Below are 56,135 nucleotides of genomic sequence, written 5' to 3' on the forward strand. Positions count from 1 at the left end.
GGTCAAAACAAAAAGAGCCCTAATCACAAAGTGATTAGAACTCGAATTTAGTTTCACCAACAACAGTTGACGAAGAGCCTTCAAATCCAGAATGACTGCGCTATTTGTTTGCCTTATTAAATTAATTCTCTATTTTCTTCGTTCGGCTCTTCTCTTGCAACCGTTTCTGATACATTGGCAATTCGTCTTCGCTGGCTCTAATCCAGTGATGGGGCGCAATTTCAACCAATTTACGTGGCTTACCATCAAATTCCTTACTTGCATCGTATGGAATCTGGACTCTTGCCCGCTCGTACTCTGGATCAGGAACTGGCACAGCTGACAACAAACTTGCCGTGTAATCGTGCAGTGGGTGCGCATAGATCTCGTCGGAGCTGGCGATTTCAAGCATTCGGCCATAATGCATCACACCAATTCGATCACTGATGTACTTCACCATTGAAAGGTCATGGGCAATAAACAAATAGGTCAAGTTCCGATCCCGTTGCAGCTTCTTCAACAAGTTAACCACTTGGGCCTGAATCGACACATCCAAAGCAGAAATCGGTTCGTCAGCAATGATAAATTGTGGCTGAACCGCAAGCGCTCTGGCAATTCCGATTCGTTGTCGCTGACCACCAGAAAATTCGTGGGGATAACGACTGGAGTGATCCTTGTTCAAACCAACGGTCTCCAATAACTCTTCGACTTGGTTAGTCCGATCGGCATCATCCTTAGCTAAATGGTTGATGTCGATGCCTTCAGCTACGATATCCTTAACCTTCATCCGTGGATTCAATGACGCATATGGATCTTGGAAAATCATCTGCATTTCCCGGCGGAAGTGTTGCTTTTGCTGCTTCGTTTTTAATTTAGAAACATCTTGACCATCAAAAATGATCTTACCGGACGTCGGCTCATACAAGTGAATGATCGCCCGGCCAACCGTGGTTTTACCTGAACCGGATTCACCAACCAGTCCAAACGTTTCACCCCGATAAACATCAAACGAAATGTCGTCAACGGCGCGAACTTCATTGGGCTTTCCCATGTTGAAATATTGTTTCAAATGTTCAACTTGTAATACTTTGTTTTCTTCGGAATAGTCAATCACAGCTGCTCCTCCTGTTCTTCGACATGTTTGTCTTTATGCTCATCAATTGCTTTATGAGTCAATTTAGCATAATGCTTCTGTCGTTCAATAATTTGTTCAGGAGGCGTCATCTTTGGCGCTCTTGGATCTAATAACCAAGTAGCGGCATAATGGGTGTCTGACACCTTGAAGAATGGTGGTTCCTGCTTGGTATCAATCTCCAATGCGTATTTGTTTCGGGCAGCAAAAGCGTCACCCTTGGGTGGATCCAGTAAATCTGGTGGCGTTCCTGGAATTGAAGGTAATTCAGTCCCAGTTGTGTCCATCGTCGGCATTGAATTCAATAAGCCCCAAGTATAAGGGTGCTTTGGATTGTAGAAAATTTCATCCACGGTACCATATTCGACAATTTTGCCAGCATACATAACGGCAACCCGATCGGCCATCCCAGCAACAACTCCCAAATCATGGGTAATGAAAATAATTGACGTGTTGGTTTTAGCTTGCAATTCTTTCATTAAATCCAAAATCTGAGCCTGAATGGTTACATCCAGCGCAGTGGTTGGTTCATCGGCGATCAATATTTCAGGATAGTTAACCAAAGCAATCGCAATCACGATCCGTTGGCGCATTCCACCTGAGAATTGGTGAGGATAGTTATTAATCCGCTGTTCGGCATTTTCGATTCCAACCAGCTTCATCATTTCCAGTGCTTGGGCATAAGCCTTTTCGCGTTTCATACCCTTGTGAATGATCAGTGGTTCAGCGATTTGCTTACCAATCTTCATAGTTGGGTCCAAAGAAGTCATTGGATCCTGAAAGATTTCAGCAATGTCGTTCCCACGAATGGCATCCATTTCTTTTCTGTTTTTCTTCAATAAATCTTGATTCTTGAACATAATCGTCCCACTGTCAATCACGGCATTAGGAGAATTCAATCCCATAATACTTCGCGTGGTAACGGTCTTACCAGAACCAGATTCCCCAACGATCGCTAAGGTTTCACCCTTACGAAGGTCGAAGCTAACGTCTCGAATCGCTTTAACAGTACCCGCATAGGTATTGAAGTTGATCTTGAGATTTCTGACCTCTAACACATTGTTTTCGTTTTCCATCTCAAAGCACCTACTCTCTACCCTTGGGGTCAAATGAATCACGTAATCCATCACCCAAGATATTAAATGCAATCATTAAGACTGACAACACGATTGCTGGATACCACATTTGATATGGTAAGAATTGGAAGTTCTTCTGCCCATCATTAATCAAAGTACCAAGTGATGCCTGTGGCGCACTGATACCAATTCCGATATATGACAGGAAGGCCTCGAAGAAGATCGCTGTTGGAATCGTGAACATCAAGTTAATGATGATGACACTACTCAAGTTTGGCAGCAAATGCTTGAAAGAAATCTTCCAGGAACTTTCCCCAAGCGCTCGAGCCGCTAGGATGAATTCTTGGTTCTTAAGCTCCAGCGTTTGCGCTCGAACCAGTCGGGCCATGTTAATCCAACTGGTAATCGCAATTGAATAGATGATCGCAGACATACCGGGCTTCAATACCAAAATCAAGAGAACCATGACAACCAAGTTAGGAATTGACAGCATGATTTCAATGATTCGTTGCATGATGGTATCAACTCGACCACCCATCCAGCCTGAAACGATTCCGTAAACAACACCGAATGCCAAGTCAAAGAAACTGGCAATCAACGCAATTTCAAGGGAAATCCGAGTTCCATAAAGGATCCGTGAGAATAAGTCACGACCAAGGTAGTCGGTTCCTAAAATATAGTAGGCATTGCCGGCGTGGGCCTGAACATAAGCATTCACTCGGGTACCTGATTGTTCAATCGTTCCATTAAACCCGTTAATGTCAATGCCAGGAATCTTGGGTGGCAAGTTCGCCAAGTTGGGATTCGTTGCATTGGGGTTGTGGGTTTCAAAGAAACCAGACCCAAAAGCCAAGATGAACAATATAATCAAAATGACTAAACAAATCATCGCTGCTTTATTTTTACGTAACCGTCGCCACGAATCTTGTAAGAAGGTTAACGATGGCGCTGAAATTTTTTCGCTGTCTAATTTACCACGGTCAGCAGCCGAAACTGGTTTGAAGTCGCCGGCTGAGATTGGTTTTGCATTATCTACCATTATTATTCTCCCTCCTAGTTATTGTTACCACTAAGTCTGATTCGTGGATCAATTAATCCATATAAAATATCAGTGATCAACAGCACAACACAAAGCATTGCACAGTAGACAATCGTCAATCCCATGATGGTTGGGTAATCGTTAGTCAGAACGGACTTAACAAATTGTTCACCAATTCCTGGCACTGAGAAGATATTTTCAACAACCATTGAACCAGTCATGATGTTAACGGTCAATGGACCAATAATCGTGATAATTGGGATCAAACTGTTCCGGAGAGCATGGTGGTAAATGATACCAACCTTGCCAAGCCCCTTAGCTTTAGCGAGTTCAATGTAGTCTGAACTCAACACATCGACCATTTCCGTCCGCATGAATCGGGCGGTCTCGGCTAATGGTGACGCCGCCAGTGCTAATGTTGGCAACACCGTGTACATGAAGCCACCCCAGTCAGCAATTGGGAACCATCTCAGCTTTAAGCCAAGGTAGTACTGTAACAATACCGCCAAAACAAATGATGGGATTGAAACGAACAGGATTGAGACAATTGTTGCAGTGGTATCGATCCAGGTGTTGGCTTTCACAGCACCCAGTGAACCGACAACCAATCCAACCAATACTCCTAAGACCATTCCTTGACCACCAATGATAAGAGATGGTCCCATCCGACTACCAATCAGGTAGGAAACGGCTTGGTTACTGAACTGGAATGAAATTCCGAAGTTGCCGTGAACCACACCAGCTAAATAGACCAAGTATTGCTGCCATACGGGCTTGTCCAAACCGTACTGCTTATAAATCTGGTGAATCTGCCCCGGTGTCAGCTTGGCTTGATTAGTCAACGGCGTCCCAGGCATGAACTTCATCAGAAAAAAGGTGATTGTACTGACGATAAACAAGGTTAAAACAATATAAAATATTCGTTTTCCCAAGTACTTTACCATATGAGTTCCTCACATTCTAATTAGGTTGTTACTGTTTTCTCATAAAGTCCATAATAATGTAAAAGAGACTGGAATTCAATAACCAGCCTCAAATACTTTGAACTGTAAAATTAAATTGAAACGTTATTACTTAACAGAAGCCTTAGCCCAGTCATATTGTGGTGATGTGGTGAAAGCTTGGACTCCTTTGACAGAAGGTCTGAGCAATGCAGCTTGACCTTGTTGGTAAAGCGGAACGAGTCCTTGATCGTTCATCAAAATCTTTTCAGCTTGAACCATGTCGTTCCAACGTGCCGTTTCATTGTTAGCATCCGTAGATTCAGACTTCTTGATCAAAGCATCATACTGCTTGTTTGACCATTTACCATCATTATATGAATTGTTTGAAGTCATCAAGTCCAAGAAGTTACTTGGATCTGGATAATCGGCAATCCATGCAGAAAGAACTAAGTCAAATTGTTGATTTTGTGCTCGAGTCAATTTTGACTTGAATGGAATATTTTGATTAGTGATCTTCAACCCAGGTAATTTAGTTAATTGACTTTGAACAAATTCGGTTGCCCGCTTTGAATCATCATCATCGGCTCCAAGTAATGTTAATGATAAGGACTTCTTACCGACTTGTTTCATTCCTTTGGCAAACAATGCCTTGGCTTCTTTCAAGTTGTAATCAGTACCATCTTTTACATATGATTGGGTGGCAAAGTCTTTGCCGTTATGCTTAGCCATACTTGCTGGAACAAATCCCTTAGGTGTAATATCTCCACCTTGCATAACCTTATTGACCATTTGCTTCTTGTCAATTGCTAATGCCATCGCTTTACGGATATCAGTGTTTCGAAGAGCAGGAATCTTTTTAGTATTAAATTCCATATACGAAGTTGATGCTTGTGGGAACACCGTGTAATCTTTGTTCTTCTTGTTATTTGCAGCTAGAGTTCCACTTAAAGTTGTAAAGTCAAGTTTGTTACTATTGTAACTGTTCAAAGCGGTTGAAGGTGTCTTAACAGCTTGGAACTTAACTGTATTAACTTTAACGCTCTTGGCATCCCAATACTTAGGGTTCTTTACAAGTTTCCAAGTATCGTTAGTTCCATTCCATCCCTTAAGAATAAATGGTCCATTGTAACTGTTCTTTGTAGAGTTGCCACCATAATCACCACCATACTTAGCAACCGTCTTCGAATTCTGTGGGAAGAATTCTGGTTGGGTAACCATGTATTTGAAGTAGCTTTGTGGCTTTTCAAGGGTAACAACAAACTTGTAATTACCGTCAGCCTTAACTCCTAACTTAGAAGGAGCCATCTTTCCGGCACTAATCTTTGCTGCATTCTTGACGTTGGCAAATATGTATGCATACTGTGAAGCGGTTTTTGGCTTAACAGTTCTTTGCCATGAGAATACAAAATCTTTAGCAGTAACTGGGGTCCCATTGTTCCACTTGGAGTGACGTAGATTAAAAGTCCATGTCTTACCATCTTTGGAAACTGTGTAGCTCTTGGCAACCCCTGGATCAACTTTGTTGTTCTTGGCCATTCGAAGAAGTCCTTCATTTGTACCATTGGCAATTTGAGCTGAATATAAGTCAACCATTTTAGATGTATCCATCGTTGCAATAGGAGATGGTGTCATCCAACTGATTTCCTGTTTCTTGGAGCCTGATTGTGATGATTTACTACCACACCCAGCGAGAACAACTGCAGATAATAATGCGACCCCGCCAAGTTTTGCTAATGAATTTAATTTCATTTCGCAATACTTCCTTCCTCAAAATAATTACTAACCTTTGTGATGAACCTATTCTAAATTAAAATTTGATTAAAAGCAATGTGTAGATTAACTTTTTTGAGATTTTAACCATCAAAAGGTCAAATGATAAGCACTATTTGATTACTTAATTTCAGTATTCACGGGAACGAGCTTACTTTTATTCATTAGCAATTTAATTACAAAAATTGGCTATAAAATTTACATATTTTATCATAAATGAATTTAATATGAAATCAAACCCTATTTGTACGGAATTGGTTCACATATTGAACTAAGATAATAAGAGGTTGGCGTGGATTTGGCAAGTGTATAAAGATTACAATTTAACCTCAAGATTATCCAATCAAATAATTGATTAAATGTTTCGGTGGATGTACTATCTGTACAACAAGTTTTAGAGAAGGAAAATCTATCACTTGCAATCCAAATATAGGAGATGAATGCTAGTAAATCCTAAACTAACATCAATTCGTATTTAGTTTTTTAATCGTTTGGAGGCAAGAATTATGGAGAACAAAATTTCAATTAAGAATGTTATATTTGCAACTGTTCTTACATTTGGACTTTCACTTAGTTTTGCCACACTAAATTCCACACAAGCGAGTGCAGCCACAAATTACTCTCAATTTAGAAAAGCAATTCGTTCCACCTCTCATTTTAGTCCCACACTGTCGCAGATAGAAAACACCGGTGGCTCTGGTTACCGTTCACCAAAAAGCAAAAAATTTGCGGAAAATGTGTTTGAAGGCAATTATCCAGATACATTCCCTGTTGATGGTGCTGGTGGCGGAGGTGGGGGCTTCAATGTCGCAAGTAAGCCTTAAGTTTGATTAAAAGTTAGTATTTAAATTTAATTTGAAGTTGATTTAGAATCATTGTTAGCTAGAGTTTTTGTGCAAATCAACTTATAATTCAATTCTAGTACAAAATCAACCATAAAAGTTATAATTCAAAACAAAGGAGCAGAACAGCATTATCGTTGTTCTGCTCCTTTGTTCATTTTTTAGCTTTAAATACATTCAGTGATTAACAGAGTTGGGCTCCCTCTACCACAACAATTAACAATATAAAAACATTCACCTATAAATCAAAGACGAGATGCGCGCCCATATTTCTCTGAATCTGGCTCATGAGCTACCCAAATTAGGAATGCTCCGCCAAGCAATAACCTGCACATAAGCACTTGATCTGTAAATCCAGAATCGGGATTTACAGATCAAGACACTTATGCTTCGGTTATTCCCGCTTGGCTCCGCTCACTTATTTTCGCACACTAATCTTACTCCAATCCCACTGTGGTGCCGTTGGGAAGAATTGGACACCATGAATTTTTGGCTTCATCAGCGTTGAAATAGCCGGTTGATACAATGGCACAATTCCTTGATCATTCATCAGAATCTTTTCGGCTTGAACCATATCGTTCCAACGGGCATTTTCATTGGCTGCGTCTGCGCCTTCCGACTTCTTAACCAATGCATCGTACTTTGCATTGCCCCATTTACCATTGTTGTATGAGTTCTTGGAGGTCAAGATATCCAAGAAGTTGCTTGGGTCTGGGTAATCTGCATTCCATGCTGTGATAACCAGATCAAATTGGCCGCTTGCAGATCGTGACAATCTGGTCTTGTAAGGCACATTTTGATTGGTAATCTTAACGCCTGGCAACTTCGTCAACTCACTTTGAACAAACTCAGTCGTCCGTTTGGCAACGTCTGTATCGTCTGACAATAATGTCAGGTTAACTGATTTCTTACCAGTTTCTTTCAAACCTTTGGCCCAATACTTCTTTGCTTCAGGCAAATTATACTCGATGGCGCTCTTGACATAAGACTGATCAGCGAAGTCCTTGCCGTTATGTTCGGACATATCATCAGCGACAAATCCCTTTGGTGCCTGTGAGCCATCTGCCAACACTTTGTTAGCTAATTGGTTCTTGTCAATTGCCAGCGAGAAGGCCTTCCGCAAGTTCTTGTTCTTAAACATTGGGTACTTCTTCTCGTTCATTTCAAGGTAATAAATTGAAGCTTGTTTATAAAGATGATAGTTCTTATCCTTCTTATATTGCTTAACTTGGGTGCCACTCAAAGTTGTGAAGTCAAGCTTGCCACTTTGATAACCATTCAGTGCGGTGGCAGGATCCTTAACCGCCTGCATGTTCAACGTGTTCAACTTAATCTTCTTGGCATCCCAATACTTCGGATTCTTAACCAGCTTCCAAGTATCGTTGGTTCCGTTCCAGCCCTTCAATACAAATGGGCCATTGTAGCCAAGCTTCTTCGCGTCGGTTCCGTATGAAGAGCCATACTTCTTGACCATCGAAATTTCTTCTGGGAAGTAGTAGCTTTGAGAAACCATGTACTTGAAGTAGCTTTGCGGTTTGATCAAGTTAACGACCAGTTTGTAATCACCGTCAGCTTTAACCCCTAACTTTGATGGCGACATCTTGCCAGCAATAATCTTATTGGCATTTTCCAAATTAGCAAAGATATATGAATATTGTGATGCTGTCTTTGGATTAACCGTCCGTTGCCATGAATACACAAAATCTTTAGCGGTGACTGGCTTGCCATCGTTCCATTTTGAATGACGCAAATTAAAAGTCCATGTCTTGCCATCTTTTGATACCGTGTAATTCTTTGCGACCCCAGGAACAACTGTGTTATTCTTAGCCATTCGCAAAAGTCCTTCATTAGTTCCGTTCAAATTTTGGCTGGAAATCAAATCGGTCATCTTGGAAGCATCCATTGTGTTGATGTTGGCTGCGACCATCCAGTTAGCCGGTTGTTTCTTAGTGCCAGATTGAGAAGAGCTGTTGCCACACCCTGCCAAAACAACTGCAGCGAGTAAGCCAACTCCGCCAACCTTAATTAATGAACTTAATTTCATGTTCTGATTCGTCCCTTCAATATGTACTGTAGTTTGTAACCCGTCAATAAACTGATTTTAGATTAAAATTTAATTAAAATCAATAGCTATTTTTAATATTTTATTCATTTAGGGATTGTTCATCACAAACATGCATCATCACTTGAATAGCTGGATTGATTTCTAATTAAATTCTTTTTTTCTGTCCATCACTTGGACTTGAGTTAACGTCACCCAGCTCCGCAGATTGGGTGCTTTTGTTTATTATTTTTTTACACTTGTGTGTTATACTTGAACACGTGATTATTAGGACGGGTTCTCTGGCAGAAGCTTGGATCCGCTCACTTTTTCTAGGACAGCTGCGTAAAGCAGAAACTTCCATATAAGCACCTCGAACAAAAATTCCCAAAAACCGGGAATTTCTGTTCGAGGAGACTTATATTCCAGTTTCAAAACCGCTTTACTCCGCTCACTTTTCTTTAGGAGGCACTTTAATGGATTTAACTGATACACCTACTCCCGTTGTCACCATTGGGCTCAACCGCAATTCCAACAGTTTCGATTATTCCATGACCGAACTGAATAACTTAGTTGAAGCTAACAAAATGACGGTAGCTGAAACCTTGGTTCAGAAGCTCGATCGGCCAGACCCCGCAACCTACTTTGGTAAGGGTAAAATTGAAGAACTCAAACAAGTTGTGATTGATGACGGCGTGGACACCATCGTGGTCAACGATGAATTGTCCCCCAGCCAAATTCGAAACATCGAAAAAGCCACCAACGCCCGGATCATTGACCGGACCGGCCTCATCCTCGAAATTTTTGCCAACCGGGCTCAATCTCGAGAAGCCAAACTTCAAGTGGAATTGGCCAAGTTAAAATACCAACTCCCTCGTTTGCACACCAGTGCTAGTCAACGGCTTGATCAGCAAACTGGGACAGCCAGCGGTGCCGGTGGTGCGACTAACCGTGGTGCCGGTGAATCACAATACGAATTAAACCGGCGAACCCTTGAGAAACGCATCACTCACGTTAATCAAGAACTCAAGGAAGCCTCAAAAGCCGACCAAACCAAACGAAAACAACGTGACCGCAGTGACATTCCAACTGTTGCCTTAGTTGGTTACACCAACGCTGGTAAATCAACCGTCATGAATGGCTTGATCAAGTTACTTGGCGAGGATGAAGATAAACAGGTCTTGGTAAAGAACATGCTATTCGCCACTTTGGACACTTCAATCAGACGGTTAACCTTACCTGATCAAAAAACTTTCCTATTAAGTGACACCGTCGGATTTGTCAGCCAACTGCCCCATCAATTGATTCAAGCATTTAAATCAACGTTGTCTGAAGCAGCTAACGCGGATTTGTTAATTCAGGTGGTCGATAATTCTGACCCCCACCGGGAACTGATGATGAAGACGACCGAAGATACTTTGAACGAAATTGGCGTGTCCGGCATCCCCATGATCGTTGCGTTAAATAAAGCCGATAAGATGGCCGTCAATTACCCCGCCCGTGAAGGCGATAACCTCGTCATGTCAGCGATCGATGATGCTTCACTTCAAGAACTGGTCACAATGATCAAGGAAAAGGTCTTCAAGAATTACGAGACCGTGGAGTTGTTGATCCCGTTTGATAAGGGGGACGTTGTTTCCTATTTAAATGATAACAGCAATATTTTAAAAACGGATTACAAGAGTGACGGCACGATGATCACCGCCGAGTTGAATGAAACAGAAGTGAAGCGGTTCGAGAAGTATCGCGTGTGACGACCAGTAAATTTTGCTGGACGAGCCCCACTTTACTCGCCACCCTATTTTGAATGAGAAGAAGGAGAACTGGAAACATGAAACAACAAAAAGAAGTGTCACTTGACCGAGATCTCGGCCTCTGGTCGGCACTCGCGTTAGTTATTGGAACGATAATCGGTGCCGGCGTTTTCGTCCGTCAGTCAGCTGTCCTAGATGACGCCGGCTCAACCACGATGGGCCTATTTGCCTGGTTTGCCGGGGGCCTTTTGACAATCACCGCTGGGCTGACAATTGCTGAAATTGCGTCGCAAATGCCCGAAACCGGTGGCCTCTATGTTTATATGGAACGAATTTACGGCAAGATGTGGGGCTTTTTATCCGGTTGGATGCAAATTATTTTTTATGGTCCAGCCATGATCGCCTCACTAGGCGCTTATCTCGCCATTTTATTATCAGATTTTTTTGGTTTCCCAAGTAAATATAACGTCTATCTCGCGATTGGAACCATCGTTGCAGTTGGCATTTTAAATTTATTCTCGAACCGATATGGTGCTACTTTTGCTATTGTGACAACCATCTGCAAGTTGGTTCCCGTTGCCGCATTAATTATCTTTGGCCTCTTTTTTGGGAATCAAAGTGCCTTTGGCCAAAGCTTAGTCACTGTTCATCAGACGGCCGGCAACTTTGGTGTTGCGATCTTGGCAACCCTGTTCGCGTTTGACGGCTGGATTCTGGTCGCTAATTTGGGTGGTGAAATTAAGAACCCTCGGAAGTTGTTACCTCAAGCGATCATGTTTGGAATCTTGGCCGTCATGGTCATTTACCTTTTGGTCTCTTATGGGGTCTATCGCTCCGTTCCCGCTGAACAAATTCACAAGTTAGGGACCAGTGCGATTCCTTACATTGCCAATAAAGCATTTGGTGACATTGGTGGAAAGATTCTCAGTATCGGGATTATCATTTCGATCGTTGGCTGTATGAATGGTAAAATTATGACCTTCCCCCGGATCATGTACGCAATGGCTAAAGGGGGCCAGCTGCCATTTTCAAAGACACTCTCATACTTGCATCCAAAGTCACATACACCAATCTTTTCAACGATCGCTGAATTGATCATCGTAACCATCATGATTATCTTCTCAAACGCTGATCGATTATCTGAATTATGTATTTTCACCGTCTACTGTTTCTACGTCATGGCTTTTGTGGGCGTGTTCCTGTTGAGAAAACGGAACCCAAGCCAAAAGCGGGTCTTCTCAACTCCGCTCTACCCCATCACCCCAATTTTAGCCATCTGCGGTTCGCTATTCGTGATCGTCAGTGAAATCATGTCAGACTTACCAGGCGTGCTGACATCGTTCGTTTTGGTCGGTATCGGTATCCCAATCTTCTATTATGAATCCAAGAAGAATCGTGGTTCGATTGCGGATGATTCTGAAGTGAAGAATCAGGATTAGGTGGATGGCGTGAATTTATGAAATGTTAGATTAGTATAAATATAAGAGTTCTCATGACAGGTTTGTGTCGTGGGGACTCTTTTTATGAACATGTTTTTTCCATTGGCGTCATCAACAAACCACTAAAATTAATGCCCTGATTTTTCAAACATTGGCTGAGACTACGGAAATAGAGTATAGAATCTTGTACATACACGCTATTTTTCAGTATGATATACATACAGAATACGTATAACATGATCGGGGTGCTCCTATGCCAATTAAATCTGATAAAAAGAAACGGATTCAAGTTATGATGGATCAACAATTAAGTGACGATGTAAATGACATCTTATCAGATCTGGGACTGAATCCATCCATTCTTATGAATGCTTTATACCGTCGCATCGAAGCAGAAGGGAAGATTCCTTTCGACTTTTCACTGACTGATGAAGAGCGGGCCACCCATCATTTAACAAGTACAATCAAATCTTTAGGCATCCCTATCATCAAAAATAAACAAGAAGCCGAAAAATTCTTGTTTGGAGACGATGATGAAAAATAATACGATTGCGATTGCCTTCATAACATACTCAGATCAAGTGGGAAAAGGCAAGACCCAGCCTGTCTTGATTTATCAGCAAGACGAGGTTCATTATCAGTTATTCAGGATCACCACAAAATATGTCACTAAATCGGAGCATATAAAAAAGTTCTACTATAAAATTCGAGAATGGCAGCAAGCTGGGCTTGACCATCCATCTTGGATTGATACTAGTACGCTAGTTGATTTCCACAAAGAGTGGCGGGTCATAAAAATTGGCAAGCTCCAACTTGTCGACATTAAAGGCCTTGATCAGTTCTTAGAATCTCATCTCAATGATTATCTGTAGCATTTCACTTACAAACTGCTTGAAATTCAACAGATTATTTCAAGTGTTTCAACGAGTATCAAAAAAGGGCTACCCCCACTGCAATTTCGCCAAATATAGTGGGGTAGCCTTTTTATTGTGAGCCCGATCCCTGCTTTTTGCTTTACTCACTGCACCCGCACAATCACTTTCCCAAAGCTATAATGTCCATCCATAAACGCCTGGGCGTCAGCGGTGTGTTGCAGGTCAAACACTTTTCTTGGTGTCACATCAACGTGGTTCCTATCGATCAAGTCGAATAATTCATCAAAGGTGGCTTGATTTAGCGCGCCTGATTCAAAGCTAGTGAGGTAAGCGCCTTGCAATTCAGAGATTGGTTCAAAATCTTTAAGGGTCCACACGCCGCCCAATTCACCGGTCATACAGACAATGCCATCGGTTTTGGTTACCATCATCGAATTTTTCAAAGTGGTTGCGCCCACCAGCTCCAACACGCGGTCAAACTGCGAGCCATCCGTCTGCAATTTGTTATCCTCATCGCGGATCACGTCGTCAAAGCCATTTTCTTTCAATTCCTTGGCCTTTTCCATATGCCGAGTGGAACCAGTGATTTCAATTGTTGGCACCATTGCCCTGGCTAAGCGAGCAGCCGCAACCCCGACCCCACTGGTAGCACCCCGGATCAATAAACGATTACCAGAGGCCAATTTCAATTTTTTCAACGAGCCATAAGCTGTCCCACAAGTTTCCGGAACGGCTGCTAAATCGTCCCAATTCAGATCAGTGTAAACGGTATAAATGTGCTTATTGGGCAACAAGGTGTATTCCGCGTAACTGCCATCAAATTCACGGCCCATGCCGCCCATAACCGAAATCACCCGTTGGCTGGGATGTAGTCGACTTGGATCAGTGGTTTTGACAACTTCACCAACGCACTCAATCCCTAAGATCCGCGGTAATTTGACAGTCGGTGACCACCCATTTCGGGTAAAGATTTCCGACCGGTTGACCCCGAATCCTTTGACCTTGACTAACGTCCAACCTGCCTTCACTGTTGGCGTTGGCACATCTTCATACGACAATACATCCGGTTCCCCCGGTTTTCGCAATACAATTGCTTTCATTAGATGCCACTCCTTCCTAAAAATAAGTGAGCAGATCCAGGCGATTAGTAACCGGAGCGTAAGTCGCCGCAAGGAGGAATTCCCGATTTTAGAATTTTTGCTTGTGGTGCTTACGTGCAGGTTGCTGCCTGGAGGAGCTGTCCTAGACACTCTGCCTAGCAATAATTTTAAATGGGGTAAAAGCTGATTTGGCAGCCTTTGTCGGTTGACTAATAATCTGCTGCATCCCCCGAACACCCATCTCGAAGAATTCCTGAGTGACACTGGTTAATTGCGGCCGCACGATGCTGCAAAGTTTCGTCCCATCAACACTCATCACAGCTAAATCAGTTGGGATTTTCAATCCATAATCCTGCGCCTGATTCATCACGCCGATTGCGGCCAAATCACTGGATGCGATCACCGCGGTCACCTCCGGCTCACGGCCATATTGTTTCATCGCATTAACGCCGTCTTCATAAGCAAAGTCACCGCCGCAAACCCAGGCCGAATTCAATTGCAACCCATTATCAGCCATGGCCTGATGATACCCATCCAATCGTAACTGACCAGTCACAGAGTCTAAATCCGCTGCCGCAAATCCAATTTTGGAGTGACCCTTATCAATCAAATACTTGGTAGCTTGATAGCCGATCTGAAAATCATCCGAGGTAATGAACGGTAATTTTCGATTTTTAAGGGTGATTGATAGGAACTGGTATGGAATATTGGCATTGACTAACAGGTTCTCATTAACCGAATTAAGGTTAACGGCGACCAACAAAATACCCATTACCGACCGTTCAATCACGGTTTCCAAAGCTTTTCGTTCCATCTGGGGATCTTTTTCGCCGGCATATAAAATAATCACATTCAAATCATGCTCACCGGCCTCTTGCTGAATCCCATCGATGATCTGGTCGGAAAAGTTCGTCTTGGTTGAGCTCACAATGACCGCAATCACCTTGCTACGGCGGGTAACCAATTCAACGGCAGCCGTATTTTTTTGATAGCCAAGTTTTTTGGCTGTTTTTTTTACCTTTTTTGCTGTCTTCTCTGAGTAAAATGCTGCCTGACCAGACAGCACTCTTGAAACAGTGGCAGGAGAGACCCCTGCTTGTTTAGCAATATCTTTAATTGTGACCGCCATGATTGCGCCACCTCTCTTTTATGTATATTGATAAGTTTCACTAGAATCATTAATGTTAAGCGCTTTACGATGTTCACCTCATTTTAACACAGTAAACGGCGCCTAAATTTTTAGTAAAACACAAACGTTTGTGATGTTGATGCAAAAGGCTTGCAAACGTTTTCTTTCAGTGATATTATAATCGCTGTAAACGTTTCCTTGCAATATATTTATTGGCCAAGTTGCTGGGGCGTTCACGTAGGACGGCTGTGTAAAGCGAAATATCTATCTAAGCATCTTTTTCAAAAATTCCTGAAGTAGGAGCTTTCGAAAAAAGAGATTTAGATTCTGGTTTCTAAGTGCTTTACTCCGCTCACTTTTATTAAAACAGCTCCGTAAAGCAGAAGGAGACTTAGGCTCCAGCTTCTAACTGCTTTACTCCGCTCACTTATTTTTTAGGAGGAATCATTATGGACGCAAAAGCAAAAGCTGGTAATGGTGACGTTAAAACTGAACCTAAAAGTTTTGCATCCCATTTGCCAAGTTTGAAAGTAAGTACGATTTTTGCAATGACGTTTGGCTTTTTCGGGGTTAACATGGCGTTCTCACTTCAACAATCACAAATGGGGCGAATTTTTCAAACCATTGGCGCCAACCCGAATAACTTAGGCTTTTTCTTCATCTTGCCACCGCTGGCCGGAATGGTTATTCAGCCATTAATTGGTAAGTACTCTGACCGCACTTGGACCCGTTTTGGAAGACGTATGCCGTATTTATTTATTGGCGCACCCGTCGCAGCAATCGTTCTGGTATTACTTCCTAACGCCGGTTCATTTGGATTTGGTTATGGTTCGGCGGCCGCTCTATGGTTTGCCGCCATTGCCACCTTGTTCATGGATCTCTCATCCAATGTTTGTATGCAACCATTCAAGATGGTCATCGGCGACATGGTCAACGAAGATCAAAAAGATATGGCTTGGTCTTGGCAGCAGTCCTTCTCCAACCTTGGTGGAGTGCTCGCCAGTCTGGTTCCATTCTTTCTCGCCTTCATCGGTCTTTCAAACGTCGCTCAAAAAGGTGAAGTGCCAATCACCGTTAAATTAGCCTATTACCTGGCCGCAGCCGTTCTGTTGCTGACCTCGTTCTACACAATTGCCAAGGTTCACGAATACAATCCTGAAGAATATGCTTTATATCACAACATTGACTTAACCAAGCGAAAGAAGCAGCCTAGTCTTTGGGAATTAACCAAGAAAGCCCCCCGGGTATTCTGGGAAATCTCCATTGTTCAATTCTTTACCTGGTTTGCCATTCTCTACTCTTGGACCTACGCTGCCGGTGCCATTTCCTTGAATGTTTGGCACACATCCAACCCATCATCAGCCGGTTATCAAGCCGCTGGTAATTGGTATGGGGTACTCACTTGTATTCAAGCTGTTGCTTCAGTTGTCTTTGGTTTGTTAGTGCAAGCACGGACTAAACCAGAACACCGAAAAGCATGGTACGTCTTTGGTTTACTTGCTGGTGCCCTTGGCTTCATTCTGATCTTCTTCATCCACAGCAAATGGTTGCTCGTTTTGCCATTCTGCCTGATCGGGATCACTTATATCACCATGAACACCCAACCATTCTCACTCTTAACAGAGGCTTTGAACGGTGAAAATGAAGGGGCTTACCTGGGACTCTTCAACTGTGCAATCTGCTTGCCCCAAATTGCCGCATCCCTTTGCAGCTTCTTCATCTTCCCAATGGTTGGTCACTCAATGCCAGCAATGTTCTTGGTTGGCGGAGTTTCATTAGTACTCGCCGCATTTTCAGTTCGCTTTATCCACTCAAGGCTCAGTGAACCAGTTAAACTATAATAACTAGGACAGCTACGTCAGGCAGAAACTTCCATATAAGCACCATGGGCAAAAATTCCAAGCCCACGAATTTCTGCCCATGGAGACTTATATTCCAGTTTCTAACCGCCTGACTCCGCTCACTAAAAAAAGAGGAGAATTCAATATGACCCACAAATGGTGGCAAAATGCCGTAATTTATCAGATTTATCCACAAAGTTTTCAGGACAGTAACAATGATGGGATTGGTGATCTTCATGGAATCATCAAGCGCCTGCCTTATTTAAAGAAGCTCGGAGTTGACGTCCTTTGGTTGAACCCAATTTATCAGTCCCCTCTCAAAGATAACGGCTACGATATTGCCGATTACGAGAAGATCTTACCGGAATATGGCACGATGACCGATTTCGACGAATTATTGAAGGAGGTTCACGCCCACGGATTGAAGTTACTAATGGACCTCGTGGTTAACCACACTTCCGATCAACACCGCTGGTTCCAAGAAAGCAAACAATCCAAGGATAACAAGTACGCCGACTACTACATGTGGCGCGATCCAGTTGATGGTCGTGAACCCAACAACTGGCACGCAGCATTTGGTGGCAGTGCCTGGACATACGTTCCGGAACGAGGCCAGTACTACCTACACTTGTTTGCCCCTGGTCAACCTGATTTGAATTGGGAAAACCCAGCCGTTCGGGAATCCGTTTGGAACATCATGCGATTCTGGTTGGATAAAGGGATTGATGGCTTTAGAATGGACGTCATCAACCTGATCTCCAAACCTGAAGGCCTTCCCGATGCACCTGAACCCGGCACCTACCCACTCACGGAAGGTCTGGTTGCCGATGGGCCTAAGTTAAACGACTACCTCCACGAAATGAACGACAAGGTGCTTTCCCACTACGATGTCATGACAGTTGGTGAAATGCCGAGTTCAAAGCCCGAAGATGCCATCAGCTACACTGGCCTCGACAGCCATGAACTGAACATGGTCTTCCAGTTCCAGCACGTTGCTTTGGAACCCAATCCAGACAAACGCTTGGGTAAGTGGAACGATCAGCCGGTCAAGTTACCGGAGTTGAAGAACGCCCTCTCCCGTTGGCAAAAGGCCTTAGATGGCAAGGGTTGGAACAGTCTCTACTGGAACAACCATGATCAGCCTCGGGCAGTTTCCCGCTTCGCCAACGATGATCCGAATTACCGGGTTCGTGCCGCTAAAATGCTGGGTACTACCCTTCACATGATGCAAGGAACGCCATTTGTCTTTGAAGGTGAAGAACTTGGCATGGCCAATGTGCACTACACCAGCATTGATCAGTACGAAGATCTCGAATCAATCAACGCCTACCGCGAGTTGGTCGAGGAAAAGAAGCTGGTGGATGGGCCAACCATGCTGAAGTATTTAGCCAACATTTCCCGGGATAATGCCCGCACCCCAATGCCATGGGACGACGGCAAGAACGCTGGTTTCTCGGACGTGAAGCCGTGGTTCGCCTTGAATCCAACTTATAAGGAAATCAATGCCAAAGCTGTGGTGGAAGATAAAGATTCCGTCTTTTGCCACTATCAGAAGTTAATCCAACTCCGGCATGATTCCGACTTGGTTAAGTTTGGAACCTATGATGAAATTGATCCTGACGATGCAGAAGTCTTCGCTTACCGGCGTCATTATCAAGGCAAGACGTTGCTGGTAATCAGTAACTTCACTGCCAACACGGTGACCCGTGATTATGATCAGGGGAAAGCTGACAAACTCGTCATCAGCAATTACGATGATGATCAAGGCACGGAATTACGCCCTTATGAAAGTAAGGTCTATGTATTTAACTAAGATCATAATATATTCGGGCATAAAGAGTCTTCTCAACTGATGAGGAGGCTCTTTTTTGCTTTGTTTAACTGCGGCAATCCATTGATCTATCGGCATAATATTTTGGTTAGTGATTATTTCGATATATAATGCAATTAGTTATATTATTTGAACGGAGGTGCTGCCAATGGATTACTGGTTATATCAACTGGAATGGGTGCTGCGGCTGTTTGTGGCCGCTATTTGCGGTGGCGCGGTCGGTTATGAGCGTAAAGTCCGCTTGAAGACTGCCGGCATTCGGACCCACATGTTGGTTGCGGTCGGTGCTGCCCTCTTCATGATCATTTCAAAATATGGTTTCTTTGATTTAACCGGTCACGCCACTGACATCAGCTTGGACCCATCCCGAGTGGCTTCCCAGGTTGTCACTGGAATTGGATTCATCGGTGCCGGCGCAATCATGACCAGAAACCACAAAATTGACGGTTTAACCACGGCGGCTGGCTTGTGGGCAACGGCAGCAATTGGTTTGGCTATCGGGGCTGACATGTATGTCATCGGCATTGCGGGTACGCTGTGCATTTTGATCACCCAAACGATTGTCCGCAGAATCAAGGCACTGAAACGCTACCCAAACCGCACTCTGATCCGCCTGCAAGTAACCTTCACTGGAAAGCTAAACGATATGGATGCCCTGCCCAAGCGATTGCAAATTATCGGCAGTACCAATGTCCGCATGCGAATCTTAGCGTATAAGCCAGATTCGTTCTCACTAGAAATGCAAATTAGATTAATAAGACGAACAGATCCTGATGATTTCATCATGAAGATGAGTAATTTAGCGGATGTGAAGAAGATTGATGTGCTGGATTGAGGCCAGAGCGCGACGAGACCCGGTTTGACCCCGGAGCATAAGCAGAATCAGCCAATGATGAACGCGTTTTGTTCATTGTTGGTTGGTTTTGCTTATGCAGTAGGGGTCAGGGTCGTCAGAGCGCATTTCCACTATATAATGGCGTACAAAGCCAAAGTATCTTAGAGACCCGTCAAAGATTTCTACCGTAGTGGCGTCCTATACACACTATCTATAAGTAAATTACTCTCCGATAACCCCACCCCAATCCTTGAAACCACCCCACAAATCATGTATCATAACTATATGAAAAGTGACTGCCGGTGGACGAGACCGACAGCCACAAACGTGAGTATGGATGATTTGGGCGAAGCTAATCTAAATGATTAGCTTTTTTTATTAGGTAATCCGCTCGCGCAAACGTTAAGCTTGCTTGTGCGGTTACCCAAATCATCACGGCGACTTGCACCGGGACGGCCTCCTAATCTTTCCAATTGGCATGGCACCTCACCTCCGTGGGTATTCTTACTGAGGGGTGGGCACCATCCGTAATTCACTAAGCCAAAGTTGATTAGGTGCTACCTAAGTCTCTTGACCATCTTTTAATTTTAACAAGTAATTATGTTGCAATACAATCATTTTTCACTGCTCTTTTTCTCAAGTGGCTTGTGATATACTACCTATTTAAATATATGTCGTATGTCAAATTTACGATGCACTCCTAATGAATTTTTCAAAATCATTTAAAACCCGGTTCTACATAAAAAAGCCTATCCGCAAGAAACTGATAGACTTTTTTCGTAATCCTATTTAATTACCTTCACATACTTGCTATTAGCAGTTACATAACCACCAGCAACCGCATAACGTTTAGCACCAAAGGTCGTAGTTGAGTATGGTTGTGAGTATTCCCACTTCTTAACTTTCAACACGGTCCCCTTCTTAATGTGCTTCGTGCGTTTACTGAAGTTGGCGTTATTGTAACGATAAATGGCTTTCTTAACTTTGATTTGTTTCGGCTGCTTCTGGTTACCAGCAATCACAAGTTTGCGGTTTCCGGTAATGTAGTGACCATTACTCAAGAGGTAACGAGTCGTTAAGTTATGCTTAACAAAGCCCTTCACTTTGAGCTGCGTGCCTTGTTTGAAGTTCTTAACTTTGCCAGTCAAGTCCTTATTTGTATATTCATTGACACCCCGCGGATTGATCACCGTCAGTGTCTTGTGAGAACTGTGATAATAAACTGGTCGAACAAAGGAATAATCAGCCGTAATATAACCTTTCTTACCTGCAGTTTTGCTATGATGGTTCACATCACGAACCACGTACCGCAAGTTGCCAGCTTTCGACTTCGCATAATCCGTTACCACAAACATTGGTCGATTAATTCGTGGCTTCTTGGCATAGTTGGCAACTCGTTCACTCTTCTTGAAGTCCTTATTACTGTACATGTAGATCTTCTTCAAAGCGTAAACGGCTTCACCCTTTTTGGCAATGCCAGGGGTTGATGGCTGCGTTGTTACTGTCGGAGTTGATGGCGTTGGAGTTGGGTTAACTGGTGTTGGATTTGGCTCTGGCCCGGGGCCTGGGTTCGGATTGGGAGGGGTAACTTGTTTTTGATAATAGAGAATTACAGGTGCAGTATTCGCTACCAAAGTTCCGGATAAATTAGCTGGCATTTTCCCTCGAACTAGAATATAAAGTTGGCCGTTAATCGTTAAAGTATCCGGGTAATAATCATCGGTAACCGTATAAGGATCATTCACTGAACCGTGAATTAACTTTTGTTGAAGTAATTGATTATTATCATTGTCCAGATAGTTAACGTTTAGTGTAGTCTCATTGGCAAATGTCTTGGCATAGATCACATTAATGTTGCCTCCACTATCGGGAATAATTACTTGATTATGCCCGGCATTATTTACAACTTTACTGTCATTAACAACGTAGCCGGGAATATCAGGAATATCTACTGCTTTCCCTGCAGCATCTTCACCGCTAACATCATGACCCAATGAATTCCCATCCTTATCAACTGGGTGAATAGTGTAAGGAACCGTATTCTTATCATAAATAACTTTAATAATGGTAGTTTGGCTGCTATCACCGGCGGGTAAAGTAATTTGCCCATCTACAACCTTATTATCATTAACGGTGTACCCGGAAATAGTTGGTACACTTACCTTATCACCCTCTGTACCAGGAAATGATGTTGGCGTATAGCCACTAATGTTGTTACCATTTTTATCGACGGGTTGAATCTCATATTTAGATTCGGCCACATTGGTCTCATATGGAATGTAAGCCGTAAAAGTTGGGTTTGTGTTTTGGCCTTGTCGATAATAAGCAATCATGTAGTTCTTATATGTGTTCTTTACAACTTTCATTTGATTATTCCAAGGATTATCAGTCGTCGCCTCTGCTTGTGGGGCTAAGTCATTAAACAAAAGTGAATCACCACTAATTGTTGGCACGGCACCACCGTAAAAAATTTCAAGATAAGTATGTGGAAAATTTGGACCAGCCGGGTTGTCCTCTGGAGCATAATTTAAAACAACCCCTTGCCGGGCAGCAGAATAAACTTCCGTTGGCAAATAGTTAACGTCCTTTGGTAACTTCCCCTCAAAAGGTGTTACCCAACTATAAGAATCACTCGGTAAGTTTTTGAATGGTAAAACATATGATTGCCCCTCATACCAAAAGCCATCGGTATATTGTTTAGCATCTAATGACGATAAATCTGAAATGGAATTAAAATTGATGTTCAAATAAGTTACGTTTGGTAATTACTAATTGGTGTAATATCCGTAATTCGTTCACGACTTAGATCAATTTTTTGAAGTTTAACTAAGCCACTTAAAGGTGAAACATCAACAATATCATTTCTGAATAGATGATGGCCAAAATCAAAATTAGATTGTGAAAGTTCAAGATCGGTCAAATTTTTACAATATTCCAATCCTTTTAATGAATAATTCCCGGGATTTGGATTTGGTTGACCAATTGCCCCATTACCGCCATTCCAAGCATCCAGATTATTATAGTCATCTGACTTATCATCACCTGGCTGCCAAACCAGTTGAGTCATTTTACCCAGATCATCTTTAAAACTGGTTGGAGTAAATTGACTTAATGTGTATTCATCATCAACGATCCCTTGATCCTTCATGTTATACAAAACTAACTGTTGCAATCGTTCGTTAGGCATTAATTCATCAAGTGCCGCGTTAGTATTAGTATCAGCAGCCAGAGTGCGCTGCTGTCCCCCTCCCATCAGATTAAACGATAGGCCAAACAAGACTGTTGCCACGGCCACCATAATGGTCTTAAAAAGCCATCGCAGTTTTGCCTTTTGGTGATAATCAATATTATCCATGACAAAATTCCCCCTCAAAATTTATATATAGTCTATACAAAAAATACATACGCTTATACCCCTTCAACAATTTCATTCTAACATAAAGCGCTTACAAATTGGTCAACATATAATAAAAATCACATCTATCCTCTCCGGATGAATAGATGTGATTCACTTAAATATCTATAAATAATTAATTTATCTCTGCGCCTCCTGGGCCACAATCTCCGCCTCATCGGCACCCTTCTTCTTGGATGAGCCAATTCGGTGTTCGAGATACTGTGACAACAGCGACAGTGAGTAGCAAACGATAAAGTACATAACCGCAAGTGCCAGGAACATGGGGATCGTGTAGTTGGTGTTTTGCCCGTAAATAATCTGAGCGTGGTTCATCAGATCCGGCAGGACAATGATCGTCGCCAATGATGTATCCTTAACCAGCGAAATAAATTGGCTCACAATCGCTGGGATCATATTCTTAACCGCTTGTGGCAGGATAATGTATCGCAGTGCCTGCCAATAAGACATCCCAGTAGAACGGGCGCCTTCCATTTGGCCAACTGGAATTGAATTAATTCCGGCCCGGACAATTTCGGCCACCATTGCCGACTCAAAGACCGCCATGGCAATGACTGACGCCCAAATTGGATCCGGCTTGAAACCAATGTTTGGTAGGCCAAAGTAGGTAAAGAAGATGATCAGGATCAATGGCAGGTTCCGAATGATATCAATCAAAAAACCGACGATTGCCGAAACATACTTGATCTGAACGTAGCGGATCACTCCTAGAATCAGCCCAAATATGTAACTCAGGATGATCGAGAGAACTGAAACCAGAATCGTGACCCAGGCCCCTTCAAGAAGGAACCGAATGTTAATCCATGAATATGCACCTAAGATCGTTAACATATGATCATTCCTCCCTTAAGCCAATTTCTTTTCAAGATAACGCATGTAATAACTCAACGGCAAGGTCAAAATCAAGTACAATATCCCAACGCAGAGGTAAGTGCTCATACTTTGCAGTGAGTCGGACGCAATTACGTTACCTTGGTACATCAAATCAAAGCCGGCAACAAAGGCCAGGACTGATGAATTTTTAACCAAGTTAATAAACTGGTTGCCCAATGGGGGAATCACGTACCTAAACGCCTGTGGCAACACAATGTATCTCATTGATTGCCAGAAGGACAAGCCAGTTGAGCGAGCCCCTTCCATTTGACCAGGATCAACGGATTGGATTCCAGAACGAACCGTTTCAGCGATAAAGGCCGATGAGTAAAGGATCAAACCAATTGTTCCGGAAACGAAGCCGCTAATTTCAACAATATACATCGGAATGACCACGTAGAAGAACATGGTAATAACCAATAATGGAATGTTTCGAAAAACTTCGATGTAAATTTTAGCAATTACTCTAAAAAACTTGTTTGGCACAACTTCTAGGATGGCAAACCCTGAGCCGATGATTAACGCAAATACCAAGGCGATAATACTGCACAGGAGCGTTTGCCCTAATCCATATAGGAGCGCACCACCATAATTTTGAAATATACTAATCATCGTTCTGCCCCCTTGAAGTCAAAGCCTTTAACTTTATGGAACCACTTATAAAGAAGCTTGTTGTATTGGCCAGAATTTTCGACCTTGGTCAAAGCACTGTTCATGGCATTCCTAAGCGGTGCCTGACCTTTATCAACCGCAATCCCATATGGTTCATTGGTGAATGTTCCACCAACAACGGAATAACCGGGGTTTTCAATCGACATCCCGTAAAGGATCCCGTTATCAGTGGTTAAGGCATCCCCCTGCCCAGACTTCAGAGCAGTTAAAGCTTGCGAATAATCTGACAACTGAAGCACCTTAGCTTTGGGCGCAAACTTGCCGATGTTTTGAACGGAGTTGGAACCCACAACGCCAAGGACAACGGCGCCCTTCTTATTCAAATCACGGACATTCTTAATTGGGCTGCCATTCTTAACCAGAATTGCTTGCCCAGCGTCAAAGTATGACCGGGAAAAATCAACTTGCTTGGCTCGTTCCGGCGTAATGGTCATCGTCGCCATAATTGCATCAATATTACCATTTCTAAGTAACGGCATCCGTGTTTGGCTGGTAACTTGAATGAACCGCGCCTTGCCATCTTTACCAAGGATCTGCTTGGTCATGGCCTTGGCGAGATCGATTTCAAATCCCTTAATCTGATTATCCCGAACATCCATCAAGCCAAATAGCTTGGTGTCGGCTTTAACACCCCAGGTAATGGTCTTCGTCTGTTGGTCGTCTTTAAGCACATTCTTCTTGGAAGCCGAACTGCTGCACGCTCCCAATGACACGACCATCACAGTTAGGGCAACTAATAACCCTATCTTTGAAAAAAGCTTTTTCATGATGTGACCCTCCAATACCAATTTTAGTGGGTAATAATCTTACCAAGAAATTGTCGTGCCCGTTCATTGGTAGGCTCACCATTAAAGAATTTCTCGCTGCTATCATCTTCCAAAATGCGGCCGTCATCCATAAAGACAACCCGGTTGGCAACTTCACGAGCAAATCCCATTTCGTGGGTAACCACCAGCATGGTCATATCTGAGTCGTTCGCAATCTCTTTCATAACATTTAAAACATCGTCAATCATTTCAGGATCAAGGGCACTGGTTGGTTCATCAAATAAGAGGCACTTAGGCTTCATTGCCAGTGAACGGGCGATCGCAATTCGTTGTTGCTGACCACCTGATAATTGAGCTGGCAGCTTGTTAGCCTGGCTTCGTAACCCAACTTGATCCAATAACTGCAATGCGACCTTTTTGTTCTCATCTTCCGGTCGGTGCAATACGATCCGAGGTGCCAGCATGATGTTCTCCAAAACCGTCTTATTTGCATACAAATTAAAATGTTGGAAAACCATCCCGACGTTTTTCCGAATTCTGTTCATATCCGTCTTACGGTCGGCCAAATCCTGGCCATTCACAATTAATTTACCTTCTTGAATCCGTTCAAGACCATTAACCGTCCGAATTAGGGTTGACTTTCCAGAACCTGAAGGGCCGATCAGAACAACGGTTTCGCCTGCTTCAATTTTTAAATTAATGTCCTTGAGGGCGTGAAAGTCGCCATAGTACTTTTGGACATCTTGAAATTCGATCATTGCCATGTCTTTCTCCTCCAATATATTAGGCTTCATTAAAGTCGCCTAAGAATGATACTAATTCCATATTATGTTAAAAATCCTCATTGGTCAAAAAATTGTTACAAAAGTTTTACTTGATTGTTATCATTCCGTAGCACAGCCAAAAAAGCAAACCTTCAGATTAATAAATTCGGGTATCGATTGAATAATTATATCGAACATTTTATGAAAATACAAATCGGCACTGATAACGGTACTGTTTATAAGTATAAGTGTATAATTATACCTCTTTAAGCAAAAACGACCATGCGTTCCAGAAACAGAATGCATGACCGTTTTCATTCGAAATTTGGGATCAAATCCATTTTAGTCCCAAAATTAGTATTCCAAACACGATATTAAATTCACGATCGTTTCTTATACGCAACTGACGCCCGAACCGTGTACTCCTGGGGGGCTTCAATCACGCCGGAGCGACCGATCTGCTTGTAGGGGCCGCCCACCAGAGTGACGGATGCGAGGTACAGTTTCACTTCCGATAAATCAAGGGAGCGAACCGATTGCAGTCCCACCCGCTTAATTTCGCCGACTGGATAAATCTCAGATTGATTCATGCCGCAGTAGACGATCATTGACAATCCCTGCTTCCGCATTTCAAAGTAAGGCATTAACACGTCTTTGCCGATTGCGTAGATTGGCTTACCATCGTTGACCTTGAGCAACTCGTAAATCTTGCGGTCACTCATGCCATCGTAATCGGTGGTAAATAAGCCCTCCTGTTCCATTTGAGCAGCTAATCGATTGATGTTTTGCTGCTCTGAGGCAGTGACTTCAATCTTAGCCGGTAATAGATGAGAGTCATCAAACAACCCATTGGCGGCAATGTTACTTCGCCTCGTTTCCGGCACCACTGTCGACCCCATCCGTGAATTCACCTGAGTCTCTTGAGGATGTTCTTGAATGTGCAGCCACTTAGCCAATTTGGGCGAAATGTCAAACCACGGCTGCTTGGTTGTAAAATAATAGAAGAAATTACAAAGGGTGAAGTACAGCAAAATGATCGCAACCGCCAAGATCAGCGAGCCTTGCTTCAAGTAGCTATTTTTCAAGAACCGGAAACTAATGTAAAACAAATAAAGGTCACCAAAGGCTCCCAGGATTGTGTAGATGCGGCTCTTTAATTTGACGTTAATATTAAAATAACCGAGGTAATGATTGACCATGTCTAAAAAGCTAAACATTATTGATTACCCCCTTCACCATCCTGCGTGGTGGTTGTATTTCCCGCAGTTGTTGTGCCAGTATTGCCACCGGTGTTGCCCGTGGTTGTACTGCCAGTTGTGGTGTTGGCATTATTATCCGTTGTGCCTGTCTGAGTGTTGTCATCATTATTCGTCTGAGTATCACTCTTATTAGTGGTGCCACCGGTTGTTGTTGATTTATTGGTATTACTCTTGCTACCAGTAGTACCAGTTGTCGATTTTTTGGTGCCAGTCGTTTGATTGGTATCGGTATCGTCAGTCGTTGTGTCGGTATTATTTGATTCTTCTTTTGCTGAAGAAGCCTTCTTGGATTCCTCGGCTGCTTTCTTTTCAGAGGATTCCTTAGCAGCTTTTTCAGACGATTCCTTAGCCTTCGCTTTTTCCTTCTCGGCGTCAGAATCCGACTTCTTTTTAGGTGTACCAAATATTTTATTTGACGTATTTTTTTGATTGGTCGTCTGAGTGGTAGTAGGCGTTCCTTCATTAGTGGACGTTACCTTATTAACCACGACGTTTGTAGCTCCGAGTGCGAGCGAAATTGACAGAATCGCAAACGGTGTTATTAATGGCGGAATTCTATTATCCATTCACAAAAACTTCCTTATTCAGATTTGGTAGACCAATTATCGCACATTAATTTGAACGATTGGTAAATTTTTATTTAATTATTCGTTAAGTTGAGCGCATTCAGGACACAGGCCATAAATCTGGAAAAGGTGGCCGGTCACTTGGCAACCCTGCAATTGGTTAACGATTTCCTCGCTTAGTGGGCAGTCTTTTAGCTCAATCACCTTGCCGCAATTGCTACAAATAAAGTGATGATGATGTTCATGTTCAAAATCACATTGAAATTTAACTGAGGCTCGGTCACCCTGGACTTGGCGCTCAACGATTCCCAGATCCGCAAACTCAGAAATATTGCGATAAATTGTGTTGTGGCTCATATTGGGGAACGTCTGGCGCATGAAGTCATCGATGCTGGTGACTTCAACGTACTTCTTTTTGGCCGTGTTAAATAGAAATTCAAGCATGGCTGTCCGTTGTTTCGTGATTTTTAAATGATTACTTTTTAATACGTTCGTTGCTTCTTTGACTGTTGAAGGCATTCTATTCACCTCATGATATTGTTGGGTGGGATTCACTTGTTTGAGTTGATTTGGACTGGGTTACTCAAAACTTGAATCGGCACTTTCGCTATAGTAACAATTACTATTTAAGTGCATACTATCACATTTAGCTCCTTGCAACAACTATCCCATTGGTTCAATTAAATATTGAGTGACAATCTTGTCAACTTTACGCTGAGTTTTGCCAAGATCCCAGTTCACGATTTCATAGGCCTTACCTTCCAGTTCTTCAGGCATTTCCAAGTCGCGAAGATATTCCTTACTATGGATACGTTTGGCCACCATCGCCGAATTGTCGCCGCGGCAAGCCATGCGTTTTTTCAGCTCTGTCGTGTCACCGACCTTGAGATAGATAATCACCGCTTGATCGCCGAGCTTTTGCTTATATGTAATCGCTCCCGCCGTATCCAGGACGATGCAGGCAAACGGTGACGTCTTCCAAGCGTTCTCCAGGCCTTCATAAGACGAGCCATAGCGATTGCCGGCGTAGACAACCGACTCCAGGTAGTGATTCTTCGGGAATGATTCCTTGGTTTCAAAATAGTAATCGACGCCATTCTTTTCGCCATCCCTTGGTTTTCGAGTGGTATGGGTGATCACTTTGGTCATATGAAATTTATCGTGTAAATAATTCCGCACGGTGGTTTTGCCACTGCCCGCCGCACCGGTAATTACGAAAACTCGATTTGTCATCCACTATTCTCCGATATTTTCTTTATTATAAATATAGTCGTTTGCCCGTTTCAATAACTGCTTCAAGTTGTCATAGGATAATGTGTCATAGGCCTCTTGGAAATTAAACCAGCCGTATTGGTTAATCTCTTCATCCTGCTTGGTCACCTTCACATCGGGGTGAACCTTGCTGACAAACAAGGTTACGTCCTTGTGGTGACCATTTTTCATATCGTATTCCAACTTTTCTTTGAAATTGGTGTCAATAATCGTCTTCAAATTCGTTTCTTCCCGAATTTCGCGGACGGCCGTTTGAATGAGATTCTCATTCTTTTCCACGTGCCCTTTGGGAAATCCCCAAAAATCATCAGTCGCACTTCGCAACAATAGATAGCGGATACTGCCATCTTTGACCTCATAAACAACTGCGCCACTTGCATATTCTGTAACCATCAAAGACACTCCTTTTATAATAGTGTGCGGAACAAAGCGATTAGAAGCCGGAACCTAAGTTACTTTCACCATAAATCCGGGTTTTGGATTTTTGGGGGAAGTGACTTAGGTGCAGACTTCTGCTTTGTGCAGCACGATTCAAACATCAGACTTTCAACGTTCGTTTCAACAACAATGGTGCCACGATCGTCGACAACACGATCACAATAATAATTTCTGAATATAAATTTTTGGCCATTAAATTGGCAGATAGACCAATCTGGGCAATGATCAACGCCATTTCACCCCGAGAAACCATCCCGGATCCCACGACAAAGGCACTCCGCCAGTTCATCTTGGTGATGGCTGCACCAAGCGCCCCACCGAATAGCTTCGTGGCGATTGCCAACAACGTCATGATGACAATGAAGCCTAAATTCTTGAGGACGCCACCAAATTCCATATCCAGCCCGATGCTTACGAAGAAAATCGGGATAAAAAATGTGTAACCAACCGAACTAACACTGCTAGAAACTTCATCTTGGAACTTCGTCTGGGAAACGGCCACTCCGGCGAAGAAGGCGCCAACGACTGAGCTCAAGCCAATCACATCAGCGAGCCAAGCCATTGATAAACATAATACCAACGAGATAATGGCTACCGAGCCGTGAACTGGAATCCGCTCGGCGAACCGTAACCCAATCGGTGCCACGTATTTGACCAACAAGATCACACCTAAAAAATATAACAATTGAAGCATGGTTGCAACCACCAAATTGGGGGCATTATCGTCTGCCACGCCAAATGAGCTGACAAAAATACTCAATAGGATGACGGCAATAATATCGTCAACCACCGCGGCTCCAAGGATTGTCGCCCCTTCCTTGGTGTTCAATTTCTTGAATTCACGGAGAACTTCGACGCTAATCGATACAGAAGTTGCCGCGAAAATAACCCCCCAAAAAATCGACCGTTCAAACCCTTGTCCCATCAACTCACCATAACCATAGAACGCAATCATTGGAAAGAGGACACCAATCGCGGCAACGCTAATCGCTGGCTTGAAATATTTCTTAAGCAGATCTAAATCACTCTCAATCCCAGCAATAAACATCAAAATGATGACACCAATTTCAGAACCAGCGTGCATCAGGTGGGTATTTTGCAGGACACCAAACACCCCCGGCCCCAAAATGACCCCAACAACCAGTTGCCCAATGACTGCGGGCATCCCCAATCGTTGACTAATGGCTGCCGCAAGCAGTGTCGCTATCAAAATCAGTGCTATTTGTCCAATAAACCCCATTCAATATCTTCCAATCTGTCTTGTCCGGTTCGTAACTTATTAATTGTAATAAGTTTACCATATTGAAGAGAACAGTGAGCGGAGTATAGCGATTAGAAACTGGAGCCTAAGTCTCCTATTGCTGAAATTCCTGGTTTTGGAATTTTTGCAATGGGTGCTTAGGTGCAAGTCACTGCTTTGAGAAGCTGTCCTAAGAACAGTGAGTGGATCCAGGCGGTTAGCAATCAGAGCGTAAGTCTCCAAAGAAAAAGAGATCCCCGCCATTGTTTTCGCAGGTGATCTCTCAAAATCTTCATATTATATTGGTAAGTGATTACTTTGTTTTATAACCAAAGTCAGGAATATTTGTCCAACGATCTTTCAGATATCGGACGACCATCTTTGGCTCACGGGCTCTGGTGAAGATGCCCTTCTTGTTCCCCTGAACGCGTTGGATGCCAAATTTGGTCTGGAAGTCCGCAAAGTTCCAAAGCTGTTCGCCAACAAAGTTTGGAAGTTCATCGAAGACTTTGCTGGACATCCGGTAATAATCTTCTTGGAATTCTTCAGAGAATGGCTCGCCGTACTTACTGTGAAGGCCAGCAACTGTGTCGGCACCGTATTCCGTGTACATGATTGGTTTATCAGGGAATTTTGCTTGATATTCCTTCAGCTCATCGCGAGTAGCCGTTTCAGCCGTCTTCAAATCTCCGTTGCCAATGTACCAGCCATAGTACCGGTTCAGTGCGATCACATCAACCAGATCTATACATTCATCCGTCTTTGGATTAGCCATCATAATACTGGTGTAAGTGCATGGGCGTTTTTGCGGATCTAATTCTCTGGCTTCATCGAACAATGGTTTGAAATAGTCATGCGCGCCCTTGGAGAAAGTTGCGGCTTCATTGGCAATCGACCACATCACCACAGATGCATGGTTCTTGTCACGATCGATCAGCTCACGAATGACTTGTTGATGGGCTTCGGCAGTCTTCAATTCTTTCCAAGTATCATCTTCGTAATCGTCACTTTCCAGCATTGAAACGTCGAAGCCAAATGTGACCATCAGCCCAACCGCAGTGGTTTCGTCAATCACAACGATTCCTTCGCGGTCACATAGACGCATCATTTCTTCTGAGTATGGATAGTGAGACGTCCTAAATGAGTTGGCCCCCATGTCCTTCATGAGGTTAATGTCCAAGACGTTGACGGGTTCATTGAAGCCACGACCGTGAACGTAAGTATCCTCGTGCTTACCAAATCCTTTGAAGTAGAATGGCTCGCCATTGATCAAGAATTGACCGTTTTGAACGGCGATCTTTCGAACACCAAATGGTTCCGAGTAAGTATCCTCAACGTCACCATTTTTGATAAGGTCAACTTTGGCTGTGTATAGGTAGGCGTTCAGTGGCTGCCATAAGTTGACATTAGAAATGGTTAAGACTTCGTCGGTGCCCTTGCCACTCGCAACTTCTTCACCGGCGTGATCGAGAATTGTCACTTTGACCTCATCAAAATCACCAGCTGCTTTAATCGTTGTGTGAACATTGGCTGATTTTGCTGCTAAATCAACATCGGGGACAACCGTGATATCATCGATGTGGGCTTGTGGCGTTGAATAAATTTTAACGGGGCGTTGGAGGCCAGCGTAGTTGAAGAAGTCAAAATTTTCGTCAACTTTGCGGACCAGATGACCATTTTCGTCCTTGGATTCACTGTAATGACCAACTGGCAACGTCGAATAATCAAGTAAGTTGATCAATTTAACGGTCAAGCGGTTATTGCTATCTTGAAGATAATCATTAATTTCAACTTCAAACGGGGTGAAGCCACCCTTATGATGAGTAATTTCTTGACCATTTAAATAAACCCAAGCCTCATGAGTAGCGGAGCCAAACCGCAAAACCAGTCGCTGTGAACGGAGGGGCTTGGCGATATCAAAGTTGGTCTCGTACCAAAAGTAACCGGAATGATCACGAATTTTTTGAGAAGCCGTCTGGTCATTAAATGAAGCGGGAACAGCCAGCACTTCATCAGTTGGTAGCGGCTTGGTGACATCGATTGGGGTCACTTCTTCATCGATCATGAATTTCCAAAGGCCTGATAAATCAAGTAAGGCGCGGGTAGGTGTTGCAGTTGGGTATAACATAAATGAATTCCTCCGTTCAATTTGAATTGTGTCGTTGGTTAAAGATTAACCGAATTAGCCAACATATTCTTCTACTATTTTTACATAAATTGATCTATAATGACTTTTATGGAACCGCTAACATTTTTTTAAGGAGTGACCCTTTTGCCTTCACCAGATTATCAACAATCAGCCAAGCTATTTCATTCGGCGACCCAACTTAATATCGCTATTTATAGTCATACCGGTGACCAACTATTAGACCTAACCGATAGTGACGCCATTCAAGCCTTTCATAGCCACACCGAATTTCACCAAATCGTGATCCAAGTGGCCGCTCAACCCGCTAATCGTTACCTGCATTTTGTAACAGCCACTAAGCTCGAATACCTGATTGTGGGTTTAATCAAGCAGCCTCAATCGGTGGGAATGGTCGTTGTCGGCCCCTTTATCACGAATACCTTCAACCGCGAGGCCGTCAATGACATCTTAATCGACAATTCATATACCGTCAGTGAACGGCGGCGTTTGGAACAATTGTACCAAGGGCTGCTAATTCTATCGTCGACGAGAATCGCAGATATTGGCGCGCTCTTGGTCAACTTATTTAATCACGCACTGATTCAGCCCAAACCAGTCAAGCTTATTGATAAACGGGTCCGCCCTCACCAACCGACCTTGATAGACGTCAGTGCTGAATCTCAGGTCCAAATTGAAAAGCGGTATCTGGAAGAACAGGAACTCATAGATGCAATTGCGGCGGGGAACAAACAGGGCGTTGAACAACAGCAACATTCGATTGCGCGGATTACCGAGCTGTTTTCCAACCGAATTCCCCACCAGCCGCTCCGCTCAACCAAGAATATTTCGTTTGTCTACAATACCCTTTGCCGAATTGCCGCTCACCGTGGCGGGGTTCAACCAGTTTACCTGAACGATATCTCCGAAAAGTATGCCCTACTGATCGAGCGGCAGAACACCGTTTCCGGATTGAAATCATTGACAGCTGCAATGGCACTGGAATATTGCGCACTCGTCGATTCAGTCTCAACCAATCAGTACAGCCCCATGATCAAACGAGCGGCAGACTACATTTTGCTCAACCTGGGCCATCATATTTCACTGGCACAAATTGCCACTGAAATCGGCACGAATCCTTCTTATCTGTCGCGAAAGTTCAAGGCAGAGGTTGGCTTGACCATCACCGATTATCTGAATGAAAAGCGTATTTCAGAAGCTAGGAAATATCTCGAACGACCCACGCCGTCCGTCACTGGCATCGCTTTGATGACCGGTTTTAACAACGTCACCTACTTCATAAAGGTGTTCAAACGGGTTGTTGGGCAAACGCCATTAGACTATCGGAATTCGGTTGGGCGAAGATAACTGTCATCGTTTGGTTATCCCCTTTATGAATATCTGTAAGAAGGTTAGCACCTTCTGAGATAAATTTTTGTGAAAATCAATGGCAATCATGGCTGGAAAAGTAATGTATAATGGCTTTAACAATTGTTTTGGGGTGCTGTTTTGGGCGGTATCCTGGATCTGCGTTTTTAGGACAGCTGCGCAAAGCAGGAGTCTGCACGTAAGCACCTCCAACAAAAATCCCTAAAAACCAGGGATTTCTGTTGAAGGAGACTTATATTCCAGTTCCTAATCGCTTTGCTACGCTCACTTTTGGAGGTATTCACATGAAAATCAATCAGTTTGCATATGTACCCACTAGTCATGACCAAATCATCAAGGAATTGGCCGACGTTCGTTTTTTAACATCCCGGACTTCCAAGATTTCTGATCCCGTCATGCTGTTCCGCCAATTTTTGCTCAAGTTTTACCTTGAAAAGCAAGGACTTTCCACCCGAGTTCAAAAAGTTGCTAATCTCATGGCTACCAGTGATCTGAATGCCTACGACTACACTGCCAATGAAGGTACCCTGACAAAAGATGCCTTCTATAATGTTGCCTTGCAGTTACTGGGCTTTGAGGTTGGCTTGGACTTCAGCCTGAACGATCCCTTTACTACAATGAAAAAATTGAAGCTACCGACTGCCAATGTCAGTGATCAGCTCAGCCGCGACGACGTAATAGATGCCTGGTACAAATTACTGAACACCCGCACCAAGTATGGTCAGACGTTAATCGACTATCTGGCCGGCCAGGGCTATTATCATCAATTTGCCGATGATGGCTTAAAACGGCCACTAATCTTTAATGGCAAATCGCAAGCCGTATTCGATACCAGCAAACTCATTCACGAAGTCGTTTACGTGGAGGCGCCACTCGATACCGACCACGATGGCAAACGCGACCTGCTAAAAGCCGAAATCATCCGCCCGGCAGAAACTGAAGCTGGTTTGAAAGTGCCAATTGTCTTCACCGAAAGCCCCTACGATCAAGGAACCAATGACAAGCAAGCCGACGATTTGACCCACAAAGTTAATCTACCGCTCGAACGCAAGAAACCAAACACCCTTACATACGATGACATCAAAGTGACCTATGACAATTCTAATCTCCCAGCACCGCGTGCCGCCAAGGAAACAACGAAAGTGGCCGAAGAAACCTTCGTTAAGACTTGGACCTACTCACTGAATGATTATTTCTTGGCACGCGGCTTTGCAGTTGTCTACTCTTCCGGTGTAGGCACCAAAGATTCCGACGGTGTACGAACAACCGGGACTCCCGATGAAACGATCAGTGCCACTTCAATTATTGAGTGGCTTCATGGTGATCGCCAAGCCTTTACCAACCACCACGATCAAGTTGCTATCACCGCCTGGTGGAGTAACGGCAACGTTGCAATGACGGGTCGCTCTTATCTTGCTACGCTTGCAACGGCTGCCGCAATGACCGGAGTTAGTGGTCTCAAAACCGCCGTCGTTGAAGCCGGCATTTCCAACTATTACGATTATTATCGTGAAAACGGCTTAGTGGTTGCCCCCGGTGGTTTCCAAGGAGAAGATACCGATGTTCTTGGTGAATTTACGTTTAGTCGGGAACAAACGGCCGCTGATTATCTTAAGATCAAGGATACTTGGCTGGCTCAGTTAAAAAAGTTAACTAGCGGTCAGGATCGAAAAACCGGCAGCTATAATTCCTTCTGGGACAACCGAAATTTACTAAAGAACGTCAATGTCAAGGCGGATATGTTGCTGGTTCACGGACTGAATGACTGGAATGTTAAATTATCACACGTTTATCATCTCCGGAACCGATTAAAGAAGGAAGCAATCACTCAAAAATTAGTCCTCCATCAGGGGCAACACGAGTATTTAAACAATTTCCGGTCAATTGATTTCACCGATATCGTTAACTTATGGCTTACCAACAAATTACTCGATGTCGATAACCAAGCCAACGACATCGTTCCAGACGTGCTGGTGCAGGATAATGCCGAACCAGAAACCTGGACGCCATATCAAGATTGGGGCGGAGATGCCAAAGTTGAGAAAATTTCATTGGCTGATAAACGTTTCACCGATCTCAATGAGAACACCAGCTTCACAGACAGACTAGACGATGACCTGTTCAAACACTATATTTCAGACACCAAGAAGTGGCAGCGGGCCCTCTTCACCAAAGAACACTCCAAGATGGACAAACATTGCATCAAGCTGGTTTCCGAACCTTTGAGCGAAGATCTGATTGTCGATGGTCAAGCCACGATTTCGCTGCGTGGATCAACCAGTGCCAACGTTGGGCTATTAAGCGTTACCTTGGTAGATTATGGCAAGGCCAAGCGCTTAAAGCCAGTGCCCCAAGTTTTGGCCGCTCAACAAATTCTCACTGGCTACCATTGGCGCAAGGATGATTTGAAAGAATTTCTGCCAGAAAAAAAGGCCACCGCTTACAAGAAATTTACGGACGCTCATATGAACATGCAAAATCGAACTAATAATTATCGATCAGATGAGCTGCTGCCAAAGCAACTTTATACATTTGAGATGGCCTTCCAACCAACCTTCTGGCGCTTGCTGGCCGGCCACCAACTTGGACTGATCATTTATGCAACCGACATGAATTACACCATTCGTGGCAATCAAGATATTACTTACACAATTGATTTAGCGGCTTCAAACATTGAGCTACCCTACTTACGGTAGTTGAAACGGTTTCTTTCAAGCAGTATTATGATTACAAATACGAATTAAGGATTGGTGATTACATGCGAACAGGAACAAAGATCATTACCCTGGATAACGGTTATCATTTATGGACCAACACGCAAGGCACTGGCGACATTCATTTGCTGGCACTGCATGGTGGCCCTGGCGGTGAACATGAATATTGGGAAGATGCTGCCAAACAATTGGCTAAGCAAGGCCTTAACGTCCAAGTAACCATGTACGATCAATTGGGTTCATGGTATTCAGACAGCCCTGACTTTAGCGATCCCCAAGTGCGTAAGGATATTTTGAACTACGATTACTTTTTGGATGAAGTTGACGAAGTTCGTGACAAATTAGGCTTGGATGATTTCTATTTGATTGGTCAATCATGGGGCGGCTTATTAGTTCAAGAATATGCAGCTAAATATGGCAAACACTTGAAGGGAGCCATTGTTTCCTCAATGGTCGACCGGATCGATGATTACACCGAAAACTTGGAAAAGGTTCGAGAAACTGCCTTGACCCCTGACCAAGTGGCCTACATGAAGAAGTGCGAAGCCGCCAACGATTATGACAATGACAAGTATCAGTCATACGTTGATATTTTGAATAAGGGCTACATTGATCGGAAACAACCTTCTAAGTTGTCGCATTTGATTGATGTCACCAACACCGATATCTATGGTGCTTTCCAAGGTGATAACGAGTTTGTTATCACCGGGAAATTGGCAGAATGGAACTTCACCGACCACTTGAAGGATATCAAGGTCCCAACGCTGGTCACATTTGGTGAACATGAAACCATGCCAGTGGCAACTGGAAAACGAATGGCAGAAATGATTCCAAATGCTAAGTTCGTATCAACCCCAGAAGGTGGCCACCACCACATGATTGACAACCCAGATGTCTATTACGACCATCTGGCAACGTTTATCCGCGAGGTTGAGGCGGGAACGTTTAACAAGTAAGCGTGCGGAGAAAAACGCTTTGACGCGTCTATATAAAGCCTTTCAACTTCAATCCCGGTTTTGGGGATTTGAGTTGGAAGGTTTTATATAGTTAAGCGTCAGTTTTTTGGAGCACTACTAATCTATGTAATGGAGAAAGCAGGCGTCAGGGCTGTCGGAGTGCATTTACTCAATATAACGGAGAAATTCCCGAAAGTAGAACTGGTTTTAGTTCAGGAGCTCTTATGTATCTAACACCGGTTTTTCAGAGCACTACTCACCATTTACAAATAGAATACCAACCAACATAAAATCTTCTCGTAGTATTTACGTATTTGTATTTATATAAAGTAAGTGTCCCCATTTCGCTTGCTTTCATACGTATCGATACGTATAATACAGATAGTTGGAGGAGAAGAATGAAAGTTACAGTTAAACAGGTTCTTGAGATGTTGTCTGCTCAAGGATTTGTTGAAGATAGAATAAAAGGCGATCATCATCGTTTTGTTGATCAATATGGACATAAGGTAACAGTCCCGTACTCACGCTTGAAGCAAGAAGTCAGCCTTTCCACGTACCACTACATCAAACGTCAGGCAGGTATTAAGTAATTATGAAAATCATTACAGGAGGTTTCTCCATGAAAAAACGAATTGTTGCTTACCCAGCAGAACTCATCCCTGATAAAGGAACGTATACAGTCATCTTTCCCGATGTCCCCGGCGCAATTTCTCAAGGAAATGGCATTGCTGAGGCCATTTCAAACGGTAGTGAAGCCTTAGGATTGATATTATACGACGAAAAAGAGTTACCAAAGCCCAGCGATCTCGAATCCATTAAACCAGATGAACCTGGAACAATTATTAATTGGATTGCGACTGACTTAGATGAAATTAAACGAACCGTTCGTGAACCAACGGTCAAAAAGAACACCACCATCCCTGGTGACCTCGCTCGAATGGCCGAACAGAAAAACATTAATTTTAGTGCGTTACTTACAGACGCACTGAAAGCAAAACTGAATCAGTGATGTAAAGAAGGAGCACCTGACTTGATGAAGACAGCCAGATGCTCCTTTTGCATTCAAAATACCTGATCATTTCTCACTCATTAAGTATTTTTGATAAATACTTCTGGATCCCTTACCCTAGCCATCTCAATATCGATATGTTCGAGAAATTGTAGCGATTTTTGTTGGCTTAAATCGAACCTTTAGTAAAACAAAAGCGAAGCCCCTCGACTCCTCTTTTCGCACTTTTTGAATTTATCAAACTCACTTCGTCAACCCTTCTGGCACATCCGGGTTCTGCGACAACAGTTGACTTCTTCGCTCGTACAATCTGAACAAGACATAACCGACCATTCCGAAGAAGAACGGTCCGATCAATTCAAGCGTCAAATCCCAATACTGCCCTTCAGAAATTGCGGAAATGGCCGTTGAGAACACACCGATCATCAACAGGAGATCCACCACAACGGTCACCGTCATGTAGACCCATTTGCGTTTGTAAATCACAAACGGTTTTTCCAATGACAGATTGGCCTTGAAGAATGGAAATGCGGTAACCAAGAATAGATATGGTAACGTCGATGATAAGTTATCCATCAGCGTCAAAACATTATAGAAATCAACGGCGGATTTGCCACCAAATGAGGTCATCGCGATCAAGGCACTGACCACGCCGGCCTGCATCCACATTGCGTTAGCAGGCATCCCGTATGCATTTAACTTTGGTAATGCCTTTGGCCACAACTGCTTTGGCGTTCCTAAAATGAATGACTTAATCGGCATATAAACGATCACGAAGAATGATCCCAGATAACTGATCAGCATGGTGAACGATCCAAACCGGGAGAACCAGAAACTCAGGGTTTGCGATCCAGCGGTACCAAGCGAGAACTGCTGACCTAAACTATAGCCCAAGTTGCTCATTAAAACATAAGTCGTATTTCCTAAATTAACTCCTGAGCCATCGAACACTTTTGACCAATTGGCGGAAGCGCCCCACAGAAAGATAAATAGTGCATAAATCATGGTGATTAAAAACGCACCCAATGCCATGGCCAATGGGAAGTTCCGTTTGGCATTTTTCATCTTATCGGACACACCGCCCATGGCTTCAATCCCGGCGTAGGCATAAATTGCAAATACCAGGAACGACACGATTGAGCTCAATGATTGGTAACTTGATCTTGGTGACTTTAACAAACTAGTTGGCAAGTTCATCGGTTCTGCGAGTTGAAACCCGTTCATGCTCAACAATATCAGACTGGCGATACAGAAGAAGATTGTCAAGACAACGGCGGCAATTCCACCAACGGCTGCTAATTTAGCGACTTTGGTGAGCCCCTTAGTGGCGACAAAGGTCACGATGCAGAAAAACGCGATGCTCAAGATGCCGATTGTTTCGGTGGAATCCAGCCCGCCGAAGCGCCACTGGCCAGTTTGATCTGAGCCACTAATCGTGGTAGACAGCATGATCCAAATTTTAGAAACGGTCGACACAATCAAGATGATCCATGAGGCAATCCAAACGAAGCCACCAACAAACGCCCATTTAGTCCCCAGCGAATTGGATAACCAGGAGAACACGCCACCGGCTTCGTTCCGCAAAGATGCCCCGTATTCTGAAAACATCAGTGATGAGGGCACGAAGAACAACAATGCAGCCAAGACATACCAGATAATGCCGGCGTAACCCATTGTGTAATAAGCGATCGACGTATTATCAAAGGCAAAGGTTGAGGTAAAGATCATCAACATGACGCTCATCAAAGTTAATTTATTTGTTGCAATTTTCTTCATAAGCAATGCTCCTTGTTTCGGTTATCATTTGTTGTGTGGAATGGATTGTTTTTGTGATTAGGACGGCTCCGTAAAGCAGAAGTCTGCATGTAAGCACCACCGAGAAAAATTCCAGAATTGGGAATTCCTCTCACTAGAGGCTTACACTCCGACTTCTAACCGCTTTAGTTCGCTCACTTTCTTAAGACAGCTCCTCCAGGCAACAACCTGGATCCGCTCACTTTTCTTAGGACAGCTCCTCAAAGCAGAAAGCTACATGTAAGGACCTCGGAGAAAAATTTCAAAACCGGAAATTTCTCTCCGAGGACACTTACACTCCGCTTTCTAACCGCTTTGATCCGCTCACTTTTCTTCAAAACGACTTTCAATCGCTCTAGCGTGGGCTTCCAAGCCCTCAACCCTTGCCAGCGTTGTAATAGCATCCTTTTCCTTTGCCAAGGCTTCTCTTGTATAGGAAACAAACTGTGTCCGTTTCACGAAATCTTGGACACCCAATGGTGAGAAGAATCGTGCCGTACCACCCGTTGGCAAAATGTGGTTAGGACCGGCAAGATAGTCACCAAGTGGTTCTGAAGCTGAGAAGCCTAGGAAGACTGATCCGGCGTTCTTAATTTGATTTAGATATTCGATGGCATCTGGGAGTTGAACTTCCAAATGTTCTGGCGCAACAGCGTTCATCAGGGTGAAGGCATCATCAATATCATCAACGACTGCGATAAAGCCTTCATTATCCATGGCAGCCTGGGCAATTTCTTGGCGAGGCAATAACGCAACTTGGCGCGCCAATTCTTTGTTGACGGCGTCGGCTAACTGCCGATCATCCGTAATCAACATTGGCCGAGCCAACTTATCATGTTCAGCTTGTGACAGCAGGTCTGCCGCTACTTGGCTGGGTACTGACTGGGAACTGGCAATCACGCCAATTTCAGATGGACCAGCGATCATATCGATATCGACTTGACCGAAGACCTTCTTTTTCGCAGTTGCCACAAAGACATTGCCAGGACCGGTAATTTTATCAACCCGGGGAACTGTTTCGGTACCATAGGCCAATGCAGCAATCGCTTGAGCGCCACCAACCGTATAAATTTCATCAACGCCGGCAATCTTGGCAGCGGCTAAAACGGCTTTGCTCAAACCATCCTTTTGAGGTGGCGTCACCATCACAATCCGGCCAACTCCAGCAATTTTGGCGGGAATCACGTTCATCAGAATGGATGAAGGATAAGCAGCCGTCCCACCGGGAACGTACAAGCCAACGGCAGCCAGCGGTTGAATCTTTTCCCCACGAATGACGCCTTTCTTCTTGGCGTCAATAAAGCTTTCTTCAACCTCCATTTGTTGGAATGAAGTGATGTTAGCCTTAGCCAGCTTCAACGCATCAATCACCTTTTGATCAGTTTGGGCATAGGCATCATCAATTTCTTGTTGACTGACGCGCAGGTTTTTGAGGTCAATACCGTCAAATTTCTTCTCGTAATCCTTCAGCGCTTGATCACCATTTTCAATGACGTTGGCAATAATATCGTCAACTGCTTTTTCAACCTCAGCTCGGTTGGCTACCTTGTTAGTTCGAATCGCTACCTGTTTCAATAAGTTGTCTAATGAATCTTCAATAATTTGCATGTGTGCCACTCTCCATTTCTGTAAATATGCTGGTTATAATTAGAATTTAATTAGGACAGCTCCTTGCAACTGATGTTAACATCTAAGGAACTTCAGACTAAAACCCAAGCCCGGGCTTTCAGCCTAAAGCACCTTAGATACCGCATCACCCGTTGCAATCCGCTCACTCAATAAAAAAATCCCCAGACATTACGTATAGTAATATCTGAGGACGATCTGTCGCGGTTCCACCTCATCTTTGTCGCCACCTCACGATGAAACGACCTTACGCTGCTCATAACTAGTCGTCCATTAAAATGGAGAACAGTCACAGTAGCCGTGGTAACGCTGACTAGCGGAGTAACCTACTTAATTCAATCACTCAGTTCATAGATGTGTTTTCATCATTCACCACAACCCCTTCTCATCAAATAGTGAGCGGAGCAAAGCGGTTAGAAGCTGGCGCCTAAGTTGTCTTGACCGGAAATCCTGGTTTTGGATTTTTGGTCGAGACGGCTTAGGTGCAAGCTTCTGCTTTGCACAGCTGTCCTAACATAGTGAGCGGAGCCAGGCGGTTAGAAACCGGAAGATAAGTCTCCTCAAGCGGAAATTCCCGGACTTGGAATTTTTGATTGAGGTGCTTATGTGTAGGTTTCTGCCTGGCACAGCTGTCCTAACAGGGCTCTCTTTATGTGAAATGAACAATTACTTTTCTAATCATAACTTCATATTTATTATTATTTTTTAATTTGTTGATGCTGCAAGGATACCACCTCGAAATAATATGTCAAGCCACTTTTTGAGGCTTGAATCATCATTTGCACGTAAAAAAGCCCAGCATCCCAAGAATGCCAAGCTTTGAAATCAAAATTTACTTTTAAGGTTCTTCTCTAATCACTGGTTGTTCCTTTAAACTCAGCTTCTCAACGTTAAGCACCTTATCAACCAAGCCATCATAAAAACTATCCTCATGACTCACGATGATTAAGTTACCCGGAAAACGATCCAATGCGCGCTTCAAGGCTTCCTTAGTCTCTTCATCCAAATGGTTGGTTGGCTCATCCATAATGAGGAAGTTAGACGGTGTAAATTCCATCATCGCCAATTTAACCTTGGTCTGTTCACCACCAGAAAGTTGGCCGATTGGCTTCATTGCATTAGCGGAATCGAGGCCACACTTCGCAAGCTTGGTCCGAATTGTTTTTTGATTGAGTTTGGTGAACTTGTTTGAAATAATTTGCATCGGCGTCATCCGGTTATTGTCCCAGGAAAGCTCCTGGCTGAAGTAGCCAATCTTTGATGATGGTGAAAATTTCGCCGTTCCACCTTTTGCGGTTAATTGGCCGAGAATCGTCTTAATCAAGGTTGACTTACCAACCCCGTTAAACCCAGCAAAGCCGAACTTTTCACCCATTGAAATTGTGAAAGTCACCGGCTTCAAAAGCGGCTTATTATACCCAACGGAAAGGTGATCAACCGTCAAAGCTTCGTGAGAGCCGGTTTCCTCATAAGGAAAGTTGAAACTTGCCTTAATGTTCGTTGAAGGCGGATCAATTTTATCCATATGCGCTAGCTTTTTCTCACGTGATTTCGCCATCGTTGCCTTAGAGCCAGCCTTGTTTTTCCGAATAAAGCGTTCAGCCTTATCAATTTCAACCTGTTGCTTATCGTACTCCCGCTGTTGAAATTCTTCTCTCTCTGCTCGCTGCCGCATGGCCTGTTTGAAGCTCCCGCGGTACTTCGTGATCTTTCCGAAAGCAACGTTAATGATACAATTGGTAATTTTCTCTAAGAAATCATAATCATGAGAAACCACCAGGGCTGATCCGGAAAAACCGTTTAGATAGTCAATCAACCAATCAATTTGAGCTGTATCCAAATAGTTAGTGGGCTCATCGAGCAAAATAACATCTGGATCAGCTAACAACATTTTGGCCAAAATGATCTTAGAACGCTGACCACCAGACATCTTACCAACCAAGTGATCCCGGCCAATGTTATCAAGCCCCAAGCCAGTAATTGTTTGATCAATTCTGGTATCAATTTCATAAAAATTACTGGAGTCTAATTCATCTTGCAGCTGACCGGCACGTTCCATTAACTTATCGTTGCCGTTGTCAGCGTAATCAGCGTATAATTTATTTAATTGCTCACTCTTTTTATAGAGATCAGCGAATGCGGTCCGCAAGAATTGAGTAAGTGTTAAATCACCTTCAACGTCAGCGTACTGATCCAAATACCCAATCTTGATATTTTTCTGCCACTTAATATTTCCAGATAGTGGTAATTCGCTTCCCGTGATGATCTTAATGAGCGTTGACTTACCGACCCCATTTTGGCCGACAACTCCCATGTGTTCACCCTTTTCAAGCGTGAATTCAGCGTCTTTGTACAGATCTTTTTCCGCAAAACTCATTGAAAGGTCCGAAACAGATAGTAATGGCAAAAGATTCACTCCTTTTTAATAGTGTGCGTAACAAAGCGATTAGGAATCGGAACATAAGTCTCCTTGGCCGGAAATTCCCGGTTTTGGAATTTTTGGCCAAGGTGCTTATGTGGAAGTTTCTGCTTTGCGGAGCACCATTCGACTAGGTAGTTTAGACCAAACCAGTGCGTCAGTAAAACCAAGCGCCATCAAAACGCATCGTTAACGTAATCGAAGTGATTCGGATACCACTGCAACTGTCAGCACACTATTCAACTAAAATACCTAAGAATACATACAAATTATTACGTTACTCTTAATTAAAGTCATGGTCAAGTCATGCAACCGCTCGTGAATACAAGTAATGGTATATAATATATTCATTGGTTTGGGACAGATTCTAATCACTTTGTTCCGATCACTTATTTTTTAAGGATGTTAAAAAATCAAGAAAGTAGGTGCGAGGCAATTCCTCTCCCGATTAAAATCGGCGGTTTTTTTGCCTCAATTTTAAATGAATATTAGAGAAATTGAATATATCACAATTCCAGTATCAAACTTAGAGGTTAGTCTACGATTTTATCATGAGGTATTTGACATGCAGATCGTTGATTTGCCCAATGGGGATAAGGGTGCTGATCTGCGAAAGATGTTCTTAGACTTTCGACAAGTCGACAATGTTAGCAACCCCATTTCGTTTGGCTTAATCGCCAAGGATTCCATGGAAGCTATCAAGGCGCACTTAATCAATTATTTTGTCGATATCGTCGACGAACCATCTACCAAAACTGAAGTGAGGAGAAAAGTTAACTCAATCACCATTTTAGACCCAGATAAGAATCGGATTGAGGTTAACGAATTTAAATAGATGAAACTGACGCAATTGATTCATTACAGCACCACTAAGTCCCTGCAAATTATCAAGTGGATTGGCTTTTTGTTTATCTATTTACTTGCCTCAGGCAGCCTTGATATTGCTAGTAGCTATACCGCCCTCGTTCAGTTACGAAAGGTGCTGGGTATCTCGTTACTATTAATTGCTAATTGCGGTAATCCTTGGCTTTATCGGCTGGCGGTACGGTAAACAGCTCACAATCGCTAATCCACGGCATTTTGGTCGATCAAAGGCAACTTTTAGTCACATTAGTCAACTGATCATCATTTTTGCGGTTATTCTTATCGTTCAGTCCGTTTGGGGCTGGCTGGTTGTCCATCATGTTCTAGATTTACCAACAAACCAAAAAGTCATTAATGAAACGGTTACCCATTTACCACTTTGGAATAATTTGTTTGCAATTTTTCTGGCACCTATCTTTGAGGAACTTATTTGCCGGGGGATTTTTATGAATTACTTTTTTAACAAGGATAACCGACTTAATAATATTTTAGCTATCCTTGCTAGCGGCATGGTATTCGGCTTTCTCCACGACATGAGCTTCGACGTTAATTGGCTTTTGTACTCGGCCTTAGGATGTTTGTTGGCATACACCTACATCCATTTCAGAGATATCAGGTACAGTATCGCACTGCATGTCATGAATAATTTGTTATCAATACTATAAGACTAAAACATTGACGTTTATCCCAGCGTTTAGCGGCGAAGGGCCATCATTCCTGATCATTCGGAATGGTGGCCCTTCGCCGTTAAATAACACGGATTTATCATTTTCCCCAATTTTTTAATAGGCTTTTGGTTGTGATTCCAAGTGAAGAATAACGACCATCTCAGCCCACCGACTACCTATAAATTACTTGTAGTAGGCTCTAACCAATTTAGGATTAGTGGAAATGAAACCACCTTTGACTTCGAATCGTTTAGTTCCGCCCTGCTTAATTGAATCTTGATGGCTAAACGTGAATCGTTTAACAGCAATCTTGTCACCCTTAGCAAAGTGACCGTTTTTCTTAGTGAAATCAGCGTCACGATAGCGATTGAGCCCTTGTTTTAGAACCACTTGCTTCGGTTGCTTATGTCGCCCCATTTTAACCAACTTTCGATTTCCAGTGACGTAATGACCGTTGGTTAATTGATAACGGGTCGTGAGATTATGAGTGACAAATTTCTTAACCCGCAATACCGTTCCCTGTTTAAAGTTTCGGACTTTATTGGTCAAATTCTTATTGGTATATTCATTGACCCCCTTGGGATTAATCGCAGTTAACGTCTTATGACTGCTGTGGTAATAAACTGGGCGAACATAGGCAAACTGCGTCGTAATATAGCCCTGCCAGCCATCGGTCTTGCTTTGATGATTGACATCCCGAACATGATAGCGCAGTCTGCCGTCTTTGGAATGGGCGTAACCATCAACGACGAACATCGGCCGAAATACCCGTGGCTTCTGGACATAGCCAGCTTTTCGCTCAGATGATTTAAAGGTTGGATTCTGGTATAAATAGATTTTCTTCAGTGAATAAACCGCCTCATGAATTTTAGCGACGTTCTCCGGTGCAGCAACTTGGGTTTGCCTTTCCGACGTTGGCTCTGTCATCACAGGTTGGTCTGGAACACTTGGCGTCTTCGGCTTATCTGGTGTAGTAGGCGGATCTATCGACTCATTCTTCGGGGCAACGGGTACATCTGGTGCCGTGTTTTTTGTATAAACTAATTTCACCGTTTGCGCCTGTCCCGTTAGCTCGCCGGTCTGGATTGGATCATACGCCTTAAACGTATAGCCAGGTATTTCCAATTGATAGTCGGTCTTCGATAGATCAAATGAATCACCCAATTTACCAGTAATCGTCTGAACTCCATGAATCGCGGTCCCCTTCTCATCCTCGTATTTAACGGTAACTGGCTGCACCTGAACCTTATCGATGACGTAAGGCAAATGATAACTCATCACGGCAGTCGAATAGCCTGCCCGCTCCGGTTCAGCGCGATATTTCACCATCATATAGTATGTGTGTTCATTAGCAAGCAAGGTCCCGTTAATATGGGCAGCCTCTCTTGACGGGGCAACGACCCCACCATTTCCTGATTCGGGAACGAGACCACCTTGTTGGGCAAGTGATATTCCTTCACCTGGTGACACCTGTTCTGCCAAATCAGCAAAGTGAACATCATCCCCATCTAGCGTCATATTTTGAGTGGCGGGCTTAAAAACTTGAATGAAATCTGTCTCATCTTCTTCGCCAGCATAACCACCCAAGTCATTATAGTTAGAACTCTTTACCATATGAATATTTTGGGACGTGTATGGTTCCCAATGATTGGTCGGATCGGCAACGTGCTTTGGCAACGCATCTTTGAATGGTGCTTTCCACGTGTAGGCATTTTCGGTTAGATGCTGAACCGGAAAAACAACGTGTTGGCCGAGATACTGGAATTCATCATAATTATCCCGATCCAAAACATTCAAATTCTTAATCGAATTTGAAATCAATATCAGTTTCTTAACCGACCGCATTCCAGCAATCGGCGAGATGTCCTCAATTCGATTACCTTCCAAGTTGAGATTAGCCAATTGAGTTAGGCCACTTAGCGGCGTCACGTCTTTAACGTCATCAAAGTAATACCGACCATAGTCAAGATCATGCGCCAAATCCAATTCAGTTAAATTAGTGGCATTTTCTAAACCCTTAAGAGAATAATTTCCAGGATTAACGCTAGCTGGCCCAATTGTCCCATTACCACCATCAATTGGTTCATAATCAGCTCGTTGATACTCGGGAATTGTCCGCCAATTAATACTGGTTAACTTACTAAGCGCTATCTTAAATGACCCAGCATCAAATTGGCTGAGATCAGAATCACTTTTCACAATATTTTGTCGCTTCATTTCATACAATACTAACTTTTGTAATTGCTGATTCGGCATGACATCATTGATTGACTCTTCATTGGCGACGGTTGCCGCTTGAACATTTGGCATCGGCTGATCGCCTATCCCAGTATTCTGCATACTAAATAAAATCACTGACCCCAGTAGCAAAGTCGTCGTTAATAATAATTTGTGAACCTTCATAACTATCACCTCAAAGAATATCCCTTCTATTTCGATTACATCATACAAGAAAGAATACGCTGGTGTATATTATTTTGACTGCAAAGTTATGTCATCAATAACAAATAAGTTAATTACATAGACAGATTATGATCATTTTTAATAGATCACCCCAATAACCCATTACCGATTCAAAATCGCCTATCAAGTCAAAAAAGCTGGCCCTACGTTCAGGCCAGCCATTGAGTGATTAAATAAGTCATTATTCTAAATGTTGTAATGCTTTCTTGGGAATTTCATTTCTCTGAACCTGTTCGTAAGTTGCCACCTTTTGGGCTCTTGACCAGCCCACCTTAATGTAGCGGCCCTTCACGAATCGGTGACCACCAACGGAACCGACTTCCATTCGTTTATGTTGGCCATCCTTATTCCAGCCATCGATCAGATAATAATACGTGGTTGGATTGCCATCTGGTTGTTTTTCATATCGTTCAATACCGCCAACTTGCCCATAATACCAAGTCTTTCCGTAAGCATGATGATACCAGGTACCACCTGCAGCCGCCAGCACAACAATCACGAGTAACGTTATCATCGTTCCCTTTTTCATGACTTAGCCCCCTGTTATTTGGTTAGTTACTTATGTAAGTAACTATATCTCGTAGTCGATAATAAGTCAATGATTTAGCCGATCTTGGTTGATCATTCGTTCGAGATAAGCCTCTAACTTCGGATCATGAGCGTGCAGATACATACCTTTGATTCCGCGGCGCAACAACACATTTAGCGAGTTACGCAATAGGGTTTCTTTACTTTGCTCGAAAACTTGGTTATCCATATCCGGCCGCCGCTTAAATATTTCAACGTCAGTTACCTTACTGGGATCGACTCCTAATCGATTATCCGCAGTCAAATAAAACGGCGGTCCAATAATAATCCCAATATAATTGAGGTCAAATCCCTGCACGGTATAAATACTACCAACTTCATTGATCGTCTGGGGTTGTTCAGCCCACGGCGTGCTGGTGAAATTGTACTGATCCCACGGTAAGTGAAAGTTACCCTCATTGACCAAATGCTTGCCACCATCCAGTGTCGATGGGTAGCCACTGGTCGACGTCATTCGGGCAAGCCCAGAACGGTTATTCTTTTTGATGATTAGTTGAAACATCTGCTGAGCATCGGCAAACGCCCTAAAGTCATAATCCCCAACATCCGCGGGAACTGAGCGGATGACATCGCCATCAATAAAATGATCCAGCCAGTCCATTAATCGGGGGCTAGCCTGCATTCGGAACTGCTGCTTTAGATGAACAATCTGGTGGGGATGCGGCGCAACTAAATTTAATAACCGTTCCTTATTCCAAAAACTCTTGGTGCGCAGAACCTGGTGGGGATCAAACACGACAATGGTTACGTTACTAAGCGCCATAATATCTTCAAGTTGGTTATTGCCATAATAGTTGTTGTAGTGATCCGGTTTGCTTAACAACAAGTGAGCCTCGTCGATAACCGTTAAATTGACCCGTTTACCAAGTTTGTGCAACTTATTAATGAAACTAGTCGGTCGCTGATAATATTTTTTTAGCATATGGGGTGTCTGACCAGCCAACTCCCGGTATACTTTGAGTAATTCAGGATGATTCACTAAAAAATATGCGTCAGTAATGTTTTGAGCCAAATTAGTAAATAGTTGATTAAGAATGAGACTTTTGCCAGTCCCAGCATCCCCCATCAGGACAAACACAGCGTGATCATCCTTCTCTAGGTGGTCGCGAGTAAAAGCTTCAATGGTATGGAGAACCTGATCCTGTTTTTGCGTCAGCTGAACGTTTCTTGAAAACGCGTTTAGGGTATGGGATTCTAGTGATTGCATCGTCAACCTCCATTTCAAAAAGTCGTACTTTCATCATAACGCTTTGCCACCATGACTAAAAGTTGCTTCTACGCTCGCCATCAGCTACTATTTAATCAAAAGTTCAAAGGAGCCACGTTTATGCCAACATTTATCAACGCCAATATCTTTCTAGGACTGGATACCTCAAGCTTTGCGACAGCCATGACGGTCACTAATGGTCAAATTACGTGGATTGGCAATACCAACACGGTTAGTGATCCAACCGCCATCGATTTACGCGGGCAAACAGTTCTCCCTGGCTTAATCGACGTCCATACACATCCCAAATACATTGCCGATGCCCTTCACGGCGTGGCTTGTACCCCACCCAATGTTAATAGTATTGCGGAAATGAAAACGGCTTTGCGGCAGTCACCCCAATTCGGCAAGGGCGAAAAAGTTTGGATTGAAGGCTGGGGCTTTGACGAAACTAAATTAGCCGAGCACCGCACACCAACGATTAACGATTTGGATGACGTCTCAACGACCCAGCCGATTTTCATTTATCGCTCGGATTGTCACTCCTCAGTTGGCAATTCCAAAGCACTTGAATTAGCTGGTATTAGTCGAGACACGTCTGATCCGAAAGGTGGCTTTATTGGTCATTTTGCAGATGGTCGGCCAAACGGTTACATGAAAGAAGTCGCTGCCAGCCAATTATTAATCCGTGCCAAGTCTGTCCAAAGCTTTGCTGGTGACGTTGAAAACATGGTCGCCAGTTCCGATCATTATTTGGCCAATGGGATCGTCGCTATCGGTGAAATGATGGGCCGAAAGAAGCCAACTGATTCGCTCGAACTCTATCAAGCCGCCGTTGAAGCCGGCTTTAAACCTAAAACCGCCATCTACTACGTTTACGATGAAGTCGCCGAAGACAAAGCCTTACAGCCGACTAGCGAAGAGCAGCTGCGGATTGCCGGCATCAAAGTTTTCATGGACGGCAGTATTTCTGGTGAAACGGCGGATAATCAAGTTCCTTATCTAAATGGTCAAACTGGAGTCGCCATCACAAACGCTGCTAAACTTCACCAGGCGGTTGATTACGCCCGCCAGCATCATCTTCAAGTCGCAGTTCACGCTATGGGGGACGCGGCCATTCAACTTGTCTTGGATGTCACCCGCGAATTAACGCCCTGGTTGGCAGACCGGCCATCCATTCGAATTGAACATGCTTCCATTTTAAGTGACCAAATGCTTCACCAAATTAATGAGGCCACCATGACCTATGCATTGGTCACCCAGCCGATTTTCTTTTTTGCTGAAGACGAATCCTATCGCCAGTATTTATCACCCGCGCAATTTAAGTTGATTTATCGAGACAGATCAATGTTAGCATCTAAAGCAGCTTTCGCGCTAAGCTCGGACGCGCCATGTACTCCGTGGGCCGAGCCTGACAGTCCATTTGTTAACATTTACGCGGCAGTCACCAGGAAAGCCGCTAACGGCGACCTGGTGAACCCAGCTGAGTCGATTAGCGTCCCGGAAGCAGTCTTAGCTTACACAAACTGGCCGGCAAAGATTGGCGGCTTTAAACACAATGGTACCCTCCAGCCGGGGATGGCAGCTGATTTTATTATTTTGGATAGAAATATCTTTTCGATTCCTGCAGAAGAACTCAAAGACGTCAGGGTCAAGGAGACGTGGCTAAATGGCCGGAAAGTTTTTGGGTAAGGATTATTTTTGAATATAGGACAGCTGCGCAGAGCAGGGATCTGCGCGTAAGCACCACCACCAAAAATCCCAGAATCATGGATTTCTGGTGGCGGAGACTTACACTCCGATCCCTAATCGCTTTGCTCCGCTCACTCTTGATGGTCACAAAAGGCCGACATGCAAAATCGCATGTCGGCCTCTCTAGTTAAGTCAATTAAGTTTCTTCACTTAACTATGGTTGAGCAATAATTAATTTCTTATTAGCTGTTAAATAGTGACCGTTAGTCAAAACAAATTTGCTTAATGATCCTTGTTTAACAAGTTTCTTCACTTTAACAATTGTTCCTTTTTTAAGGTGAGTCGAACGATTAGCTTTACTAAAGGTTGGTTTGGTATACTCATATGTTCCAGCTTTTGCCAAAACAGTTACTTTCTTAGGCGCTGTTTGATAGTAAAGGTTAGCAACATACTTACTGTTAGCTGTGATATAACCTGCAGCTGTCTTGTATCTTAAAGCGCCATTCTTAGAATAGGCTTTACCAGTTACTATAAACGTTTTGGCATTTGTCCGTGAATGTTTGGCGTATGATTTAACGACATGTTTGAAGTCAACACCTTTGTACACACGAATTCCTGTCTTGGCGTATACTTTGAACTGTTTAAACTTTTTAGTCGCAGCAGGTTGAGACGTTGTGGTTGGTTGCGTCGTACTTGGTTTAATCGTTGTTGCTTGGCTACTTGAACTTGGTGTGGTGATTGTTCCTGTCGTACCCGTATTCGTTGAGTTGTTATTATCGGGTGTTGGTGCAGCTTGACCAGTAATGCTGACTTTGAAGTTAGCACTAAATGACGCATCATCCTTCTTCGTTGCAGTGACGGTCACATCTTTTTGGCCAACAAAGTTTGAATTGACTTTTAACTGATAGCTACCATCTGCCTGCTTTTCAACCGTAACATCTTGGGCATCGTCAGTTGTGATATCAAAGTCAGCCGCACTGCTGTCAGATAATTTGACGGTGAAATTAGCCGTTTTGCCCGCAGCTAATGACGTTGGCTGGTTTGCAAATTGAACAGTTGCTCGATGATATTGAGCAGGGAGATCGTAAACCATGGAAGTAAGAATATTGTCTTCTGTCGAATCAGGCGCTTTTAATCTACCACCACTAACTAGCAAAACTTGATTATTTGGCAAAGCTGTCAATGATCGAGAGTATGCGTCATCCATAGGCATCTTAACATCTTCCCAGGTACCAGTACCATTATTTTTATTTACAAATAAGTCACCTTGCCCAGCCGTATTAGCAACAAGTGTCCCATCTGGTAACACTGTAATATATGGTGAACCACCGTAAGCCAATCTTGTACCCTCACTAGATGAATCCCAATTAAGACCGTCATCGGATATTTTAAAGTTGGTCCGCCATTCCCCAGAGTTAACGACCTCATACGTCATAATGTATTTTCCATTTGGCATTTGAGCCACTGTAACCATACCAGGGCGCGCAGCAGAATTATTGAAATCAACATCATCAACAACACTTCCCCAGTTCACACCATCGTTTGACACTTGATGAACCAATTTCTGAGCGTAATGAGTTTGATCCCGTTCGTCAGAGTAATAACATACCAATTTATGATCAATTACTTTCACAAATGGTTCCCAAATAGGGCCGGGGGTACTCCCCATAACTGCTTTGCCGCCATTTGCAACCGTACTTAAATACGACCAACTACGGCCATGATCGGTACTCTTATATAAAACAATCGAAGAACTTGAGAGATCGCCAGGAATGGCATTACCCGCGCAAATCAGGGTTCCTTCATCCATATTGCCAACCTTTTCAGGTAATTCGTATAGGAAGGGTTGATAGCGATTTCCAACTCCCTTGTTAAGATCTTTAACCTCACCTACCACTTTCCATGTGCCACCGTGATCAGTACTCTCCGAAATAACAAACGAGGGTGTACCAGTGACATAGTGTTCAGATGTTGCATACAATCGACCATTATATGCAGGATCACTTTGATGTTCAGTCACCATTCCCCGACCGTACAAGAAATCTGGGGATTTAGTTCCTGGTAATTGATCTTTAGTTGCTACCGTGATAACCGAATTATCACTACTTGCACCACCATCCGTTGCATAGGCCGGTTGGCTAACTACTCCGCTCAAACCAATGACGCCAAGGCCAACGGTTCCAATGATAACTTTGGTCAATTTCTTAACTAATGAATACATCTAATTCCTCCTCAATGACTATCAAGCGCTTACATTTTCCTCACAATAAAAGGGACTACGATCCCATTACGTGACCGTATCCCCCCCTATTTAATTGTTATTGAACTGAAATAAGTTCTAAATTACTTATGACTTAGCATTACCCTGCTCGTCAACTTCACCAGCTTGTAGCTTATTTTCCTTCTTAAGAACAAAGGCTGCAAAGAGTGTTACAACAGCAACGATTGCACCAAGAATTAAGTATGTGTGGTGGAAACCAATGGCGTCATACATATTACCAGCAACAGCTGAGAAGATGAAGACTGATATTTGTTTAGCAAAGTTTGACGCTAACGCATAAACGGTGGCGTAAACTCGAACATCGAAGGCGCCGGCAATGTATTTCATAATTGAAACCAGTACCAAAGGCATTTCGAATCCGGCTAACAGACGTAGGAAGATAACCCAAATCAAACTTGGTGATAATGCTGATCCGATGATCCGAATTGCCAGGATAACACCATAAGCAATCAAACCATTTCGTGAACCAATCCGGTTAATAATCCATGGCATTGGGAACATCAGTAAGAATTCCAAGCCAATTTGAGCAGTTGTCATATAACTGTATGCCTGCGTTCCGGCAGCAGCTGAATTGAAGAATGACTTGAAGAAGATGATAAATTGTTGATCAAAAACATCATAAATAGCTGAAGTACCAATGTAGAAAATTGAGAGATACCAGAAGTTCTTTAATTTGAAGATTTTACCAATCATGCTTAAGTCGAGTGAATTAGAAGTATCACCAGCGGCAGAAGCGTTGTCCATATCAACTTTATCACTAAATAAAAGTAATCCAGTCAAAATGGTGGCTGAGATTGTACATGCCCAAAAGATTGAATTTGGATGCCACAAGAAGATTTGACCACCAACAAATGAAGCAACCATTCCGGCTAATGATCCACCCATTCGTGAGTGACCATATTCAAAACCGTTAGCTAAGCTGGCCCGTTGAACATATTGTTCAATAACTGAAACCCCACCATTAAAGATGAAGCAAAGATAGATTCCAGTTACAATGGCAACTAACATTGAATTAATGTGCATCAATGGCATAAATCCCCACTGGAAGTACGGCCCAATTAGCATTGCGGCAATTGCAATTGTAAATAACAGGTTCTTCTTGAATAAGAGCTTATCTGAAATAACACCGAATGCTGGTTGGAATAAAAGTGATAATCCGGCCATAGCTGAAAACACAACTCCAGCTTCGGCACCATTCATATGCCCGACTTGTTCCATCCAAAGAGTTAAATAACCAAAGATAATTTGCCACATGAAGAAGTAAGTAAAGTGGGTAAACGGGAATCCCCAGAAATGCTTACTCTCCTTTTTTTGTGGTGTTTTTGCACTGTTTTCCATTACGAGTGCCTCCTATTAAATTTTTTAATCTTGAATTGTCAAATTAAGTGCAACACTACATTAAAGAATATTTCATAAGGCGTTTTCCATCCGAGACATTTACGGGGAC

General features: G+C 43.3%; 46 protein-coding genes. 17 read left to right on the plus strand and 29 right to left on the minus strand.

The genetic code is table 11. The features are described from left to right. Positions 1 to 121: 121 nt before the first annotated feature. From KTE19_RS01375 to KTE19_RS01395, 5 genes are all read right to left on the minus strand, one after another. Positions 122 to 1,093, minus strand: a complete 972-nt coding sequence (locus tag KTE19_RS01375) for an ABC transporter ATP-binding protein (protein WP_054747784.1) — start codon at positions 1,091 to 1,093, stop codon at positions 122 to 124. Next, positions 1,090 to 2,187 (minus strand): ABC transporter ATP-binding protein, encoded by a 1,098-nt coding sequence (locus KTE19_RS01380; protein ID WP_056982071.1) that lies wholly within the window; start codon positions 2,185 to 2,187, stop codon positions 1,090 to 1,092. The genes KTE19_RS01375 and KTE19_RS01380 overlap by 4 nt, the downstream gene beginning before the upstream one ends. 10 nt (positions 2,188 to 2,197) lie before the next feature. Continuing rightward, positions 2,198 to 3,226, minus strand: a complete 1,029-nt coding sequence (locus KTE19_RS01385; protein WP_217341436.1) for an ABC transporter permease — start codon at positions 3,224 to 3,226, stop codon at positions 2,198 to 2,200. A gap of 14 nt (positions 3,227 to 3,240) precedes the next feature. Continuing rightward, a complete protein-coding gene (opp3b, locus tag KTE19_RS01390; protein ID WP_056982075.1) occupies positions 3,241 to 4,170 on the minus strand; it encodes an oligopeptide ABC transporter permease in 930 nt (309 codons plus the stop codon). A 126-nt stretch (positions 4,171 to 4,296) separates the two neighbouring features. Next, positions 4,297 to 5,919, minus strand: coding sequence for a peptide ABC transporter substrate-binding protein (locus KTE19_RS01395; protein WP_217163245.1), 1,623 nt, complete (start codon positions 5,917 to 5,919; stop codon positions 4,297 to 4,299). 527 nt (positions 5,920 to 6,446) lie between these two features. Here KTE19_RS01395 and KTE19_RS01400 point away from each other — a divergent pair. Further along, on the plus strand, positions 6,447 to 6,764 hold the full coding sequence (locus KTE19_RS01400) for a hypothetical protein (RefSeq protein WP_217163247.1): 318 nt from the start codon (positions 6,447 to 6,449) through the stop codon (positions 6,762 to 6,764). A 436-nt stretch (positions 6,765 to 7,200) separates the two neighbouring features. Here the strand turns inward: KTE19_RS01400 and KTE19_RS01405 are convergent, their stop codons facing one another. Then, positions 7,201 to 8,826: a peptide ABC transporter substrate-binding protein gene (locus KTE19_RS01405; RefSeq protein WP_217341437.1), complete on the minus strand. Its 1,626-nt coding sequence runs from the start codon at positions 8,824 to 8,826 to the stop codon at positions 7,201 to 7,203. A 473-nt stretch (positions 8,827 to 9,299) separates the two neighbouring features. Between KTE19_RS01405 and hflX the strand changes: the two genes are divergently transcribed. The 4 genes from hflX (at position 9,300) to KTE19_RS01425 (ending at position 12,888) form a co-directional block, all read left to right on the plus strand. Further along, positions 9,300 to 10,577 carry a GTPase HflX gene (gene hflX, locus KTE19_RS01410; RefSeq protein WP_217163250.1) on the plus strand — a complete coding sequence of 426 codons (1,278 nt, stop codon included), beginning with the start codon at positions 9,300 to 9,302 and terminating at the stop codon, positions 10,575 to 10,577. A 77-nt stretch (positions 10,578 to 10,654) separates the two neighbouring features. After that, positions 10,655 to 12,016, plus strand: a complete 1,362-nt coding sequence (locus tag KTE19_RS01415) for an APC family permease (protein WP_217341438.1) — start codon at positions 10,655 to 10,657, stop codon at positions 12,014 to 12,016. A gap of 253 nt (positions 12,017 to 12,269) precedes the next feature. After that, positions 12,270 to 12,560, plus strand: a complete 291-nt coding sequence (locus KTE19_RS01420) for a type II toxin-antitoxin system RelB/DinJ family antitoxin (RefSeq protein ID WP_217163254.1) — start codon at positions 12,270 to 12,272, stop codon at positions 12,558 to 12,560. Further along, the gene (locus KTE19_RS01425) at positions 12,550 to 12,888 is read left to right on the plus strand and encodes a type II toxin-antitoxin system PemK/MazF family toxin (protein WP_217341439.1); all 339 of its coding nucleotides are present in this window, start codon (positions 12,550 to 12,552) and stop codon (positions 12,886 to 12,888) included. The genes KTE19_RS01420 and KTE19_RS01425 overlap by 11 nt, the downstream gene beginning before the upstream one ends. 146 nt (positions 12,889 to 13,034) lie before the next feature. On the opposite strand, the gene KTE19_RS01430 is transcribed toward KTE19_RS01425, so the two are convergent. Continuing rightward, positions 13,035 to 13,991 (minus strand): zinc-binding dehydrogenase, encoded by a 957-nt coding sequence (locus KTE19_RS01430; protein ID WP_217341440.1) that lies wholly within the window; start codon positions 13,989 to 13,991, stop codon positions 13,035 to 13,037. A gap of 142 nt (positions 13,992 to 14,133) precedes the next feature. Beyond that, positions 14,134 to 15,120, minus strand: a complete 987-nt coding sequence (locus KTE19_RS01435) for a LacI family DNA-binding transcriptional regulator (RefSeq protein WP_217341441.1) — start codon at positions 15,118 to 15,120, stop codon at positions 14,134 to 14,136. Between the two features lie 449 nt (positions 15,121 to 15,569). On the opposite strand from KTE19_RS01435, the gene KTE19_RS01440 reads away from it, so the two are divergent. From KTE19_RS01440 to KTE19_RS01450, 3 genes are all read left to right on the plus strand, one after another. Next, entirely contained in the window at positions 15,570 to 16,961 is a 1,392-nt protein-coding gene (locus KTE19_RS01440; RefSeq protein WP_217341442.1) for an SLC45 family MFS transporter, read from the plus strand. A 145-nt stretch (positions 16,962 to 17,106) separates the two neighbouring features. Continuing rightward, positions 17,107 to 18,774: a glycoside hydrolase family 13 protein gene (locus KTE19_RS01445; RefSeq protein WP_217341443.1), complete on the plus strand. Its 1,668-nt coding sequence runs from the start codon at positions 17,107 to 17,109 to the stop codon at positions 18,772 to 18,774. Positions 18,775 to 18,940: 166 nt separating this feature from the next. Continuing rightward, positions 18,941 to 19,627 (plus strand): MgtC/SapB family protein, encoded by a 687-nt coding sequence (locus KTE19_RS01450; RefSeq protein WP_217341444.1) that lies wholly within the window; start codon positions 18,941 to 18,943, stop codon positions 19,625 to 19,627. A gap of 785 nt (positions 19,628 to 20,412) precedes the next feature. On the opposite strand, the gene KTE19_RS01455 is transcribed toward KTE19_RS01450, so the two are convergent. From KTE19_RS01455 to uidA, 13 genes are all read right to left on the minus strand, one after another. Further along, positions 20,413 to 22,374, minus strand: a complete 1,962-nt coding sequence (locus KTE19_RS01455; protein WP_217341445.1) for a DUF5776 domain-containing protein — start codon at positions 22,372 to 22,374, stop codon at positions 20,413 to 20,415. A gap of 5 nt (positions 22,375 to 22,379) precedes the next feature. Further along, positions 22,380 to 22,982, minus strand: coding sequence for a leucine-rich repeat domain-containing protein (locus KTE19_RS01460; protein WP_217341446.1), 603 nt, complete (start codon positions 22,980 to 22,982; stop codon positions 22,380 to 22,382). A 180-nt stretch (positions 22,983 to 23,162) separates the two neighbouring features. After that, the gene (locus KTE19_RS01465; RefSeq protein WP_217341447.1) at positions 23,163 to 23,873 is read right to left on the minus strand and encodes an amino acid ABC transporter permease; all 711 of its coding nucleotides are present in this window, start codon (positions 23,871 to 23,873) and stop codon (positions 23,163 to 23,165) included. Positions 23,874 to 23,888: 15 nt separating this feature from the next. Next, positions 23,889 to 24,527 carry an amino acid ABC transporter permease gene (locus KTE19_RS01470; RefSeq protein ID WP_217341448.1) on the minus strand — a complete coding sequence of 213 codons (639 nt, stop codon included), beginning with the start codon at positions 24,525 to 24,527 and terminating at the stop codon, positions 23,889 to 23,891. Further along, on the minus strand, positions 24,524 to 25,354 hold the full coding sequence (locus KTE19_RS01475) for a transporter substrate-binding domain-containing protein (protein ID WP_217164142.1): 831 nt from the start codon (positions 25,352 to 25,354) through the stop codon (positions 24,524 to 24,526). The genes KTE19_RS01470 and KTE19_RS01475 overlap by 4 nt, the downstream gene beginning before the upstream one ends. A gap of 23 nt (positions 25,355 to 25,377) precedes the next feature. Then, positions 25,378 to 26,118 carry an amino acid ABC transporter ATP-binding protein gene (locus KTE19_RS01480; RefSeq protein ID WP_283812278.1) on the minus strand — a complete coding sequence of 247 codons (741 nt, stop codon included), beginning with the start codon at positions 26,116 to 26,118 and terminating at the stop codon, positions 25,378 to 25,380. Between the two features lie 380 nt (positions 26,119 to 26,498). Beyond that, positions 26,499 to 27,335, minus strand: coding sequence for a DUF6681 family protein (locus KTE19_RS01485; RefSeq protein ID WP_217164140.1), 837 nt, complete (start codon positions 27,333 to 27,335; stop codon positions 26,499 to 26,501). Further along, positions 27,335 to 27,943 carry a hypothetical protein gene (locus KTE19_RS01490; protein WP_217164138.1) on the minus strand — a complete coding sequence of 203 codons (609 nt, stop codon included), beginning with the start codon at positions 27,941 to 27,943 and terminating at the stop codon, positions 27,335 to 27,337. Before KTE19_RS01490 ends, KTE19_RS01485 begins: the two co-directional genes overlap by 1 nt. Before the next feature lie 78 nt (positions 27,944 to 28,021). Further along, positions 28,022 to 28,462, minus strand: a complete 441-nt coding sequence (locus tag KTE19_RS01495; RefSeq protein WP_217164137.1) for a Fur family transcriptional regulator — start codon at positions 28,460 to 28,462, stop codon at positions 28,022 to 28,024. A gap of 144 nt (positions 28,463 to 28,606) precedes the next feature. After that, a complete protein-coding gene (locus KTE19_RS01500) occupies positions 28,607 to 29,176 on the minus strand; it encodes a guanylate kinase (protein WP_217164136.1) in 570 nt (189 codons plus the stop codon). A 3-nt stretch (positions 29,177 to 29,179) separates the two neighbouring features. Then, positions 29,180 to 29,608, minus strand: a complete 429-nt coding sequence (locus KTE19_RS01505) for a bis(5'-nucleosyl)-tetraphosphatase (RefSeq protein WP_217164135.1) — start codon at positions 29,606 to 29,608, stop codon at positions 29,180 to 29,182. A gap of 145 nt (positions 29,609 to 29,753) precedes the next feature. Next, positions 29,754 to 30,893, minus strand: a complete 1,140-nt coding sequence (locus KTE19_RS01510) for a cation:proton antiporter (protein ID WP_217341449.1) — start codon at positions 30,891 to 30,893, stop codon at positions 29,754 to 29,756. Between the two features lie 313 nt (positions 30,894 to 31,206). Further along, complete coding sequence (gene uidA / locus KTE19_RS01515) at positions 31,207 to 33,021, minus strand: beta-glucuronidase (protein WP_217341450.1); 1,815 nt, start codon at positions 33,019 to 33,021, stop codon at positions 31,207 to 31,209. 144 nt (positions 33,022 to 33,165) lie between these two features. Here uidA and KTE19_RS01520 point away from each other — a divergent pair, with 144 nt between their 5' ends. The 5 genes from KTE19_RS01520 (at position 33,166) to KTE19_RS01540 (ending at position 39,086) form a co-directional block, all read left to right on the plus strand. Continuing rightward, a complete protein-coding gene (locus KTE19_RS01520; protein ID WP_217341451.1) occupies positions 33,166 to 34,386 on the plus strand; it encodes a helix-turn-helix transcriptional regulator in 1,221 nt (406 codons plus the stop codon). A gap of 305 nt (positions 34,387 to 34,691) precedes the next feature. Beyond that, complete coding sequence (locus KTE19_RS01525) at positions 34,692 to 37,103, plus strand: Xaa-Pro dipeptidyl-peptidase (RefSeq protein ID WP_217341452.1); 2,412 nt, start codon at positions 34,692 to 34,694, stop codon at positions 37,101 to 37,103. Positions 37,104 to 37,165: 62 nt separating this feature from the next. Continuing rightward, the gene (locus KTE19_RS01530; protein ID WP_217341453.1) at positions 37,166 to 38,077 is read left to right on the plus strand and encodes a proline iminopeptidase-family hydrolase; all 912 of its coding nucleotides are present in this window, start codon (positions 37,166 to 37,168) and stop codon (positions 38,075 to 38,077) included. Between the two features lie 398 nt (positions 38,078 to 38,475). Then, positions 38,476 to 38,667, plus strand: coding sequence for a type II toxin-antitoxin system HicA family toxin (locus tag KTE19_RS01535; RefSeq protein ID WP_217164126.1), 192 nt, complete (start codon positions 38,476 to 38,478; stop codon positions 38,665 to 38,667). Positions 38,668 to 38,696: 29 nt separating this feature from the next. Next, on the plus strand, positions 38,697 to 39,086 hold the full coding sequence (locus KTE19_RS01540) for a type II toxin-antitoxin system HicB family antitoxin (protein ID WP_249778471.1): 390 nt from the start codon (positions 38,697 to 38,699) through the stop codon (positions 39,084 to 39,086). Positions 39,087 to 39,329: 243 nt separating this feature from the next. On the opposite strand, the gene yjeM is transcribed toward KTE19_RS01540, so the two are convergent. From yjeM to abc-f, 3 genes are all read right to left on the minus strand, one after another. Further along, the gene (gene yjeM, locus KTE19_RS01545) at positions 39,330 to 40,862 is read right to left on the minus strand and encodes a glutamate/gamma-aminobutyrate family transporter YjeM (RefSeq protein WP_217341454.1); all 1,533 of its coding nucleotides are present in this window, start codon (positions 40,860 to 40,862) and stop codon (positions 39,330 to 39,332) included. A gap of 342 nt (positions 40,863 to 41,204) precedes the next feature. Then, a complete protein-coding gene (hisD, locus tag KTE19_RS01550; RefSeq protein WP_217164120.1) occupies positions 41,205 to 42,488 on the minus strand; it encodes a histidinol dehydrogenase in 1,284 nt (427 codons plus the stop codon). 856 nt (positions 42,489 to 43,344) lie between these two features. Beyond that, complete coding sequence (gene abc-f / locus KTE19_RS01555) at positions 43,345 to 44,883, minus strand: ribosomal protection-like ABC-F family protein (protein ID WP_217164150.1); 1,539 nt, start codon at positions 44,881 to 44,883, stop codon at positions 43,345 to 43,347. Positions 44,884 to 45,406: 523 nt separating this feature from the next. Here abc-f and KTE19_RS01560 point away from each other — a divergent pair. Genes KTE19_RS01560 through KTE19_RS01565 form a run of 3 tightly spaced genes read left to right on the plus strand, consistent with a single transcriptional unit; the run spans position 45,407 to position 46,454 of the window. Continuing rightward, complete coding sequence (locus tag KTE19_RS01560; protein WP_217164597.1) at positions 45,407 to 45,760, plus strand: VOC family protein; 354 nt, start codon at positions 45,407 to 45,409, stop codon at positions 45,758 to 45,760. Next, positions 45,761 to 45,976 carry a hypothetical protein gene (locus tag KTE19_RS13890; RefSeq protein WP_249778484.1) on the plus strand — a complete coding sequence of 72 codons (216 nt, stop codon included), beginning with the start codon at positions 45,761 to 45,763 and terminating at the stop codon, positions 45,974 to 45,976. Further along, entirely contained in the window at positions 45,930 to 46,454 is a 525-nt protein-coding gene (locus KTE19_RS01565) for a CPBP family intramembrane glutamic endopeptidase (RefSeq protein ID WP_249778485.1), read from the plus strand. The genes KTE19_RS13890 and KTE19_RS01565 overlap by 47 nt, the downstream gene beginning before the upstream one ends. Positions 46,455 to 46,640: 186 nt before the next feature. Here the strand turns inward: KTE19_RS01565 and KTE19_RS01570 are convergent, their stop codons facing one another. The 3 genes from KTE19_RS01570 to KTE19_RS01580 form a co-directional block, all read right to left on the minus strand. After that, on the minus strand, positions 46,641 to 48,860 hold the full coding sequence (locus tag KTE19_RS01570) for a DUF5776 domain-containing protein (protein ID WP_217341455.1): 2,220 nt from the start codon (positions 48,858 to 48,860) through the stop codon (positions 46,641 to 46,643). A 241-nt stretch (positions 48,861 to 49,101) separates the two neighbouring features. Next, on the minus strand, positions 49,102 to 49,449 hold the full coding sequence (locus KTE19_RS01575; protein WP_217341456.1) for a YxeA family protein: 348 nt from the start codon (positions 49,447 to 49,449) through the stop codon (positions 49,102 to 49,104). A 66-nt stretch (positions 49,450 to 49,515) separates the two neighbouring features. Next, on the minus strand, positions 49,516 to 50,715 hold the full coding sequence (locus tag KTE19_RS01580) for a DUF2075 domain-containing protein (RefSeq protein WP_217341457.1): 1,200 nt from the start codon (positions 50,713 to 50,715) through the stop codon (positions 49,516 to 49,518). A gap of 120 nt (positions 50,716 to 50,835) precedes the next feature. On the opposite strand from KTE19_RS01580, the gene KTE19_RS01585 reads away from it, so the two are divergent. After that, positions 50,836 to 52,407 (plus strand): amidohydrolase, encoded by a 1,572-nt coding sequence (locus tag KTE19_RS01585; RefSeq protein ID WP_217341458.1) that lies wholly within the window; start codon positions 50,836 to 50,838, stop codon positions 52,405 to 52,407. A gap of 214 nt (positions 52,408 to 52,621) precedes the next feature. Here KTE19_RS01585 and KTE19_RS01590 read toward each other — a convergent pair whose 3' ends face one another. Together KTE19_RS01590 and KTE19_RS01595 are read right to left on the minus strand one after the other, a co-directional pair. Continuing rightward, positions 52,622 to 54,628, minus strand: coding sequence for a DUF5776 domain-containing protein (locus tag KTE19_RS01590; RefSeq protein ID WP_173667720.1), 2,007 nt, complete (start codon positions 54,626 to 54,628; stop codon positions 52,622 to 52,624). A 126-nt stretch (positions 54,629 to 54,754) separates the two neighbouring features. Then, positions 54,755 to 56,026: an oligosaccharide MFS transporter gene (locus KTE19_RS01595; RefSeq protein WP_217341459.1), complete on the minus strand. Its 1,272-nt coding sequence runs from the start codon at positions 56,024 to 56,026 to the stop codon at positions 54,755 to 54,757. Between the last annotated feature and the right edge of the window lie 109 nt (positions 56,027 to 56,135).

This window comes from Lentilactobacillus dabitei, assembly GCF_019061365.1.
Taxonomy (GTDB): Bacteria; Bacillota; Bacilli; order Lactobacillales; family Lactobacillaceae; genus Lentilactobacillus; species Lentilactobacillus dabitei.

What these genes read in the sequence shown, in the direction of transcription:
- KTE19_RS01380 (WP_056982071.1), bottom strand. Translation starts at nt 2,187, where the DNA reads ATGGAAAACGAAAACAATGTGTTAGAGGTCAGAAATCTCAAGATCAAC.
- KTE19_RS01385 (WP_217341436.1), bottom strand. Translation starts at nt 3,226, where the DNA reads ATGGTAGATAATGCAAAACCAATCTCAGCCGGCGACTTCAAACCAGTT.
- opp3b (WP_056982075.1), bottom strand. Translation starts at nt 4,170, where the DNA reads ATGGTAAAGTACTTGGGAAAACGAATATTTTATATTGTTTTAACCTTG.
- KTE19_RS01395 (WP_217163245.1), bottom strand. Translation starts at nt 5,919, where the DNA reads ATGAAATTAAATTCATTAGCAAAACTTGGCGGGGTCGCATTATTATCT.
- KTE19_RS01400 (WP_217163247.1), top strand. Translation starts at nt 6,447, where the DNA reads ATGGAGAACAAAATTTCAATTAAGAATGTTATATTTGCAACTGTTCTT.
- KTE19_RS01405 (WP_217341437.1), bottom strand. Translation starts at nt 8,826, where the DNA reads ATGAAATTAAGTTCATTAATTAAGGTTGGCGGAGTTGGCTTACTCGCT.
- hflX (WP_217163250.1), top strand. Translation starts at nt 9,300, where the DNA reads ATGGATTTAACTGATACACCTACTCCCGTTGTCACCATTGGGCTCAAC.
- KTE19_RS01415 (WP_217341438.1), top strand. Translation starts at nt 10,655, where the DNA reads ATGAAACAACAAAAAGAAGTGTCACTTGACCGAGATCTCGGCCTCTGG.
- KTE19_RS01420 (WP_217163254.1), top strand. Translation starts at nt 12,270, where the DNA reads ATGCCAATTAAATCTGATAAAAAGAAACGGATTCAAGTTATGATGGAT.
- KTE19_RS01425 (WP_217341439.1), top strand. Translation starts at nt 12,550, where the DNA reads ATGAAAAATAATACGATTGCGATTGCCTTCATAACATACTCAGATCAA.
- KTE19_RS01430 (WP_217341440.1), bottom strand. Translation starts at nt 13,991, where the DNA reads ATGAAAGCAATTGTATTGCGAAAACCGGGGGAACCGGATGTATTGTCG.
- KTE19_RS01435 (WP_217341441.1), bottom strand. Translation starts at nt 15,120, where the DNA reads ATGGCGGTCACAATTAAAGATATTGCTAAACAAGCAGGGGTCTCTCCT.
- KTE19_RS01440 (WP_217341442.1), top strand. Translation starts at nt 15,570, where the DNA reads ATGGACGCAAAAGCAAAAGCTGGTAATGGTGACGTTAAAACTGAACCT.
- KTE19_RS01445 (WP_217341443.1), top strand. Translation starts at nt 17,107, where the DNA reads ATGACCCACAAATGGTGGCAAAATGCCGTAATTTATCAGATTTATCCA.
- KTE19_RS01450 (WP_217341444.1), top strand. Translation starts at nt 18,941, where the DNA reads ATGGATTACTGGTTATATCAACTGGAATGGGTGCTGCGGCTGTTTGTG.
- KTE19_RS01460 (WP_217341446.1), bottom strand. Translation starts at nt 22,982, where the DNA reads ATGGATAATATTGATTATCACCAAAAGGCAAAACTGCGATGGCTTTTT.
- KTE19_RS01465 (WP_217341447.1), bottom strand. Translation starts at nt 23,873, where the DNA reads ATGTTAACGATCTTAGGTGCATATTCATGGATTAACATTCGGTTCCTT.
- KTE19_RS01470 (WP_217341448.1), bottom strand. Translation starts at nt 24,527, where the DNA reads ATGATTAGTATATTTCAAAATTATGGTGGTGCGCTCCTATATGGATTA.
- KTE19_RS01475 (WP_217164142.1), bottom strand. Translation starts at nt 25,354, where the DNA reads ATGAAAAAGCTTTTTTCAAAGATAGGGTTATTAGTTGCCCTAACTGTG.
- KTE19_RS01480 (WP_283812278.1), bottom strand. Translation starts at nt 26,118, where the DNA reads ATGGCAATGATCGAATTTCAAGATGTCCAAAAGTACTATGGCGACTTT.
- KTE19_RS01485 (WP_217164140.1), bottom strand. Translation starts at nt 27,335, where the DNA reads ATGTTTAGCTTTTTAGACATGGTCAATCATTACCTCGGTTATTTTAAT.
- KTE19_RS01490 (WP_217164138.1), bottom strand. Translation starts at nt 27,943, where the DNA reads ATGGATAATAGAATTCCGCCATTAATAACACCGTTTGCGATTCTGTCA.
- KTE19_RS01495 (WP_217164137.1), bottom strand. Translation starts at nt 28,462, where the DNA reads ATGCCTTCAACAGTCAAAGAAGCAACGAACGTATTAAAAAGTAATCAT.
- KTE19_RS01500 (WP_217164136.1), bottom strand. Translation starts at nt 29,176, where the DNA reads ATGACAAATCGAGTTTTCGTAATTACCGGTGCGGCGGGCAGTGGCAAA.
- KTE19_RS01505 (WP_217164135.1), bottom strand. Translation starts at nt 29,608, where the DNA reads ATGGTTACAGAATATGCAAGTGGCGCAGTTGTTTATGAGGTCAAAGAT.
- KTE19_RS01510 (WP_217341449.1), bottom strand. Translation starts at nt 30,893, where the DNA reads ATGGGGTTTATTGGACAAATAGCACTGATTTTGATAGCGACACTGCTT.
- uidA (WP_217341450.1), bottom strand. Translation starts at nt 33,021, where the DNA reads ATGTTATACCCAACTGCAACACCTACCCGCGCCTTACTTGATTTATCA.
- KTE19_RS01525 (WP_217341452.1), top strand. Translation starts at nt 34,692, where the DNA reads ATGAAAATCAATCAGTTTGCATATGTACCCACTAGTCATGACCAAATC.
- KTE19_RS01530 (WP_217341453.1), top strand. Translation starts at nt 37,166, where the DNA reads ATGCGAACAGGAACAAAGATCATTACCCTGGATAACGGTTATCATTTA.
- KTE19_RS01535 (WP_217164126.1), top strand. Translation starts at nt 38,476, where the DNA reads ATGAAAGTTACAGTTAAACAGGTTCTTGAGATGTTGTCTGCTCAAGGA.
- KTE19_RS01540 (WP_249778471.1), top strand. Translation starts at nt 38,697, where the DNA reads ATGAAAAAACGAATTGTTGCTTACCCAGCAGAACTCATCCCTGATAAA.
- yjeM (WP_217341454.1), bottom strand. Translation starts at nt 40,862, where the DNA reads ATGAAGAAAATTGCAACAAATAAATTAACTTTGATGAGCGTCATGTTG.
- hisD (WP_217164120.1), bottom strand. Translation starts at nt 42,488, where the DNA reads ATGCAAATTATTGAAGATTCATTAGACAACTTATTGAAACAGGTAGCG.
- abc-f (WP_217164150.1), bottom strand. Translation starts at nt 44,883, where the DNA reads ATGAGTTTTGCGGAAAAAGATCTGTACAAAGACGCTGAATTCACGCTT.
- KTE19_RS01560 (WP_217164597.1), top strand. Translation starts at nt 45,407, where the DNA reads ATGAATATTAGAGAAATTGAATATATCACAATTCCAGTATCAAACTTA.
- KTE19_RS13890 (WP_249778484.1), top strand. Translation starts at nt 45,761, where the DNA reads ATGAAACTGACGCAATTGATTCATTACAGCACCACTAAGTCCCTGCAA.
- KTE19_RS01570 (WP_217341455.1), bottom strand. Translation starts at nt 48,860, where the DNA reads ATGAAGGTTCACAAATTATTATTAACGACGACTTTGCTACTGGGGTCA.
- KTE19_RS01575 (WP_217341456.1), bottom strand. Translation starts at nt 49,449, where the DNA reads ATGAAAAAGGGAACGATGATAACGTTACTCGTGATTGTTGTGCTGGCG.
- KTE19_RS01580 (WP_217341457.1), bottom strand. Translation starts at nt 50,715, where the DNA reads ATGCAATCACTAGAATCCCATACCCTAAACGCGTTTTCAAGAAACGTT.
- KTE19_RS01585 (WP_217341458.1), top strand. Translation starts at nt 50,836, where the DNA reads ATGCCAACATTTATCAACGCCAATATCTTTCTAGGACTGGATACCTCA.
- KTE19_RS01590 (WP_173667720.1), bottom strand. Translation starts at nt 54,628, where the DNA reads ATGTATTCATTAGTTAAGAAATTGACCAAAGTTATCATTGGAACCGTT.
- KTE19_RS01595 (WP_217341459.1), bottom strand. Translation starts at nt 56,026, where the DNA reads ATGGAAAACAGTGCAAAAACACCACAAAAAAAGGAGAGTAAGCATTTC.